Source organism: Streptomyces sp. NPDC056222 (assembly GCF_042264065.1).
Taxonomy (GTDB): domain Bacteria; phylum Actinomycetota; class Actinomycetes; order Streptomycetales; family Streptomycetaceae; genus Streptomyces.
Window position 1 is genome coordinate 1 of the sequence record NZ_JBHJTL010000017.1, and the last position, 56,669, is coordinate 56,669.

Below are 56,669 nucleotides of genomic sequence, written 5' to 3' on the forward strand. Positions count from 1 at the left end.
ATGGGGGGGCGCGTTTGCTAGCCCCGACTCTTTCGGCCTGCGCAACGGCTCCTGTGTCATGCGTTGCCGGTGGCGCCTGAATCGCCGTCCGACGGGTCAATCAGCGACGATCAACGGGCCTTGTAGTAGTAGGCCGAGGAGATCTTGTTCTTGAAGGTCACCGAGGCGTTGCCGACGTGGCCGACGGGCAGGCTGCCCTCGGCGCCACCGGCGTTGCGGTCGGTGTAGACCCACCAGACGTTCGAGTCACGGTTCCAGTAGGAGGCCGTGTTGTCGTTGGCGGACTGGCCCGCACCGGCACCCGGGCCGGGGAAGGTGTCGCCCCAGAAGTCGGTGTCCTCGACGTACAGGTCGAACACCGCGCCGGCCTGGTTGGAGTTGTAGTACAGGCCGAGCTCGCCGCTCTCCAGGTAGCCGTTCTTGCCGGTGGCCGCCGAGGCGGAACCGGCGGTGGCGAGGGCGCCCGCGCCGATGGCGGCGAGCGCGATCGCCGTGGCGGCGACGCGACGGATGGCAGTGCGCTGCATGGTGGTGCCTTTCCAATCGATGGTGCTGGTGTGGTGGTTGCGACCCGAGTGGGCCGCCTTTAAGAGCGAACAGCACCAACAGGCACCAGTCCACTGTCCGTTGAGACAGTTACCGGCGCGACTACCCGTGGCTATCCTGACGGTGCCGAGTCGCCCGCCGGGCGCCGGCCGTTCCCGCGCAGGGGCCATGACGCGACGTAGCGCAGCGCCGCGACGGCCCCTCATCGCGCGTTCCCCCATGCATGGGAAGCCCTTCCGGAAGGACCATTCTGATGACACGCCGTACGGTCGTCGTACCTCTGCTGATCGCCGCCTTCGGGCTGGCGGGATGCGCGAACTCAGGGGACGGCGCATCCCCGAACAAGGACGGCGGGAGCACGCCGCCGCCGGCCGCGTCCGCCTCGTCCTCGGAGAAGACCGCGGACTGGGCCGGGTACTACGACTGCCTGGCCGCGCAGGGCCTCACGCTCCAGGACACCGGGAGCGGTGAGAAGCGCGTCGACAAGGACGCCAACAAGCCCGACGCGATCACGAAGGCGGAGGCGGCCTGCGTGAGCAAGCTGCCGGCCCAGGGGCAGGCCGATCCGGCGGCGCTCGCCGAGGCCAGGAAGATCTCCGAGTGCATGCGCAAGGAAGGCGTCACGGACTACCCCGACCCCGACCCCAAGACCGGGGAGGTGGTGCTCGACGGCGATCTGGGCGCGAAGATCAAGGGCGACCCGAAGGTGATCGAGGCCCGGAAGGCCTGCTCCCCGGCGTCCGGCGGCAACAGTGGCGGGACGGTCGTCGGTGGCTGAGGAGACCTCGGACGGGTCCCGGTCCTCGTCCGACGACTCCCGGATCTCGCGCGGCCGCCTCTGGGTCGTCGGTCTGGTCGCCGGGGCGGTGGTCCTGACCGGGGGCGGGATCGTCGCGGGGACGTTCATCAAGTCGCCCTCCCAGGTGGCGGCGGACGCCGAACCGCCCCCTCCGGACGTGCTGATCGCCCGGGTCGAGAAGAGGGTCCTCGCCGAGACGGTCGTCCTGCGCGGCACCGTCGCGGCCGGCCAGACCGTGCAGGTCGCGCCCGTCGCCTCGGGCAGCGAGGGCAGCGGTGCCCCGGTCGTCACCAAGGTCCCGGTCAAGAGCGGCGACGCCCTCCGGCAGGGCCAGGTCCTCCTGGAGATATCCGGGCGGCCCGTCGTCGTGCTGAAGGGCGGGCTGCCGGTCTACCGGGACCTCAAGCCCGGTGCCACCGGCGACGACGTGAAGCAGCTCCAGGAGGGTCTCGCCGCGCTCGGTCACGGGCGCGGCGGCGACGCCAAGGGCACCTTCGGAGAGGGGACGAAGGGCGCGGTCGAGGCCTTCTACGCCTCCATCGGTTACGACCCCAAGCCGGCCGTGGACGACGACGGTGCGGCCGTCGACGGCGCCAAGTCCGCGGTCACCGGGGCCGAACGGGCCGCCGAGGACGCCCGCGACGCCCTGAAGGACAACACGGACCAGGCCCAGGACAAGACCCTGCGCAAGGCGCGCGACCGGGCCGAGGCGGATCTGCGGACCGCCCGGACCGCCCTTGCCAAGGCACGGGCCGTGGCCGGTCCGATGCTTCCGGCCGGGGAGGTCGTCTTCGTCCAGGGCTTCCCGGCGCGGGTCGCGTCCGTCCCGGCACGGTCCGGGGCACAGGTCGACGGGGCGGTGATGACCCTGTCCTCCGGGAAGCTGGTGGCGCAGGGCCACCTCCAGGACCACCAGAAGGGCATGGTCAGGGCCGGCCAGAAGGTGAAGATCCTGGAGGAGAACTCGGGCAGGGAGATCGACGCGAAGGTCGTCTCGGTCGCCGACTCGCCCTCCCGGCAGCAGGATCCGCAGGACGGTGCCCAGCAGAACGGTGGCGGTGGCGGCGGCGACGCGAACGCGGGCGGTGGCGGCGCTTCCGGCGCGGTCGGCTATCTCTTCACCGCCCAGCCGACCGAGGCACTGCCCTCCGAACTCGCCGGCCAGGAGGTGCGGCTGACCATCGAGGCCGCGTCCACCGACGGCAAGGCGCTGGTCGTCCCGATCACCGCGGTCTCGGCGGGATCCGACGGCAAGACCGTCGTCACCACCGTCGACGGGACGGGCAGGCAGGAGCGGATCGAGGTACGGACCGGCACGACCGGCGACGGCTTCGTGGAGGTCACCCCACTCGCGGCCGGTGCGATCGAGGAGGGCGACAAGGTCGTCACCGGGATCAACCCCGGTGGAGCCGCGGGCGCATCCAAGGGCACCTCGTGAGCAGCCCGGGCCACGACCCCGATCCGCGGATCGAGCCCGCCCCCGTCACCCCCGTCATGGAGTTCCGCCAGGTCAGTCTCACGTACCCGGGGCCGCCGCCGGTCACCGCGCTCCGCCCGTGTGAACTCGTCGTGGAGAAAGGCGAGTTCATCACGATCGTCGGCCCTTCGGGCTCCGGCAAGTCCACCTTCCTGAACGTCGCCGGTCTGCTCGACGCGCCCACCGGCGGCACCTATCTGCTGGACGGCATCGACACCGCCGCCCTGCGCGACGGCGACCGCACGGCGCTCCGCGGCCGCCGTATCGGCTTCGTCTTCCAGTCCTTCCATCTGCTGCCCCATCGCAGCGCGACGGAGAACGTGATGCTCTCGATGGTGTACTCGGCCGTGCCACGCGCCGAGCGCCGGGCGCGGGCCCGAGCCTCCCTGGAACGGGTCGGCCTCGGCCACCGCGTCGACGCGCTGCCCGGCCGGCTCTCGGGAGGCGAGCGCCAGCGCGTCGCCATCGCCCGCGCGCTCGCCGGGCGGCCCTCGCTGCTGCTGTGCGACGAGCCGACCGGGAACCTCGACTCGGACAACGCCGAATCCGTCCTCGGACTCCTCGGCGAGCTGCACACCTCCGGCATGACGATCGTGGTCATCACCCATGACGCGGAGGTGGCGGCGCGCGGCGAGCGGACCGTGACCATCCGCGACGGTGTCCTGAGCGAGTCGGCGAGGGTGGGGTGAGCGGGATGGGCCTGCGCAGATCCACACCGTGCGTCGTCGAGCCGTCCCGGCTCACCACCCGGGACGTGCTCTCCGAGGCCGTCGCCGGGATGCTCCAGCGTCCGGGCCGTTCGGCGCTCACGGCGCTCGGGACCGTCCTGGGCGTGGGTACCTTCGTGGCCATCCTCGGGCTGACCGCGACGACCTCCTCGCAGATCGACTCCCGGTTCAATCTGCTGACCGCCACCGAGGTCACCGTCGAGGACATCGCCCAGGAACAGAACGAGTTCGCCGACCCCGCCTTCCCCGCCGACGCGGACGCCCGGATCGAGAGGCTCGGCGGTGTCGAGCACGCCGGGGTGTACTGGACGGTCCGGCTGGAGCCGGGTACGACCGTCCGGTCCGCGCCGGTCGGTGACGGAGCGGACGGCGAGCAGATCGACGTGGTGGCCGCCTCCCCGGGCGCGCTGCGCGCGGCGGTGCCGAAGCTGGCCCAGGGACGGCTGTACGACGACTTCGCCTCGAAGAGCGGCCAGCCGGTGGTGGTGCTCGGGGCGTCCGTGGCCGCCCGGCTCGGCATCACCACCCTGGAGACGAGTCCCGCGGTCTTCATCGGCGACGAGCCGTTCACCGTCGCCGGGATCATCGACGACGTGAAGCGCCGGGCCGATGTCCTGATGTCGGTGACGGTGCCGCGGACCACCGCCGAGAAGCTGTGGGGACCGCCCCAGCAGGGCGACGCGAAGATGCTGATCGCCACCCGGGCGGGGGCGGCCGAGCAGATCGCGCACGAGGCCCCGGTGGCACTGCGCCCGGACCATCCGGAGTATCTGAAGGCGGTTCCGCCGCCGGATCCGAAGACGCTCCGCGCCGGTGTGACCGACGACCTCAATCAGCTCTTCCTGCTGCTCGCCGCCATCTGCCTGGTGATCGGCGCGGTCGGCATCGCCAACACCACGCTGGTGGCGGTGCTGGAGCGGACGGGCGAGATCGGTCTGCGCCGGGCCCTGGGCGCACGAGGACGGCACATCACCGTTCAGTTCCTCACCGAATCGGGTGCTCTGGGGGCCGTCGGTGGGCTGGTCGGCACGGCGCTGGGCGTCTCGACGGTGATCGCCGTGGCGCTCGTACGGGACTGGACGCCGGTCGTGCACTCGGCGACGGTGGCCGCGGCCCCGGCGATCGGACTGGTCACCGGGGTGATCGCCGGGCTGTATCCGGCCTGGCGGGCGTCACGGATCGCACCGGCGGAGGCGCTGCGTCGCTGAACCGGAACGCGCGCCGGTAGTCGGAGGGGGAGACCCCGACCGTACGGGTGAAGTGGCGCCGCAGATTGGCCGACGTGCCCAGGCCGCTGCGTTCGCCGACCAGCTCCACGGGGAGGTCGGTGGACTCGAGCAGGGTCTGGGCGCGGGCCACCCGCTGCTGGAGCAGCCACTGCAACGGCGTGGTCCCGTACGCCTCCTGCACCCGCCGGTGGAAGGTGCGCGGGCTCAGCCGGGCCCGCCGGGCGAGGTCGTCGACGGTCAGCGGGCCGGCGAGGTTCTCGGTCGCCCACTGCAGGACGGGGCCCAGGCTGTCGCCGTCGCAAGGCGGCAGCGGCGCCTCGATGAACTGCGCCTGCCCGCCGGTGCGGTGGGCGGGCACGACCAGGCGCCGGGCGAGCTGCCCCGCGACGGTCGCGCCGAGGTCCTTGCGTACGAGATGCAGGCACAGGTCGAGCGCGGCGGTGGCTCCCGCGCTCGTCAACACGCTTCCCTCGTCCGTGTAGAGCACGGAGTCGTCCACGATCACCTCGGGGTGGCGGGCGGCCAGCTGTCCGGTGTGCTGCCAGTGGGCGGTGGCCCGGCGGCCGTCGAGGAGTCCGGCGGCGGCGAGCGCGAAGGCCCCCGTGCACAGGGACACCATCCGTGCGCCGGACGCGGCTGCCGCACGCAGTGCCTCGACCAGTTCGGCCGGCACCTCCTCGCCGTCCTCCACGACGGCGTCGGGCACGGACGGCACGATGACGGTGTCCGCGCCCACGAGCCCGTCGAGGCCGTGGTCGGTCCGCAGGGAGAAGACCCCGGCTCCGGCCTCCGCCTCGCCGCACAGCCGCAGCTCGTACCAGGGGTCGGCCAGGTCCGGCTGCGGATTGCCGAAGACGGCGCAGGCGATGGCGATTTCGTACAGCTCCCACAGCGACGTCCCGATCCGCCGGTCCGGTACGACGGCGATGGCGACCACTCCCGCACTCATGCCCGCGACCCTACGGCAGGAATTTTGCGGGCGCCGTCAGTCCTGCCACTGTCGACCGGATTCCGCCGCTGCGAGCGTGGAGTCCATGAACGCACAGAACATCTCGGTCATCGGTCTCGGACAGATGGGCTCCGCCCTCGCCGACGCCTTCCTCTCCGCAGGCCACCGCACCACCGTCTGGAACCGCACTCCGGAGAAGGCCGACTCCCTGGTCGCCCGTGGGGCCGTCCGCGCGGCCGACGTCGCCGAGGCGGTCGCGGCGAGCGAGCTGGTCGTGGTCTGCGTCCTCGACTACGCGGCCGTACGCGAACTCCTGGCCACCGTGGCCGAGTCGCTGCGGGGCCGGGTCCTGGTCAACCTCACCACCGGTTCGCCCGAGCAGGCCCGCGCGGAGGCGGAGTGGGCGGCGGAGCACGGCATCGGCTACCTGGACGGCGCCATCATGACGACACCGCCCGGGGTCGGCGACAGCGCCAACATGATCCTTTACGCGGGCGGGCCCGAGCTCCTCGCCGAGCACCGCGCGACGCTTGCCGTCCTCGGCGACCCCGTGGACCTGGGCGCGGACGCGGGCCTCGCCTCGCTCCACGACGCCGGACTGCTCGGCCTCATGTGGTCGGTCTTCGGCGGCTGGCTGCACGCCACCGCCCTCGCGGGCGCCGACGGGGTGCCGGCCCGGGACTTCACGGCGCTGGCCACCCGCTGGCTGAAGACGGTCTCCTGGTTCATGACCGGGTACGCCGAGCAGATCGACGCGGGGGAGTACCCGGGCGCGGACGCCACGATCGACGTCCAGGTGGTCGCCATCGCCCATCTCCTGCACGCGGCGGAGGCACGCGGCATCGACAACCGGCTGCCGGAGCTGCATCTGGAGCTGATGCGGGGCGCGGTCGAGGCGGGCCACGGCGGGGACAGCTACGCCCGGATCGTCGAGGCCTTCCGGAAGTAGAACAAAACGGAACGAACCTGGTCGGAACAGGGAAAAGCCGTCACTCCCCCGAGGAGTGACGGCCTTTCGCGTTCTTCGAGATGCGGGTGATCAGAGGATCCGGACCGCGCCGGAGGGCATGTCCCAGTCCAGGGAGCGCTCGACGACACCGGTCGACGGGTTCTGCGCACCGACGTACTTGCCGCCGCCCACGTAGATCGCCACGTGGTACGAGCCGCTGCGGCTGCCCCAGTAGAGGATGTCGCCCGGCTGCAGGTTGCTCAGCGAGACGGACGTGCCCATGGACGACTGGGAGCTGGAGATGCGCGGCAGGTCGACGCCGGCCTGGCGGTAGGCGGCCTGGACGAGCCCGGAGCAGTCCCAGGAGTTGGGGCCGGTGCCGCCGGAGATGTAGGCGTCGCCGATCTGGGCGCGGGCGAAGGCGACGATCGCCGCGGCGGAGCCGGTGGCCACCTGCGAGCTGCTGTCGGCGCTGGACGACGAGCCGCTGTCGGAGGACGAGGAGGACGCGGAGAGCGAGGTGCGCGCCTGGGTGCGGGAGGCGCGCTCGCGGGCCTCGGCGCGGGCCTTCTCGGCCTTCTCGGCCTCGGCCTTGCGGTCGGCCTCCGCCTTCGCCTTCTTGGCGTCCTTGGCGGCCTTCTCGATGGCGGCGTTCTCCTGGGCCTGCAGGCTCAGGTCGAGGGCTTCCTGCTGGGAAGCCTCGGCCGACGCGGAGACGGCGCTCGCCAGGTCGATGTCGAGGGAACCGAGGGTGGGCATCTCGATGGTCTCGGTCACCGGCTCGGCATTCGCCGGCCCGGCAGCACCGGCCACCGCGATGGTGCTGAGGACGCCACCGGCAACTCCTGCCCGGAGCGCGAGCTTCGAGGCGCTGCGGCGGGGCTTCCGGTGGCTGGGTATGTGAGCGGTGTGGGACATGAGTACAACCGCTATCAGGGCTTCACGGTTCCCTTCAAGAAACGTGGGTTGCGCCACAGTTACGTTCGGAACCACATAATCCGCTTACCTGGCGCCCTTATTGACGCCGTAACGGACAAAACGGGCACGGCCTATCAGGCCGTTGATCACGGGTTTTCCGCGAAACGTCCGAATTGACCGCCACTTACCACCTCTTCACACCGATGGCCAAGCCCCGCTTTCTCCGGACGGGTGAGGGTGTGGTGCAGGTCACACTCGGGCTCGTGAATGTGCGCACGCGTCCACTCCCGTCCGCGAGTGCCCCCGACCGGGCGACGGCCGGTTGCTTTATCACCCACGCGGCGTCCAGTGCCAATTTGCTTGCATGGCCCACCTCTTGATAGAGCGCCACCCCCTCCGACCAGCGGTTTCCGGTCCGGATGTCACATCTGGTGATCACCTGGGCGCTTCGAGTGCCAAGATCACCGCTCATCCGGCTTCATGATCCTTCGTCAGGTGGTGGAGATCACAAAGTCCTTGGCGTACCCCGTGTCGCAGATCACAGAGGGGCAGGCATAAGATGCGGGGCAGTCGGGCTTGTGAACTGCCTCACATGGGGGCGATCTTCCACGGCCCGACCGTGCGGTCCAACGGTCAAGGACGACTGGAAGGAGCGAGGAGCGTGAATGCGTACGCGCCCATCCTCGTGCTCGGTGCCCTGGGTGCGGGGTTTGCGATCTTCTCCGTGGTCATGGCCACGCTAATCGGCCCAAAGCGGTACAACAGGGCAAAGCTTGAGGCGTACGAGTGCGGCATCGAGCCGACACCGACGCCGGCCGGAGGTGGCCGCTTCCCCATCAAGTACTACCTGACGGCGATGCTCTTCATCGTCTTCGACATCGAGATCGTCTTCCTCTACCCCTGGGCCGTCACCTTCGACGCCCTGGGGCTTTTCGGGCTCGTGGAGATGTTGCTCTTCGTGCTCACCGTCTTCGTCGCCTACGCCTATGTGTGGCGGCGCGGCGGCCTGGAATGGGACTGAGGGGCTGAGGGGCACCTATGGGACTCGAAGAGAAGCTGCCGAGCGGCTTTCTGCTGACGACGGTCGAACAGGCCGCGGGCTGGGTGCGCAAGGCGTCCGTCTTCCCCGCGACCTTCGGCCTCGCCTGCTGCGCCATCGAGATGATGACGACCGGCGCCGGGCGTTACGACCTGGCGCGCTTCGGCATGGAGGTCTTCCGCGGCTCACCGCGCCAGGCCGACCTGATGATCGTGGCCGGCCGCGTCAGCCAGAAGATGGCGCCCGTCCTGCGGCAGGTCTATGACCAGATGCCCAACCCCAAGTGGGTCATCTCCATGGGGGTTTGCGCGTCTTCAGGCGGAATGTTCAACAATTACGCGATTGTGCAGGGCGTTGACCACATTGTTCCGGTTGACATCTATTTGCCCGGATGCCCGCCGCGCCCGGAGATGCTGATGGACGCGATTCTCAAGCTCCACCAGAAGATCCAGACCTCCAAGCTCGGCGTGAACGCGGAGGAAGCGGCCCGCGAGGCGGAGGAAGCGGCGCTCAAGGCCCTGCCGACCATTGAGATGAAGGGTCTGCTCCGGTGAGCGACGAAACTCCGAACCCCGAGAAGGAGCTCTCCGAGCAGAACCTGCCCGGGCAGCGCGGGGAGCACGGTGAGGAGGTCCGCGTCCAGCGCGGGATGTTCGGCGCCAACAACGGCGGCGACACCTCCGGCTACAGCGGCCTCGTCCGCTCCGTACGCCTCCCCGGCGCGGCCACCCGTCCCTACGGCGGCTGGTTCGACGAGGTCGCCGACGAACTCGAGGGCGCCCTCGACGAGCAGGGCCTCCTGCCGGAGAACGCGATCGAGAAGACGGTCGTCGACCGCGACGAGCTGACCTTCCACATCGCCCGCGAGCACCTCGTCCGGGTCGCCCGCACCCTGCGCGACGACCCCGCCCTGCGCTTCGAGCTCTGTACGGGCGTCTCCGGCGTCCACTACCTCGGCGACAAGGGCCGCGAGCTGCACGCCGTGTACCACCTGCGCTCGCTCACCCACGGCCGGCTGATCCGGCTGGAGGTGTCCGCCCCGGACGCCGACCCGCACATCCCGTCGCTCGTCGCGGTCTATCCGACCAACGACTGGCACGAGCGCGAGACGTACGACTTCTTCGGCATCGTCTTCGACGGCCACCCCGCCCTCACCCGGATCATGATGCCGGACGACTGGCAGGGCTTCCCGCAGCGCAAGGACTACCCCCTCGGCGGCATCGCCGTCGAATACAAGGGCGCCCAGATCCCGGCTCCTGACCAGCGGAGGTCGTACAGCTGATGAGCACCGAACACGCCTCCGCACGCGAGACCACCGAAGGCACCGTCTACACCGTCACCGGTGGCGACTGGGAAGAGGTCGTCGAGTCCGCCGCCAAGGCCGACGACGAGCGGATCATCGTCAACATGGGTCCCCAGCACCCGTCCACGCACGGCGTGCTGCGGCTGATCCTGGAGATCGACGGCGAGACCGTCACCGAGGCCCGCTGCGGCATCGGGTACCTCCACACCGGCATCGAGAAGAACCTCGAGTTCCGGACCTGGACGCAGGGCACCACCTTCGTCACGCGCATGGACTACCTCACCTCGTTCTACAACGAGACGGCGTACTGCCTGGGCGTCGAGAAGCTGCTCGGCATCACCGACCAGATCCCGGACCGGGCCAGCGTCATCCGGGTGCTCCTCATGGAGCTCAACCGGCTCTCCTCCCACCTGGTGTGCATCGCCACCGGCGGCATGGAGCTCGGCGCGACCACGATCATGATCTACGGCTTCCGGGACCGCGAGATGATCCTGGACCTGTACGAGCTGATCACCGGCCTGCGGATGAACCACGCGTTCATCCGCCCCGGCGGCCTCGCCCAGGACCTCCCGCCCGGCGCCGTCGACGCCGTGCGCGAGTTCGTGAAGACCATGAAGAAGAACCTGCCGGAGTACGACAAGCTCGCCACCGGCAACCCCATCTTCAAGGCCCGTATGCAGGACGTCGGCTACCTCGACCTCAGCGGCTGCATGGCGCTCGGCGCCACCGGACCGATCCTGCGCTCCGCGGGCCTCCCGCACGACCTGCGCAAGACGGACCCGTACTGCGGCTACGAGAACTACGAGTTCGACATCCCGACCGCCGACACCTGCGACTCCTACGGCCGCTTCCTCGTCCGCCTGGAGGAGATGCGGCAGTCGCTGCGGATCGTCGAGCAGTGCCTCGACCGGCTGGAGCCCGGCCCGGTCATGGTCGGCGACAAGAAGATCGCCTGGCCCGCGCAGCTCGCGCTCGGCCCGGACGGACTCGGCAACTCCCTCGACCACATCAAGAAGATCATGGGCACCTCCATGGAGGCCCTGATCCACCACTTCAAGCTGGTCACCGAGGGCTTCCGCGTCCCCGCCGGACAGGCGTACGCGGCCGTCGAATCGCCCAAGGGCGAGCTCGGCGTGCACGTCGTCTCCGACGGCGGCACCCGCCCCTACCGGGTCCACTTCCGCGACCCGTCCTTCACCAACCTGCAGGCCATGGCGGCGATGTGCGAGGGCGGCCAGGTCGCCGACGTCATCGTCGCCGTCGCGTCCATCGACCCCGTGATGGGAGGCGTCGACCGATGACGGACGGACAGACCAGTCTCGGGATGCCCCAGCTCCCCGCCCCCGACTACCCGGCCGAGGTACGCGCCCGGCTGGAGGCGGACGCCAAGGACATCATCGCCCGCTACCCGGGGTCCCGGTCCGCGCTCCTCCCGCTGCTGCACCTCGTGCAGTCGGAGGAGGGCCATGTGACCCGTACCGGCATGAAGTTCTGCGCCGAGATCCTCGGCCTGACCACCGCCGAGGTCACCGCGGTCGCCACCTTCTACACGATGTACCGCCGCAAGCCCTCCGGCGACTACCAGGTCGGGGTCTGCACCAACACGCTCTGCGCGGTCATGGGCGGCGACGCCATCTTCGAGGAGCTCAAGGAGCACCTCGGCGTCGGCAACAACGAGACCACCGAGGACGGCAAGGTCACGCTGGAGCACATCGAGTGCAACGCGGCCTGCGACTTCGCGCCCGTGGTGATGGTCAACTGGGAGTTCTTCGACAACCAGACGCCCGCGTCGGCCAAGAAGATCGTCGACGACCTGCGGGCCGGCCGCCCGGTCGAGCCGACGCGGGGCGCGCCGCTCTGCACGTACAAGGAGACCGCGCGCATCCTGGCCGGCTTCCCCGACGAGCGCGAGGGGGCCGTCGAGGCCACCGGAGGGGCCGGCCCGGCCTCGCTCGTCGGGCTGCGGCTGGCCAAGGGCGAGACCCCGCACCACAAGATCGTCCACCCGCGCGGCGAATCGGCCAGTGGGGAGGGGGAGTGATGACCTTGGCAGCCGAGATCAACAACAGCAGCCCCGAGAAGCTTCTGGCACCGGTCCTCTCGGCGTTCTGGGACCAGCCCGACGCCTGGACCCTGGAGACGTACAAGAGGCACGAGGGGTACGAGGGTCTGAGGAAGGCCCTCGCGATGACGCCCGACGACCTCATCGCGTACGTCAAGGACTCCGGTCTGCGCGGCCGCGGCGGCGCCGGCTTCCCCACCGGGATGAAGTGGCAGTTCATCCCGCAGGGCGACGGCAAGCCGCACTACCTCGTCGTCAACGCCGACGAGTCCGAGCCGGGCACCTGCAAGGACATCCCGCTCCTCTTCGCCAACCCGCACTCCCTCATCGAGGGAATGATCATCGCCTGCTACGCGATCCGCTCCGAGCACGCGTTCATCTACCTGCGCGGCGAGGTCGTGCCCGTCCTGCGCCGCCTGCACGAGGCGGTGCGCGAGGCCTACGACGCCGGCCTCCTCGGCCAGGACATCCTCGGCAGCGGTTTGAACCTCGACATCACCGTGCACGCGGGCGCCGGCGCGTACATCTGCGGCGAGGAGACCGCGCTGCTCGACTCGCTCGAAGGGCGACGCGGCCAGCCCCGGCTGCGTCCCCCCTTCCCCGCGGTCGCCGGTCTGTACGCCTGCCCCACCGTGGTGAACAACGTCGAGTCCATCGCCTCCGTTCCCGCGATCCTCAACCGGGGCAAGGACTGGTTCAAGTCGATGGGCAGCGAGAAGTCCCCGGGCTTCACGCTCTACTCGCTCAGCGGGCACGTCGCCTCGCCGGGCCAGTACGAGGCCCCGCTCGGGATCACCCTGCGCCAGCTCCTCGACATGAGCGGCGGGATGCGGCCGGGCCACCGGCTGAAGTTCTGGACCCCGGGCGGCTCCTCCACCCCGATGTTCACCGACGAGCACCTCGACGTCCCGCTCGACTACGAGGGCGTGGGCGCGGCCGGCTCGATGCTGGGCACCAAGGCGCTCCAGTGCTTCGACGAGACGACGTGCGTGGTCCGCGCGGTGACCCGGTGGACCGAGTTCTACGCCCACGAGTCCTGCGGCAAGTGCACGCCCTGCCGCGAAGGCACCTACTGGCTCGTGCAGTTGCTCCGTGACATCGAGGCCGGCAAGGGCGTGATGTCCGACCTCGACAAGCTCAACGACATCGCCGACAACATCAACGGCAAGTCGTTCTGCGCGCTCGGCGACGGCGCCGCCTCCCCGATCTTCTCCTCGCTGAAGTACTTCCGCGCGGAGTACGAGCAGCACATCACCGGCCGGGGCTGCCCCTTCGACCCGGCCAAGTCGACCGCCTGGGCGGACAACCACAAGGAGGTGACGGCATGACGGTCACCACGGCCGGCCCCGCGGGCGGCGGTTCCCCGGCGGTACCGCCGGAGGACATGGTCACGCTGACCATCGACGGCGCCGAGATCTCCGTCCCCAAGGGGACCCTGGTCATCCGCGCCGCTGAGCAGCTCGGCATCGAGATCCCGCGGTTCTGCGACCACCCGCTCCTCGACCCGGCCGGCGCCTGCCGGCAGTGCATCGTCGAGGTCGAGGGCCAGCGCAAGCCGATGGCGTCCTGCACCATCACCTGCACCGACGGCATGGTGGTGAAGTCCCAGCTGACCTCGCCCGTCGCCGAGAAGGCCCAGCACGGCGTGATGGAGCTGCTGCTCATCAACCACCCGCTGGACTGCCCGGTCTGCGACAAGGGCGGCGAGTGCCCGCTGCAGAACCAGGCGATGTCCCACGGGCAGGCGGAGTCCCGCTTCGAGGGCCACAAGCGGACCTACGAGAAGCCGGTGCCGATCTCGACCCAGGTGCTGCTCGACCGTGAGCGGTGCGTCCTCTGCGCGCGCTGCACCCGGTTCTCCAACCAGATCGCCGGCGACCCGATGATCGAGCTGGTCGAGCGTGGCGCGCTCCAGCAGGTCGGCACCGGCGAGGGCGACCCGTTCGAGTCGTACTTCTCCGGCAACACGATCCAGATCTGCCCGGTGGGCGCGCTGACCTCGGCGGCGTACCGGTTCCGCTCCCGCCCCTTCGACCTCGTCTCCTCCCCGAGCGTCTGCGAGCACTGCGCGGGCGGCTGCGCCACACGCACCGACCACCGGCGCGGCAAGGTCATGCGGCGGCTCGCGGCCGAGGACCCGGAGGTCAACGAGGAGTGGGTGTGCGACAAGGGGCGGTTCGCCTTCCGGTACGCCCAGCAGCGTGACCGGCTGACGACGCCGCTCGTACGGAACCCGGAGACGGGCGTCCTCGAAGCGGCCTCCTGGCCGGAGGCCCTGGAGGCCGCGGCCCGCGGACTGGTCAGGGGCCGTACCGGCGTCCTGGCCGGCGGGCGGCTGACCGTCGAGGACTCCTACGCGTACGCCAAGTTCGCCCGGGTCGCCCTCGACACCAACGACGTCGACTTCCGCGCCCGCGTCCACTCCAGCGAGGAGGCCGACTTCCTGGCCTCCACCGTGGCGGGCCGCGGCCGCGACCTGGACGGCTCGGGAGTCACGTACACCTCCCTCGAAGCCGCCCCGGCGGTGCTGCTCGTCGGCTTCGAGTCGGAGGAGGAGGCGCCCGGTGTCTTCCTGCGGCTCCGCAAGGCCTGGCTCAAGCAGGGCCAGAAGACGTACGCGCTCGCCTCGCACGCGACCCGGGGCCTGGTGAAGGCGGGCGGCACGCTGCTCTCGGCCGCGCCCGGCACCGAGACCGAGTGGCTGGACGCCCTCACCTCCCGGGTCGGCCTCGACGAGGCCGGCACCCACGCGGCCGAGGCGCTGCGCAAGGACGGCGCGGTCATCGTCGTCGGCGAGCGGCTCGCCGCGGTGCCCGGCGGACTGACCGCCGCCGTGCGGACGGCGACGGCGACGGGTGCCCAGCTGGTGTGGATTCCGCGCCGTGCCGGAGAGCGCGGCGCGCTCGAAGCCGGCGCCATCCCGACGCTGCTGCCCGGCGGCCGCCCCACGACCGACCCACGCGCGCGTGAGGAGGTCGCGGCCGCCTGGGGCGTACGCGAACTCCCGCACGGCTACGGTCGCGACACCGGCCAGATCGTCGAGGCCGCGGCCACCGGCGAACTGGGCGCGCTGCTCGTCGGCGGCGTCGAGGTCCGCGACCTGCCCGACCCGGCACGCGCGCGTGAGGCCCTCGACGCGGCGTTCGTGGTCTCCCTGGAGCTGCGGCCCAGCGAGGTCACCGAGCGGGCCGACGTGGTCCTGCCGGTCGCCGCGGTCGCCGAGAAGCCCGGCACCTTCCTCAACTGGGAAGGCAGGGCGCGGCTCTTCGAGGCCGCGCTCAAGCCCGAGCAGATGACCCGGACGCTGCCCCCGGCGGACGCGCGCGTGCTGCACATGCTCGCCGACGCCCTCGACACGCACCTGGCCCTGCCCGATCTGCGCGCGATCCGCCGCGAGCTGGACCGGCTCGGCGGCTGGGACGGCGAGCGGGCCTCCGAGCCCGTCGAGCCCGCGCAGCCCGCGCCCCGGCCGGGCGAGGGCGAGGCGGTCCTCGCCGGACACCGGCTCCTGCTCGACCTGGGCCGCCTCCAGGAGGGTGACACGGCCCTGGCCGGCACCCGCCACGCGGCGGTCGCCCGCCTCTCGGCCGCCACCGCCGCCGAGACCGGCGTCAAGGACGGCGACCTCCTCGCCGTCACCGGCCCGGCCGGTTCGGTCCGACTCCCGCTCCAGGTCACCGAGATGCCCGACCGCGTGGTCTGGCTCCCGCTGAACTCCACGGCGGGCGGCGTCCTCTCCGACACCGGCGCCCACCCGGGCGACCTGGTCCGCATCGGCGCGGCGGATTCGACGGAGGTGCAGGCATGACCACGCTGCTCGCTGCGGAAGACCTCTCCATGTTCGGGACCGACCCCTGGTGGCTCGTCGCGATCAAGGCCGTCTTCTGCTTCGCCTTCCTGATGATCACCGTGCTGTTCTCCATCGTGTGGGAGCGCAAGGTCGTCGCCTGGATGCAGCTGCGCGTCGGGCCCAACCGGCACGGACCCTGGGGTCTCCTCCAGTCCCTCGCGGACGGCATCAAGCTGATGCTCAAGGAGGACGTCGTCGTCAAGCGCGCCGACAAGGTCGTCTACATCCTCGCGCCGATCATCGCCGCCGCCCCCGCGTTCATGGCCATCGCCGTGATCCCGTTCGGTCCGGCCGGCAACGAGGTCTCGATCTTCGGCCACCGCACCTCGATGCAGCTCACCGACCTGCCGATCGCCATGCTGTACGTGCTGGCCATCGCCTCGGTCGGCATCTACGGCATCGTGCTCGCGGGCTGGTCCTCCGGCTCGACGTACCCGCTCCTCGGCGGTCTGCGCTCCTGCGCGCAGATGATCTCCTACGAGATCGCCATGGGTGCCGCGTTCGCCTCGGTCTTCCTCTACTCCGGGTCGATGTCGACCTCGGCGATCGTCGAGGCGCAGGCCGACCGCTGGTTCATCATCCTGCTGCCGGTCTCGTTCATCATCTACGTCGTCACGATGGTCGGCGAGACCAACCGCGCCCCGTTCGACATGCCCGAGTCCGAGGGCGACCTGGTCGGCGGCTTCAACACTGAGTACTCCTCCATCAAGTTCGCGATGTTCATGCTCGCCGAGTACGTGAACATGGTGACGGTCTCCGCCGTCTCCGTGACGCTCTTCCTCGGCGGCTGGCGCGCCCCGTACCCCATCTCCACCTTCTGGGAGGGCGCGAACCACGGCTGGTGGCCGATGCTCTGGTTCGTCCTCAAGGTGCAGCTGCTGCTCTTCTTCTTCATCTGGCTCCGCGGCACCCTGCCCCGCGTCCGCTACGACCAGCTGATGAAGCTCGGCTGGAAGGTCCTCATCCCGGTCTCGGTGCTCTGGCTGATGCTGGTCGCCACCGTCCGCGCCCTGCGCAACGAGAACGTCGGCTTCCAGAACATCGTGCTGTACGTCGCCGGCGCCGTCATCGCCGTCCTCCTCCTCTCCTTCATCGCGGACATGTTCCGCGACAGGAGGGCCAAGGCCGCCGAGGTCGAGGACGAGCGCCCCTTCGATCCGATGGCCGGCGGCTTCCCCGTACCGCCCAAGCCCGGACAGTCCCTGCCGCCCGTACCCCGGCGCAGGCCCCGGCACGACCGGGACCTCGTTGTCAGTGGTGGCCCCGATACTGCTACTGCGAGTGAGGGAAAGGAGACGGACGGTGTCTGATTTCCAGAATCCGGTGGCCGGCTTCGGCGTGACCTTCAAGGCCATGTTCAAGAAGCGGCTGACCGAGCAGTACCCGGAGCAGCAGAAGACGACCGCTCCGCGCTTCCACGGCCGGCACCAGCTCAACCGTCACCCCGACGGCCTCGAGAAGTGCGTCGGCTGCGAGCTCTGCGCCTGGGCCTGCCCCGCGGACGCCATCTATGTGGAGGGCGCGGACAACACCGACGAGGAGCGCTACTCCCCGGGTGAGCGGTACGGCGTCGTCTACCAGATCAACTACGCCCGCTGCATCCTGTGCGGGCTGTGCATCGAGGCCTGCCCCACGCGGGCGCTGACGATGACGAACGAGTTCGAACTGGCCGACTCCTCCCGCGAGAACCTGATCTACACCAAGGAGCAGCTCCTCGCGGGCCTGGAGGAGGGCATGGTCGACTCGCCGCACGCCATCTTCCCGGGGATGGACGAGCAGGACTACTACCGGGGTCTGGTCACGGAGGCCGCGCCGGGCACGGTCCGTCAGGTCGCCACCTCCAAGGGGGAGAAGGGCGAATCGGAAGAGGTGGACGCATGAGCACCACCCTTGCCGCCTACGCGACCTCGAGCGGCGAAGCCTTCCAGTTCTGGGTCCTCGGCACCGTCGCCGTCATCGGCGCCCTGTGCACGGTCCTGATGAAGAAGGCCATGCACAGCGCCCTCTGTCTGGCCGGCACGATGATCGTCCTTGCGGTCTTCTACCTCGCCAACGGCGCGTACTTCCTCGGCATCGTCCAGATCGTCGTCTACACCGGCGCGATCATGATGCTGTTTCTCTTCATCGTCATGCTGGTCGGTGTCACGGCGGCGGACTCGCTGAAGGAGACCATCAAGGGGCAGCGCTGGTGGGCCGCGGCCTGCGGGCTCGGCTTCGGCATCCTGCTGATCGCCGGCATCGGCCAGGCCGCCCTGACGGAGTTCAACGGACTCGGCGCGGCCAACAGCGCGTACGGCGGAAACGTCGAGGGCCTCGCCGCCCTCATCTTCACCAAGTACGTCTTCGCCTTCGAGATCACCGGCGCCCTGCTCATCACCGCGGCCGTCGGCGCGATGGTGCTCACCCACCGCGAGCGCACCGAACGGGCCCGCACCCAGCGGGAGCTGTCGGAGCAGCGCGTGCGCGAGGGCACGCACGTGCCGCCGCTGCCCGCTCCGGGTGTCTACGCCCGGCACAACGCGGTGGACATCGCCGGTCTGCTGCCCGACGGCACGCCCGCCGAGCTGACCGTGATGCAGACGCTGCGCAAGCGCGGCCAGATCCGCGATGTGTCCACCGAGGCGCTGGCCGACCTCAAGGCGCTGGAGCAGCGCTCCGAGGAGCGGCTCGGCCGGGACCGGGACGAAGAGGAGGCCTCGCGGTGAACCCCGTCAACTATCTGTATCTCGCCGCCCTGTTGTTCACCATCGGTGCGGTCGGCGTGCTGATCCGGCGCAACGCGATCGTCGTCTTCATGTGCGTGGAGCTGATGCTCAACGCCTGCAACCTCGCGTTCGTCGCCTTCTCCCGGATGCACGGCAACCTCGACGGCCAGATCATCGCCTTCTTCACGATGGTCGTCGCCGCCGCGGAGGTCGTGGTCGGGCTCGCGATCATCGTGTCGCTGTTCCGTTCCCGCCACTCGGCCTCGGTCGACGACGCCAGCCTGATGAAGCTGTGAGGGGCTGAATCGTGGAGAACCTGATTGCGCTGCTCGTCGCGGCGCCCCTGCTGGGAGCGGCCGTCCTGCTGTGCGGCGGGCGGCGCCTGGACAAGGCCGGGCCCCTGCTCGGCACGCTGCTCGCGGCCGTCTCCTTCGTCATCGGTGCCGTGCTCTTCGCCGACATGCTCGGCAAGAGCGCGGACGACCGGGCCCTGTACCAGCACCTGTACACCTGGATCCCCGTCGAGGGCTTCCAGGCGGAGATGGCCTTCCAGCTCGACCAGCTGTCGATGACGTTCGTGCTGCTGATCACCGGCGTGGGCTCGCTGATCCATGTGTACTCGATCGGGTACATGGAGCACGACGAGCGCAAGCGCCGCTTCTTCGGCTATCTGAACCTGTTCCTCGCGGCGATGCTGCTCCTCGTCCTCGCCGACAACTACCTGCTGCTGTACTTCGGCTGGGAGGGCGTCGGCCTCGCCTCGTACCTCCTGATCGGCTTCTGGCAGCACAAGCCCAGCGCGGCCACCGCCGCGAAGAAGGCCTTCCTGGTCAACCGGGTCGGCGACATGGGCCTGTCGATCGCCATCATGATCATGTTCACCACCTTCGGGACCTTCGCCTTCGGGCCGGTCCTGGAGGCGACCGGTGAGACGAGCGAGGGCACGCTGACCGCGATCGCCCTGATGCTGCTCCTCGCGGCCTGCGGCAAGTCGGCCCAGGTGCCGCTGCAGTCCTGGCTCGGGGACGCGATGGAGGGCCCGACCCCGGTCTCGGCCCTCATCCACGCGGCCACGATGGTCACCGCCGGCGTGTACCTCATCGTCCGCTCCGCCGACATCTTCAACGCCGCCCCGGACGCCCAGCTCGTCGTCGTCGTGGTCGGCGCGGTCACGCTCCTCTTCGGTGCGATCGTCGGTTGCGCGAAGGACGACATCAAGAAGGCCCTGGCCGGTTCGACGATGTCGCAGATCGGCTACATGATCCTGGCGGCGGGCCTCGGCCCCATCGGTTACGTCTTCGCGATCATGCACCTGGTCACGCACGGCTTCTTCAAGGCCGGGCTCTTCCTCGGCGCCGGTTCGGTCATGCACGGCATGAACGACGAGGTCGACATGCGCCGTTACGGCGGCCTGCGGAAGTACATGCCGATCACCTTCGTCACCTTCGGCCTCGGCTATCTCGCGATCATCGGCTTCCCGGGCCTGTCCGGCTTCTTCTCCAAGGACAAGATCATCGAGGCGGCCTTCGCCAAGGGCGGCACCGAGGGCTGGATCCTCGGCGCGGTCACGCTGCTCGGTGCGGCCATCACGGCGTACTACATGACCCGCGTGATGCTGATGACCTTCTTCGGCGAGAAGCGCTGGCAGCCCGACGAGAAGGGCGAGCTGCCGCACCCGCACGAGTCCCCGAAGTCGATGACGATGCCGATGATCCTGCTGGCCTTCGGGTCCGTTCTCGCGGGTGGCTTCTTCAGCATCGGCGACCGGTTCATCACCTGGCTGGAGCCGGTGACCTCGTTCGAGCACGGGCACCCGCCGATCAGCGCCGGAGCCATCACGTCCGCCACGGTCGCCGTCATGGTGATCGGCGTCGGACTCGCGTACGTCCAGTACGGGCGCAGGCCCGTCCCGGTCACCGCACCGCGCGGCTCCCTGCTCACCCGGGCCGCCCGCCGCGACCTGCTCCAGGACGACTTCAACCACGCCGTCTTCGTGACGGGCGGCACGCATCTCACCCGCTCGCTCGTCTATGTCGACCACACCCTGGTCGATGGAGTGGTCAACGGCACCGCGGCCTCGGTCGGGGGCCTGTCCGGCCGGCTGCGCAAGCTGCAGAACGGCTACGCCCGCACGTATGCGGTCTCCATGTTCGGAGGTACGGCGGTGCTGATCGCCGCGACCCTGCTGATGAGGGCGGTGTAACTGCCATGTCGCAAGTAGTGAACGCAGGGTTCCCGATCCTGACGGCGACGGCAGCGGTGCCGGCGGTCGGTGCGATCCTCACCGCCGCCGTCCCCGCCGCCCGTCGCACCGCCGCCAAGTGGCTGGCGCTGACCGTCTCGCTCGTCACGCTCGTCCTCGCCGTCGTCGTCCTCGTGGACTTCGAACCCGGCGGCGACCGCTACCAGTTCGTCGAGTCCTACTCCTGGATCAAGGACTTCGGGGTCCGCTACGAACTGGGCGTGGACGGCATCGGGGTGGCGCTGATCGCGCTGACCGCGCTGCTGATCCCCTTCATCATCCTGGCCGGCTGGCACGACGCCGACCCTCTGGAGACGAAGAGCAGCCGCTGGCGGCCGACCCAGGGCTTCTTCGCCCTGATCCTGATGGTCGAGGCGATGGTGATCCTCTCCTTCGAGGCCACCGACGTCTTCCTCTTCTACATCCTGTTCGAAGCCATGCTCATCCCGATGTACTTCCTCATCGGCGGCTTCGGCGACCGGGCGCACGCCGGCTCGGACGAGAACGCGGCGGCCCAGCGCTCCTACGCGGCCGTCAAGTTCCTGCTCTACAACCTGGTCGGCGGCCTCATCATGCTGGCCGCCGTCATCGGGCTCTACGTGGTCGCGGGGAACTTCTCCCTCACCGAGATCGCCGCCGCCCGTGCCGACGGCTCGCTGGAGATGGCGACCAACACCGAACGGCTGCTGTTCCTCGGCTTCTTCTTCGCCTTCGCGGTGAAGGCGCCGCTGTGGCCGCTGCACACCTGGCTGCCGAACGCGATGGGGGAGGCGACCGCGCCGGTCGCCGTGCTCATCACCGCGGTGGTCGACAAGGTCGGCACGTTCGCGATGCTCCGCTTCTGCCTCCAGCTCTTCCCGGAGGCCTCGAAGTGGGCGACCCCGGTGATCATCGCGCTCGCGCTGGTCAGCATCGTCTACGGGGCGCTGCTGGCGGTCGGCCAGCGGGACATCAAGCGCCTGGTCGCCTACGCCTCGATCTCGCACTTCGGCTTCATCATCATGGGCATCTTCGCGATGACCAGCCAGGGCCAGAGCGGCGCGACGCTCTACATGGTCAACCACGGCATCTCGACGGCCGCGCTGATGCTGGTCGCCGGCTTCCTGATCTCCCGGCGCGGCTCGCGGCTCATCGCCGACTACGGCGGTGTGCAGAAGGTCGCCCCGGTGCTCGCCGGCACCTTCCTGATCGGCGGCCTGGCCACCCTCTCGCTGCCGGGCCTCGCGCCCTTCGTGAGTGAATTCCTAGTCCTGGTCGGCACGTTCGCCCGGTACCCGGTGGCGGGCATCATCGCCACCACCGGCATCGTCCTCGCCGCGCTCTACACCCTCGTCCTGTACCAGCGGACGATGACGGGCCCGGTGGCGACGGAGGAGATCCGGACGATGCCGGACCTGCGGGTGCGGGAACTGGTCGTGGTCGCCCCGCTGATCGCCCTGCTGATCTTCCTCGGGGTGTTCCCGAAGCCGCTGACGGACATCGTCAACCCGGCCGTCATGCACACCATGTCCGACGTCCAGCAGAGTGACCCCCAGCCCACCGTTCCTCTCCAAACCGTGGAGGCCAAGTGAGTGCGACGGCTGTCCACAGCCTGTGGACGACGGCCGCCGAGCCGTTGACCAAGATCCCGGCACCCCACATCGAGTACGTCCAGCTCTCGCCCGTACTCATCGTGGTCGGCGCCGCGGTCCTCAGCGTCCTGGTCGAGGCCTTCGTGCCCCGCAAGGGCCGCTACCAGAGCCAGGTGTTCCTCACCGTCCTGGCGCTCGTGGCCGCGTTCGCCGCCATCGTCGGCCTCGCCGCCGGGGGCTACGGCTCCACCAAGGCCCACATCGCGGCCATGGGCGCCATCGCCGTCGACGGCCCGGCGCTCTTCCTGCAGGGCACCATTCTGCTGGCCTCGATCGTCGCGGTCTTCACCTTCGCCGAGCGCCGGCTCGACCCGGCCGACCACGGCCACAAGGTCGACTCCTTCGCCGCCGAGGCCGCAGCCGTCCCCGGCGGCGAGCAGGAGAAGGCCGCGACCAAGGCCGGATTCACCACCACCGAGGTGTTCCCGCTCGCGCTGTTCGCCATCGCCGGCATGTTGGTCTTCCCCGCCGCCAACGACCTCCTGACGCTCTTCATCGCCCTGGAGGTCTTCTCCCTCCCGCTCTACCTGCTCTGCGCCGTAGCCCGCCGCAAGCGGCTGATGTCGCAGGAGGCGGCGGTCAAGTACTTCCTGCTCGGCGCCTTCTCCTCGGCGTTCCTGCTCTTCGGGATCGCCCTGCTCTACGGCTACGCGGGCTCCGTCTCGTACGCCACCATCGCCGACGTCGTCGACGGTTCGGTCGCCGCGGTGAACCCGGCCCTCGCCCAGACCATGGGCAACGACGTCCTGCTGCTCATCGGCTTCGCCCTGGTCCTGATGGGGCTGCTCTTCAAGGTCGGCGCCGTGCCGTTCCACATGTGGACCCCGGACGTCTACCAGGGCGCGCCGACCCCGGTCACCGGCTTCATGGCGGCCGCGACGAAGGTGGCCGCGTTCGGCGCGCTGCTGCGTCTGCTGTACGTGGTGCTGCCGGGTCTCACCTGGGACTGGCGGCCGGTCATGTGGGGCGTCGCCATCGTCACCATGCTGGGCGGCGCGATCGTCGCGATCACCCAGACCGACATCAAGCGGCTCCTCGCGTACTCCTCCATCGCACACGCGGGCTTCCTGCTGGCCGGTGTCATCGCCGCCACGCCCACCGGCATCTCCTCGGTGCTCTTCTACCTGGGCGCGTACTCCTTCGTGACGATCGGCGCGTTCGCGGTCGTCACGCTGGTCCGGGACGCGGGCGGCGAGGCGACGCACCTGTCCAAGTGGGCTGGTCTGGGCCGCCGTTCACCGCTCGTGGCCGCGGTCTTCGCGGTCTTCCTGCTCGCCTTCGCCGGCATCCCGCTGACCTCCGGATTCTCCGGCAAGTTCGCGGTCTTCAAGGCGGCGGCGGAGGGTGGCGCGGGCGCCCTGGTCGTCGTCGGCGTCCTCTCGTCGGCGATCGCCGCGTTCTTCTACATCCGGGTGATCGTGCTGATGTTCTTCAGCGAGCCGAAGGCGGACGGCCCCACGGTCGCCGTGCCCTCGGGCTTCACGACCGCCACGATCACGGTCGGCGTCGTCGTGACGCTGGTGCTCGGTCTCGCGCCGCAGTACTTCCTCGATCTGGCGGGCCAGGCGAGTGTCTTCGTGAGGTAGGCCGACGTCGTCAGGGCCCGGTCTCCGCTCGCGCGGGGGCCGGGCCCTGACGTATGTCTGCGGCTACGGAGCCGGAACGATCCGGCCGGTCACCTCGCCGAGCGCGACCTGCGTACCGTCCGGGCCCGGCGCCCACGCGGTGAGCGTGACCACGTCGCCGTCCTCCAGGAACGTCCGCTTCCCGGTGGGGAGTTCGAGCGCGTCGCGGCCGTTCCACGTCAGTTCGAGCAGCGAGCCGCGCTGGTGCACCTCGGGGCCCGAGACCGTGCCGGAGCCGTACAGGTCACCGGTCCGCAGCGAAGCGCCGTTGACCGTCATGTGGGCGAGCTGCTGGGCGGCCGTCCAGTACATCGTGGCGAACGGCGGCTCCGAGACCACCTCGCCGTTGATCTCGACCGTGATCCGCAGGTCGAAACCGCCGGGCTCCTCGTCGGCGGAGTCGTCCAGGTACGGCAGCAGATCGAAGTCCCGGGCCGGCGGCGCGGTGCGGGCCGCGTCCAGGGCCTCCAGGGGGGTCACCCAGGCCGACACGGACGTCGCGAACGACTTGCCGAGGAACGGGCCGAGCGGCACGTACTCCCAGGCCTGGATGTCCCGCGCCGACCAGTCGTTGAGGAGCGTGAGCCCGAAGACGTGCTCACGGAAGTCCCCGAGCGCGACCGGCGTGCCGTGCGCGGACGGGGTGCCGACGACGAAGCCGACCTCCGCCTCGATGTCCAGCTTCACCGAAGGGCCGAAGACGGGCGCCGCGTCCGTGGGCGCCTTGCGCTGCCCGGAGGGGCGTACGACATCGGTGCCGGAGACCACGACCGTGCCCGCGCGACCGTGGTAGCCGATCGGCAGATGCTTCCAGTTCGGCGTGAGCGCGTCGCCGTCCGGGCGGAAGATGTGGCCGACGTTGGTGGCGTGGTGCTCGCTCGCGTAGAAGTCCACGTAGTCCGCGACCTCGAACGGCAGGTGCATCGTGACCGCGTCCAGCGGGTGCAGCAGGGGCTCTATGTCCGGCCGGTGGGCAGGCACGGTCACCCAGGCGGTCAGGGCGCGGCGCACATCGCGCCAGGCGGTCCGTCCGGCGGCCAGCAGCGGGTTGAGGCTGGGCTGCGCGAGCAGAGCGGCATAGGGGGACCCGAGGGCGTGCGCCGCCGCTCCCGCGTCGAGGACATGACCGCCGATGCGGACGCCGACCCTCCGCCGATCGGGCTCGTCGGCGGTGGAGAAGACGCCGTACGGAAGGTTGTGCGGGCCGAAGGGATCGCCTTCGGCGAGGTCGAGCGGGGACTGCTCGGGCATCGGTGCTTGCCTCGCTTTCCACAGGTGTGGGGGACACGTTACGGGGCGGGCCGCTCGGCGTGGATGACATGGGTCACACAGAAAGTGAGGCCTCCGTGCACAACTGTCCATGTTCGCGCGCTTTATGCATGCTGTGCGGCGGCTGTGCGACTGAGCGCGTTCAATTACCGCTTTTCCCGACCCTTATTCGGGTCATACGATCTCGGCAACGTCGCACCGCGTGAAGTCCCCGCAGGCGCGACCCCCCATTTCTTTCATCTTCGTTCGACCAGAAAAGGTCCGCCTTGAAGATTCGCCGCATTCTCGCGACGGCCGTGGCCGCCGCCGTGACGACGCCCGTCGTCTTCCTCTCGGCCGCTCCGGCGTTCGCCGACACCAAGCCGGCCGCGCCGGCGCAGACGCAGGACGAGCAGCCCTCGCTCGAGCAGCTGAAGAAGGCGGTGTCGGACGCGCAGAAGGCGTACGACATCGCCGTCATCGCCCACAACGACGCCGTGAAGGCTCTCGAGGCCACGACCAAGGACGACCACCCGCTGGTGGTCGCCAAGGCCGCTGCCAAGACGGCCGCCGAGGCCGCCGCCACGGCCAAGACCGAGGCCGACGCCAAGCTGGTCAAGGCCGAGGCCGACCTGGCCGCGCTGCCCGCCGATGCCACGCCCGAGGCCAAGACCGCCGCGGAGCAGGCCGTCGCCGAGGCCAAGACGGCCGCCGAGGCCGCCGCCACGACCAAGACCGAGGCCGACGCCAAGCTGGTCGCGGCCGGCACGGCTGTCGACGACGAGCGCGTCGCCAAGGCGCGTGCTACCGAGGTCGCCAAGCAGGCCAAGGAGACCGCCCTCAAGACCCTCGACGCCGCCAAGAAGGCGCTCGCCGACGCCGAGGCCGAGGAGGGTGAGGAGCCGGTCGAGGAGTGCGTGCCGGAGTCCAAGTTCACCACCGTCGTCCACGGCCTGCCCGAGAAGGTCGTCGCCGGCACCACCGTGAACTTCACGCTGCGCGTCACCAACGGCACCGACAAGAAGATGGACGAGGTGTACCCGTACGCCGCCGTCCACGCCTTCGACGAGAAGGGCATCAAGGAGCTCGACAAGTACCTCGACCTCGAGTGGTCCACCGCGGCCGACCCGCAGTGGGAGGACGTCAACCCCGGTGAGAGCCTCTTCGTCGGCGCGCTGAACGCCAAGTCCTCCACCGACGTCAAGCTGCGGCTGAAGCTCGACGCGAAGACCCCGGCCGGCCAGGGTGCCGCCTTCGTCGCCGGTGACTACTGGAACGAGGACGAGTCCTGCGGTGGTACTCCGGACCTGGAGTACTACGAGTTCGCCATCCTGGCCAAGGGCAGCAACCCGGGCAAGGTGGACGACGCCAAGGGCAAGCCCGGCAACACCAACACCACCCCGCAGGGCGGCACCTCCACCACTCCGGTGAACGGTGGGACCACGGGCTCCACCGACGGCTCGCTCGCCAAGACCGGCTCGAACGACGTCGTCCCGCAGATCGCCCTCGCGGGCGCCGCGGCCGTCGCGCTCGGCGCCGGTGCGATGTTCGTCGTCCGTCGCCGTAAGGCCGGCTCGAACGCCTGATCCGAGCAGTGACTGAGGGGCCCGCATTCCACCTGGAATGCGGGCCTCCTTTCTTTCCCGTTCACCCCGCCGTCCGTGGAATCCGTTTCTCCCACGTCCGGTGGAAAAGAACCTCCCCGCCCTCTTTGCACACCACCTCGTTCGACGTGACGAATGCGTTCGCGTCGCAGGAGATCTCCGAACGCGACTCGACCGTGACGTTCCACGCCAACTCCGGGCGGTGCAGCCGGATCGACCAGTCCGAGCGGGTGCGGGCGGAGAGGGGATCGTCCTCGACGATGGTGTACGTCTCCAGTGCGTCCTCCGTGTATTCCAGGCCGTCCGGATGGACCCGAGTGCCGCCGTAACGGGGGTCGACCTCCAGCTTCCATTCGCCCTTGGCCACATCCCGCACCACCAGCCGTTCCGGGCGGGGTTCCTCCAGCGTCGCCGGAACGACCACGCCCAGCGGTTCGGACTGCTCCGGCTCCTCCCACTCCACGGCGTCGTCCGTGTGCCGACGGACCGGCAGCGTCAGGTTCGAGGAGGCCGGGTCGAGCGTGAAGCCCGCCGCGTCGGGCTGCGGCCAGATCCACGGCCAGTACGCGGAGGAGACCGCGAGGCGGACCCGGTGGCCGGGCGGGAAGGTGTGGCCGATGCCGTTCAGCTCGAAGACATGGTCCTCGTCCTCGCCGAGCTGCGCCTCCACCGCGCGGTCGCGGCCGTAGCGGGCGGACAGGTTCAGCACGCCCCGCGTGACGAGCGTCGAGGAGCCGTCCGGCGCGATGTCGCAGAGGCGGGCGATCACCTGTCCCGTCGGCGCACCGGCGCGCAGCGACAGGCTCACCCGCGGCCGGCCCAGGATCTCGATCGGCGCGCCGTCCTCCGGGACCGCGAAGTCGAAGCAGGCCGAGTGGGCGTCCTCGTCGCGCTGGTCGGGCGGCAGATCGGCGTCGTTGCCGAAGGGGAAGAAGCGGCCCGCGTCCAGGCCGGTCTGCTGCGGGGAGTCGACGAGCACCGGCTCGCCCTGGAAGGCGTACGTCACGGGGGTGACGTTCGGGGACGGCCAGGCGGGGTCGGCGACCCAGCGGCCCGGCAGCTCCTCGTAGACGGTGGCCGGCGGGTGCGACTCGCTGATCCAGGAACGCAGCAGCGGCTCCGCCATCACGTCGTTGTCCGTGCCCTTGAGGTGGTGGTCCCACCAGCGCAGGGTCTCCTGGAGGAAGCCGATCGCCGGGCCCGGCGGCAGACCCCGGTCCGGGTACTGGTGCGACCAGGGGCCGATGATCCCGCGCACCCGGTCCTGGGGGAGGTGCTCCACCAGTCGCAGCACGGTGTCCCGGTACGGGTCGTGCCAGCCGCCCACCGCGAGGACGGCCGCCCGGATCGCGCCGTAGTCCTCGCAGACGCTGCCGTGCTTCCAGTATTCGTCGCGGGTCTGGTGGGCGAGCCAGGTGTGGATGAACGGGTCCACCGCCTCCAGGCGCGTCAGCCACATCTCCCGCCACTCCTCGCCCACGTACCGCGGGTCCGGCGGCCGGGAGACGAAGGCGAGCATGGTGGCCGCCCAGGCGTGCATGTCCACGGCGAGCACGGAGCCGCCCATGTAGTGGACGTCGTTGTCGTAGCGGTCGTCGGTCGAGCAGACGGTGACGACCGCCTTCAGCGGCTCGGGGGCCAGCGCGGCGATCTGGAGCGCGTTGAAGCCGCCCCAGGAGATGCCGAACATGCCGACCTTCCCCGAGCACCACGGCTGCTCGGCCAGCCAGTTCACCACCGCGACGCCGTCGGCCAGCTCGACGGCGTCGTACTCGTCGCCCGGCAGGCCCTCACTGTTGCCGTGGCCGCGCACGTCGACGCGTACGGAGGCGTAGCCGTGTCCGGCGTACCAGGGGTGGCGCTGCCGGTCGCGGGGCGCCGTCCAGTCCGTGAGGCGGTACGGCAGGTACTCCAGGAGGGCGGGGACGGGCTCGTCGGTGACCGGCCGCCAGATCCGGGCGTAGAGCCTCGTGCCTCCCCCGGAGCCTTCGGCCTGGGAGGTGCCCTCGGGGATCGGGATCCGGACATCTTCGTGGGTCGTCTCGTACGGGAACTCGGTACGGATGCGCATGGCGGACCAACCTCAGAGGACGGGGTGCATGGTGCGGCGCGGCAGGGGCGCGAGGGCGATCACGACGAGGCCCACGGTGCAACGGCCATGGCGCCGCGGAGCGGCGAGGGTCGGGCCCTGGCGCGCAGGGTCGGCGCGAACTCGGCCGAGTGCTTGCGCCCGGCCAGGTGACGGCGGCCGAGGACGCACGGGAGCAGGCCCGCGCCCGCGCTGATCGGGCCGAGCCCGACGCAGGTCGGGCCGGCGGCCGATACCCCCATGGAGCAGTGGCCGAAGGCGATCGGGGCGCGGCCGCACAGCACGGCCCGGTAGGAGCCGAGGACGCGGTCGGCGAACCGGCCGGCCGCGGCGGTGTCGGCGAAGCGGAGGACGAGGACCGTCTGCGTCCCGAGGAAGGAGGAAGGAGAATCGCTCCCGGACCTTCGGGCCCGAGAGGGGGAGGAGCCCCCTCGGCCGACGGAAGAAGGCATGATCGTCTTCGGGCGGCGGCTGCTCGCCGTTCGGGCCGGAATCGATCACTGTTCGGGACAAAGCGCCTACTCCTGGTCGTATGAGCTGATCACGAACATACCGGGGGTGGCGGGAAGGCGCCCATGTTGATCGAAAGGCGACCGGATACGCTGACTTGAGTGAATCGAGCGACACATCGACAATCCGTGTGATCGTCAGCAGGCGTCAGCAGACAGGAGACCCCCTCGTGACCGTCGTCGGGCCGTTCGGTCTTAGCGTGCGGGACCAGGCTCTTGAGGCCGATGTCCAGACCGGATTGGCGGCCGTGGAGGCAGGGCTCCTCGACGCCACCAAGAGCGAGATCCCCTTCATCACGGAGGCCGCGCAGCATCTCGTCCTGGCGGGCGGCAAGCGCTTCAGGCCGCTGCTCGTGATGCTCGCCGCCCAGTTCGGCGACCCGTACGCGCCGGGTGTCGTGCCCTCGGCCGTCGTCGTCGAGCTCACCCACCTCGCCACGCTCTACCACGACGACGTCATGGACGAGGCGGACGTGCGGCGCGGCGTCGACTCCGCGAACACCCGATGGGGCAACTCGATCGCCGTCCTGACGGGTGACTTCCTCTTCGCCCGCGCCTCGCACACGCTGGCGGACCTCGGACCCGAGGCCGTACGCATCCAGTCGGAGGCGTTCGAACGTCTGGTCACCGGCCAGATCCTGGAGACCGCGGGCCCGCAGGGCGACCGCGACCCCGTCGACCACTACCTCGACGTCCTCGGCGGCAAGACCGGCTCGCTCGTCGCCGTCTCCTGCCGCTTCGGCGCGATGATGTCCGGCGCGGACGAGGGCGTCGTCGACATCCTCACCCAGTACGGCGAGCGCCTCGGCGTCGCCTTCCAGCTCGCCGACGACGTCCTCGACATCGCCTCCGACTCCCACGAGTCCGGCAAGACCCCCGGCACGGACCTGCGCGAGGGCATCCCGACCCTGCCGGTGCTCCACCTGCGCGCGGCCGCGGCGGCCCACGGGCGCCCGGAGGACGTGGAGCTGGTCGAGCTCGTCGACAGCGACCTGAGCGACGACGCACGCCACGCGGAGGCCCTGCGACGGCTCCGCGTCCACCCCGCCCTGGAGCAGGCCCGCCGGGACACCGTGCGCTACGCGGAGGAGGCGCGGGCGATGCTGGCGCCGCTGCCCGAGGGGTACGCCAAGTCGGCTCTGCAGGAGCTCTGCGACGCGGTGGTCCACCGCGCGGGCTAGGCCCTGCCTTTCGGATCAGGCCGGATCAGCGAGCGGCGTCTGGTGCGTGCAGCTGCAAGGCGGAGGATGGAGTCCACGCGGTGGGGGCACCTCCCGTGCCCGAAGGGCTACGGGGGACGTCGACGACTGACGACAACGCGGCAGATGCGCGTGCCAGGCGTCGCGAGCCCGGCGGGATCCGGAAGGCAGGGCCTAGGGGCTCTCAGGGTCGGGTCATCCCGTAGCAGTACGCCAGGTTGAGCCCGGGGGCTGACGTTTCCGCCTCCCGTCTTTGGTCAGATGGAGTCATCGACCACGGAGGTAGGGACAGACCATGGCAGACAACCGTAAGGCGAGCCGCTACATCGTCCCGGTCGCGGTGGCCGGAGTGGCCGCTGCGACCATCGGGCTCGTACCGGCTCTCGCGGCGTCCGGTGACCCGGACCTGCCGGAGATCACGGCGCAGCAGCTGATCGAGAAGATCGCGGCGTCGGAGACGCAGACGCTGTCCGGCACGTTCAAGGTGAGCACCGACCTGGGCCTGCCGTCGGTGGCGGGCCTGGCCGGCTCCCTCGGCGGCGGCTCGGGCCCGGCTTCCGCGGACCCGCAGGAGAAGCTGACGCAGCTCGTCTCGGGCACGCACACGCTGCGCGTGGCCGCCGACGGTCCGGACCGGCAGAAGCTGACGATCCTGGACGGCTCGGACGAGTACAGCCTGATCCACAACGGCTCCGACGTGTGGGGCTACGACAGCAAGTCGAACGAGGTCTTCCACGAGAAGGCGGACGGGGCCGGGAAGGCCCCGGAGAAGGAGCTTCCGGCCACGCCGAAGGAGCTCGCCGACGAGATCCTGAAGGCCGCGGACGGCACCACGTCGATCACGGTGGGCGGCACGGCGAAGGTGGCCGGCCGGGACGCGTACCAGCTGGTCATCAAGCCGAAGCAGAGCGGCTCGATGGTCGAGTCGGTGAAGGTCGCGGTGGACGCGCAGAACGGCACCCCGCTGAAGTTCACCCTCGCCTCGGTCGACGGCGGCAAGCCGGTCGTCGACGCGGGCTTCACGAAGGTCGACTTCGGCAGGCCGGCGGCGTCCACGTTCGACTTCAAGGTGCCGAAGGGCGCCAAGGTGACGGAGGGCGGTGCGGAGCACGAGAAGGCCCCGGAGGACTTCGGCAAGGAGTTCGGGAAGCAGTTCGGCGGCCTCGGGGACCTCGGCGGCGGAGAGGGCCCGAACGTCATCGGCGAGGGCTGGACGTCGATCGCGACGTTCGACACCGGTGCCGCGGCCCCGAAGACGGACGAGGCCCCGAAGGAGGTCCAGGGCTTCCTGGACGCGCTCGGGGACAAGGTCACCGGGAAGTTCGGCTCGGGCACGGTCTTCAAGACGAAGCTCGTCAACGCCCTGATGACGGACGACGGCAAGGTGTACGTCGGCGCGGTCACCAAGGACGCGCTGGTGGAGGCGGCGAACGCCGCCAAGTGACGCGGAGTGGGACCCCGGGCGGGTCGGGGGCTGTGGTCACCGACCCACCCGGGAGTTCTGCTGCTCCGCGCTTACGGGAACGTGAGCTTGACGCTGTTGATGTAGCCGGTGTCCTGCGCGGCCCGGTCCTGTACGCGGAGCTTCCAGGCGCCGTTGGCGACCTCCGAGGAGGCGTTCACGGTGTAGGCCTGGACGAGGTTGTCGGCGCTGCCGCCGGACCGGTTGTGCAGGTTGTAGACCGAGCCGTCGGGGGCGACGAGGTCGACGACGAGGTCACCGCGGTAGGTGTGGACGATGTTCACGTCCACCTTGAGGGCGGAGGGCGCGTTGCCGGTGACGCCGGTGACGTTGACCGTGGAGGTCACCGCGGCGCCGTTGTCCGGGATCGACACGTCCGCCGCGTTCTCGAAGACCTTGCCGGGCGGCGGCGTGGTGGTACCGGCCGACAGCGTCCAGATCGCGTGGGCGACGGCGTCGCTGTTGCGGTCGAGGGCGGTGTCGTTGATGTTCGAGGTCGAGTCGCAGGAGGAGTGGTAGCAGCGGTCGAAGGCCGTGGCCGTACCGCCCCACTTCTGCACCTGGGCACTGGACTTCACCCGGCTGGCACCGGTGAACAGACCGCCGACGGGGATGCCGACGTTCTTGAACGAGGCGTGGTCGGAGCGGCCGTCGCCCTCGGTCTCGATCTCGGTGGGCACGCCGATGCCGGCGAAGTAGTCCTTGAAGGTCTGCTCGATCGCCGGGTCGTCGTCGTAGACGAAGTAGCCCGGGTTCGGTGAACCGATCATGTCGAAGTTCAGGTAGCCGGAGACCTTGGAGCGTTCGGCCGACGGCAGGTTGTTCACGTAGTACTTCGAGCCGACGAGACCGAGTTCCTCGGCGCCCCACCAGCCGAAACGCAGATGCTTCGTGGGCTGGAGGCCCGCCCGGGAGACGGCGAGAGCGGTCTCGAGGACGGCGGCGGAACCGGAGCCGTTGTCGTTGATGCCGGCGCCGGAGGTGACGGAGTCGAGGTGCGCTCCGGCCATGAGGACCTGGTTCGGGTCACCGCCCGGCCAGTCGGCTATCAGGTTGTAGCCGGTGGCGCCGCTGGAGGTGAACTGCTGGACGGTGGTGGTGTATCCGGCCGCGTCCAGCTTGGCCTTCACGAAGTCGATGGACGCCTTGTAGCCGGTACGGCCGTGGGCGCGGTTGCCACCGTTGGCGGAGGCGATCGACTGCAGGTCGGTGAGGTGCTGCTTGACGTTGGCGAGCGGGATGTCGGGTGCGGCGACCGCGGCGGGCGCGGCGTTCGCGGAGGCGCCGGTGAACCCGGCGAGGGCGAGCGCGGCGACGGCGGAGAGTGCGGCGGCGCGTCTGGGCACGGAGAACTTCATGTGGGGGCTCCGGATTCCGAACGGGGATGGGACGGAAACGTGCGAGACGCCCCGGGGCGTGGGTGCCACGAGGCGCTGGAGCTGTGCATGGTGCGATTGTGCGACGTACGTCTGTGCGTGCTGAATGTTCAGTGCGAAGGTGACTTGTCGTCAAGAGCGGAAACCGGTCAGGGGTGTTCGCTCATCGGACGGCCCGCCGGCCGGGCGTTCTCGACGGTGAGTCCGACCGGCCGGAGGCGCCGGAAGCGGTCCGGATCGCCGCACAGGGGCGCCCTCACCCGGAACGCGGCGTCCGAATCCCGCCAGCGCGTCCCGCGCGGGCGCGTGAGGCTTGGCCCATGACCACCTACACCGCACGCCCCATCGAGCCCGCCGCCCTCGCCGAACTCCGGGTCGTGGACGACGCCGGGCAGCCCTGTGTCCCGTACACCGCAACCGAGGGCGGGAGCCCGCTGCGCTGCTGTCTGCGGCCCTTCTCGGCCGGGGAGCGGATCGCGCTCGTCTCGTACGCGCCGCTGCGGCGCTGGGCCGCCGAGACCGGGGCCGCACCCGGGGCGTACGACGAGCAGGGGCCGGTCTTCATCCACGCGGAGGAGTGCGCCGGGCCGGCCGTCGACGCGGCGGCGTACCCCTTCGACCGGCCCGGCGCCCTGCGTACTCTGCGCCGTTACGACTCCGAGGGACGGATCGTCGGCGGACGGCTCCTGGAGATCCCGGCCGAGGCGACCGAGGGCTTCGACAAGGCCTTCGCGGAGGCGTTCGCCGAACCCCAGGTGGCGCTCGTGCACGTCAGGGCCGTCGAGTACGGCTGCTTCCAGTTCGAGGTGCGGCGCCCCTGAACGTCACTGCACGCAGAACTCGTTGCCCTCCGGGTCCGTCATGACCACCCACGCGCCGCCCGGCTCCTCCACCCGGCGCAGGACCGAGGCGCCGAGCTTCTCCATGCGCTCGACCTCCGCGTCCCGGGTGCCGGGGGCGACGTGGAGGTCCGGATGGAGACGGTTCTTGACGGTCTTCTCCTCCGGGACGCGCTGGAAGAGGATCCGGCGGCCCTGGCCGATGCCGGTCGCCTCCTCGTAGGGGTCGTCGGGATGGCGGACGGCGATCAGATCGCGGAACGCGAGGCGGTCGGAGACCGTGACGGTCAGCTCGGCCGGGAGTACGCCGAGGCCGAGAAGGCGCTTGATGTGGGCGCTGTTGTCCTCTTCCAGATAGCCGAGGGCGGCGGCCCAGAACGCGGCCTGGGCGTGCGGGTCGGCGGCGTCGATCACGAGCTTCCAATGCAGTGCGGTCATGTAACCAGTTATAGTGGTTTCGTGATCCCAGCCACAACAGGCATGACCCTGATTCACCCCGATGGGCAGGTGTTCCGCTTCGATGCGGGCGCGCTCTGTCTGGAGCTGCTGCTCACGGGCGGCCCGGGGCCCGTGGCCGCGCGGTTCGAGGTCCTCGACTCGGCGGAGGGGCTGCTGGATTGGGTACGACGGTGCCGGCTCGGGCCCGAGCTCGACGTGACGGTCACGGCGTGCGAGCTGGAGCGGGTACGGGAGGTGCGGAACGTCCTGTGGGGGCTCGCCCGCGCCCGTACGGAAGGCCGCGCGTACGCGCCGGAGGGCCTCGCCCTCGTCAACGAGGCCGCCGCCCCGCCCCCGCTCGTCCCGCGCATGACCGCCGACGGGGTGCACGCCTGGGGTCCGGGGGCCACCGCGACCGCGCTGCTCTCGACCGTCGCCCGCGACGCGATCGACCTGTTCACCGGCCCCCACGCCGACCGGATCCGCGAATGCGGCGCCGACAACTGCGCTCTGCTGTTCGTGGACACCTCCCGCCCCGGGCGCCGCCGCTGGTGCGCCATGGAGCGTTGCGGCAACCGCCACAAGGTCCGTGCGCACCGGGCGCGTGCGCACGGCGCGGGAGAGGCCACGGAGCCGCTGCCGTAGGGGCCTTGAGGCGGGGCGCCGGGGCCCGTCCAGGCGCCGCACCCCGCCCCGTGTCAGACCGCGGCCGCTGCCGCCTCCGCCGCCTCCTTCGCGTCGTACGCCTCTCGCGCCGCCGCGATCTCGTTCTGGTGGTGCTCCGTCCACGTCACCAGCGAGCGGATCGTCGTGTGCAACGTGCCGCCCAGCGGGGTGAGTTCGTAGTCCACGCGCGGCGGGACCACCGGGTGCACCGTCCGCTTCACCAGGCCGTCCCGCTCCAGCTGGCGCAGCGTGACCGTGAGCATCCGCTGGCTGATCCCGTCGATCTCCCGCCGCAGCTCCGTGAAGCGCAGCTTGCGGCGGTCGAGCAGGGCGATGACCAGCAGGGACCACTTGTCGGCGACCCGGTCGAGGATCTGGCGTACCTCGCAGTCCTCCCGCGTGTCCCACTGGAAGGGGTCCGTGTCGCCCTCGTGGCCCTCGGCGTAGGTGACTTCGCAGTGACTCGGTGACTTCAAAGTGCCTTCTTCCATGGCATCGCATGCTGCCGCAGGATGCAGGTGGTTACAAGAGAGAACCGACCCTCTGGCCGGTAACCGCCCCTCCCCCTTCCTGCCTGGAGGCAGCCATGTCCGCATCCATGCCCGCACGCGCCTGGGCCCTCCTCCTCGTCCTCTGCGGCACGATCTTCCTCGAGGGCATCGACGTCGCCATGCTCGCCGTGGCGGTGCCGAGCATCAGATCCGATCTGGACCTGTCCACCGGTACCGCGGCCTGGGTGATGTCGGCGTACGTCCTCGGCTACGCCGGCTTCACCCTCCTCGGCGGCCGCGCCGCCGACCTCCTCGGCCGCCGCCGGATGTTCCTCGGCTGGCTCACCGTCTTCCTGCTCTTCTCCGGTCTCGGCGGCTTCGCGACCGAGGGCTGGATGCTGATCACGGCGCGCTTCGTGACCGGCGTCGCCGCCGCGTTCATGACCCCCGCCGCGATGTCGATCATCACCACCTCCTACGAGGAGGGCCCGCAGCGCAACCAGGCGCTGCTGGTCTTCGCGGGCACGGCCGCCGGTGGCTTCACCCTCGGGCTCGTCATCGGCGGGCTGCTCACCCAGCTCGGCTGGCGCTGGGTCTTCTTCGCGCCGGTCCTGCTCGCCGCCGCCGTCCTGCTCGCCGCGGCGCGGCTGGTCCCCAGGGAGGCGCGGCCCGAGAAGGCGGCCGGCGGCTTCGACCTGGCAGGCGCGCTGACGGCCGCCGGGGCCATGCTGCTCCTCGCCTTCGGGATCGTCCGGCTGGAGCACGGCCTCGACGGCTGGCCGCTGACCGCGCTGGTCGCCGCCGCCGGCCTCGTCCTCGCCGGGGTCTTCGTCGCCGTCGAACGCCGGGCCACCGCCCCGCTCGTGCGCCTCGGGCTGCTCCGCAAGGCGTCCACCGTCCGGGCCGACCTCGGGGCGCTGCTGTTCGTCGGCTCGTTCTTCGGCTTCCAGTTCGTCGCGACGCTCTACCTCCAGGAGCTGCGCGGCTGGTCCTCCCTGGAGACCGCGTTCGCCCTGCTCGTCATGGGCGTCGACGCGATCCTCGCCCCCACGCTGACCCCGCGGCTCGTGGCGCGGTTCGGCAACGCCCGGGTGATCCTCGGCGGGTTCGTGCTCGCGATCGGTTCGTACGCGCTGTTCCTGCCGGTCGGTCCGGACTGGTCGTACGCGGCGATGTTCCCGACCCTGCTGCTGACCGGGCTCGCCTTCGCCCTCGCCTATGGACCGCTGACGATCGCCGCCACCGACGGCATCGCGGAGGAGGAGCAGGGGCTCGCGAGCGGGCTGCTGACGACCGCGGTGCAGTTCGGCTCGGCGGTCGGCATCTCGGCGGTGACGGCGGTGTACGGGATCGCGGGCGGCGGGCTCGACGGGTTCCGGGCGGCGCTGGTGGTGCCGCTGGCCATGGTGGCGATCGGTGCGCTGGTCGCGGCGACCGGGGTGCGGGCGCCCAGGGCGGACCGCGTTCGGGAGGTTCCGGAGGTTCCGGAGGCCGCGCCCAAGGTCACCGTCTCCTGACCGGGTGACGCAGACATGCCCCGGCCCTCGGAGTTCTTCTCCGAGGGCCGGGGCATGCGGCGGTCGTCAGCGTCCGGTCTTGGCCGACGTCGGGGAAACGGCGGTGACCTCGGGCTCGACGGGTCCGGTCGCGGATCCGGTCGTGGTTTCGGCCAGGGCGCGGTCCACGACGGTCCTGGCCAGCGCCTCCGCCTCCGCCCGGTTGCGCCGCGCCGTCCGCAGCGCGTCCCAGGTCAGGATCGTCAGCGCGAGCCACACGAGCGAGAAGCCCGCCCAGCGCTCCGGCGGCATCGCCTCGTGGAAGTACAGGACACCCAGGCCGAACTGGAAGAGCGGTGCCAGGTACTGGAGCAGCCCCAGCGTCGACAGCGGTACGCGGATCGCCGCCGCGCCGAAGCAGACCAGGGGCACGGCCGTGACGATTCCGGTCGCCGCGAGGAGCGCCGCGTGCCCCGCGCCCTCGGTGCCGAAGGTCGTCGTGCCCTGCGTGCCGAGCCACAGCAGGTAGGCGAGGGCCGGCAGGAACTGGACGGCGGTCTCGGCGGCCAGCGACTCCAGGCCGCCGATGTTGACCTTCTTCTTCACCAGGCCGTAGACGCCGAACGAGAAGGCCAGGATCAGGGAGATCCACGGCGGGCGCCCGTAGCCGATCGAGAGGACGAGGACGGCCGTGGCGGCGACGCCGACCGCCACCCACTGCGCGGGCCGCAGCCGCTCCTTCAGGAGCAGGACGCCCAGGGCGATGGTGACGAGCGGGTTGATGAAGTAGCCGAGGGAGGCCTCGACGACCTGGCCGGCGTTGACGGCCCAGATGTAGACGCCCCAGTTGATCGTGATGACCGTCGCGGCGAACGTGATGAGGCCCAGCTTGCGCGGGCTGCGCACCAGCTCGCGTATCCAGCCCCAGCGTCGCAGCGCGAGGAGCGCGATGCCGACGACGGCCAGCGACCACACCATCCGGTGGGCGAGGATCTCGACCGCCCCGGCCGGCTTGAGGAGTGGCCAGAAGAGCGGGACGAGCCCCCACATGCCGTAGGCGCCGATCCCGTACAGAAGCCCTGCTCGTCCCTCGTTGTCTTCCTTCACCGAATCTCCTGCCCTGCGCCGCGCTGTTCCGTCGAAGGTAGCGCCGCGCAGGGCCCGCTGTCATGTCCGTACCGCAATACGGTCATGACCTCTGGCTGAGAGCCTCGGCGATCGTCTCGGCGAGCGGCGTGGTCGGGCGGCCGATCAGGCGGGACAGGTCGCCGGTCCGCCCCGCGAGCGCCCCGCGCTCGATGGCCTTGTCGACGTCCACGAGGATCGCGGCGAAGAACGGCGGGACGCCCGCGCCGGTCAGGATCTCCTCGTGCGTCTCGGCCGGGACGTTGCTGTACGCGATCTCCCGGCCGGTCTGGCGGGCGACCTCGGCCGCGTACTCGGCCAGCGACCAGGCGGCGTCGCCGCTCAGCTCGTACGCGGTGTTCAGGTGCGTCTCGGTCGGGCCGGTCAGGACCGCGGCGGCCGCGGCGGCGTAGTCGGCGCGGGTGGCGGAGGCGACCCGGCCCTCGCCGGCGTTGGCGACGACGGCGCCGTGCGCGAGGACGGGGGCGAGGTTGGCGGTGTAGTTCTCGGTGTACCAGCCGTTGCGCAGGAAGGTGTACGGCAGGCCGGAGTCCAGGATCCGCCGCTCGGTCTCCGTGTGCTCGGCTGCCAGGTCGAAGTCGGCCTCCGGCCCGCCGAGGACGCCGGTGTAGGCGAGCTGGGCGACGCCGGCGGCCTTGGCCGCGTCGATCACGGCGGCGTGCTGTGCGACGCGCTGCCCGACCTCGCTGCCGGAGATCAGCAGCACCCGGTCGCCGGCTTCGAAGGCGCCGGCCAGGGTCTCCGGCTTGCCGTAGTCGGCGATGCGCAGCTCGACGCCGCGCTCGGCCAGGTCGGCGGCCTTGGCCTTGTCGCGGACGACGGCGGCCACGGACGCGGCGGGAACCCGGGTCAGCAGCTCGTCGACGACGAGACGGCCGAGCTGTCCGGTGGCTCCGGTGACGACGATGCTCATGGTGATCTCCTTGGCTCGCGGGGTGATGTACTCACCGTACGGAGGGCGCCAACTATTCGAAAGTACCCACTTTGAAGTAAGGTACTGGTATGGGAGTAAGTGAACCGAGGAGCCTGCTGGCGGACGTCGACGGCGCCATGTGCCCGGCGCGGCTCGTCCTGGAGCACGTCACCAGCCGATGGGGGGTCCTGATCCTGATCGCGCTGCGGGAGCGTTCGTACCGCTTCAGCGAGCTGCGCCGACGCGTCGGCGGCGTCAGCGAGAAGATGCTCACCCAGACCCTCCAGACCCTGGAGCGCGACGGCTTCGTCCACCGCGACGCCAAGCCGGTCATCCCGCCCCGCGTCGACTACAGCCTCACCGAACTGGGCGAGGAGGCCGCCCGCCAGATCTGGGAGCTGGCCCGCTGGACCGACGCGACGGTCCCGGCGGTCCAGGAGGCCCGGGAGCGGTACGACGAGGCGCGTCGCGAGGCTGCTGCGGAATCGTCCCAATGATGTTGTAACCAGGGCACGTTGGGCCCGTGCGTCGTACGATCTGCTCACCACTAGGGGAAAGTGTGAGCATTCCGTGGGGGACATGTGGCGTACGGATACGGAAGAGTGCTGCGCGCTTGCGGGGGCTTACTCGCCTGCGGCGTGATCCTGACCGGATGTTCGGGCTCCGGTGACGACGGCAAAAAGCCTCAGGCGAAGTCGAGTCCGACCTCGACGGCCCCATCCACCGGGAGCCCGAGGGCGACACCCGCCGTGCCCGCGAAGCTCCCCTTCAGCGCGGACCCGAAGCGCGCCCCGAAGAACCCGGCCGACGCCAAGCGGCTCGCCCTCGCGATCGTCGCCGGACCCGACTCCTGGGGCTCGGACTACGTCAAGCGCACCCCGCACCTCAGCGCCGACGACTACTGGCCCGTGCTCGGCGCGCAGTGCACCTGGGAGACCGGCACCCGCCCGGGGAGCGTGCTCTACAGCGTCACGGCCTACAGCGAGATCCCCGCCTCGGCCGACAGAGGGCTGCTCCGGGTCTCCGCCACCGTCGTCGTCCACCGCACCGAGTCGGACGCCGACTGGGAGATGGCCGAGACCCTGGAGGAGGCGCTCCGCTGCCCCGACCAGCGACTGCGCGACGGGGAGCGGATCACCGGTCTGATGTCTCTCGGCAGCCCCTTCGGCGTCGGCGGCAACTACACGGCCGTGGACTCGCTCAGAGAGGCGGGGGCGTATGTCAACGACGCCGTCAAGGGCGAGCAGACGTACTCCTGGTACCAGTCCCGCGTCGGACAGGTCACCGTCGCCGCCGTCGTGAAGGGCGCGCCCGGCCACATCGCCAAGGACGTCGACAGCGCTCAGGTCCAGGCCCTGGTCGCCATGGTCGGGCGCGCCGAGGACCAGCTGGAGGTCCAGTCGTGAACCCCGCAGCCGATCCCCGGCCCGAGCCTTCGACTCCCCGCCCCGCGGCACTTCAGCCTCTACTGCCCTCCGACCCGTCGTCGATCGCCGGCTACCGCCTTCTCGGCCGGCTCGGTGCCGGCGGCATGGGCGTGGTCTACCTCGGCCGTACGAACAACGGCGAACTCGCCGCCGTGAAGGTCACCCACGCCGACCAGGCCGACCAGGCCGACTTCCGCGCCCGCTTCCGCCGCGAGGTCGAGGCCGCCCGGCGGGTCGCCAGCCCCTGGGCCGTCCCCGTCACGGGCGCCGACCCGGACGCCCCCGAGCCGTGGATGGCGACCGCCTTCGTCCCAGGCCCCTCCCTCGGCGAGGCGGTTGCCGCGCACGGTCCGCTGCCGGAGCGGAGCCTGCGGATCCTCGGCGGCGCGCTCGCCCGTGCGCTCGCCGCCGTGCACGAGGCCGGGCTCGTCCACCGCGACGTCAAGCCCGGCAACGTGCTGCTCGCCGTCGACGGCCCGCGCCTCATCGACTTCGGCATCGCGCGTACGACGGGGGAGTCCGCACTCACCTCCACCGACATGGTCGTCGGCACGCCCGGCTTCCTTGCCCCCGAACAGGCCGAGGCCCGTGGCGCCGAGATCGGCCCGCCCAGCGACGTCTTCGCCCTCGGCTGCCTCCTCGCCCACGCGGCCACCGGCAACCCACCCTTCGGTACGGGGGCGGTCGACGCCCTGCTGTACCGCACCGTCCACGACGAGCCCGACCTCGACGGCGTACCGGAGGGGCTCCTGGACCTGGTACGCGCCTGCCTCGTCAAGGACCCGGCCCGGCGGCCCACCGCGGAGGAGGTCACCGTCCGCCTCACGGAGGACACCCCGGGCGCGGCCGCGGACTGGCTGCCCGCCCCCGTCGTCCGGACCATCGCCGAGCGCTCCGCGGCGATGCTCGCTCTGCCCGAGATCGACGCCACCGAGCTCGGGTCGGCGCGGGACACTGCCGGCCAACCCGCTTCCAGCAGACGGAAGTTCCTGCTCCTGGCCTCGGGCACGGCTGTCCTCGCGACAGGAGGCGGCATCGGTGCCTGGGCCGCGCTGCGGGACGACGACAAGGGCAAGAAGGCCGCTCCCGCGCCGAAGAAGCGGCGCTGGGTCGTCGGCGTGCACGCCGACCTGACCGGCCCCGCCAAGGACATCGGCCGCGCGCAGGAACGAGGCGCCCGGCTCGCCGTCGAGCAGTTCAACGCCCGTGCGGACAAGCCGTTCACGCTTGAGCTCAAGGTCTCCGACGACGGCGGCGACAGCAACAGGGCCCTGGCCGCGGCCCGCGCCCTCACCGGCGACCCCGACGTCCTCGGGGTCATCGGGCCCACCTCCGACTACACGGGCCTGGCCGCCCTTCCCGCGTACGACGAGGCACTCCTGCCCGTGATCACGGTCTCGGCCGGGCTGAACCTGCTGACCAATCCGGCGGGCGGCCAGGGGCTCTCGATGGTGCAGGCATGCCCGCAGCACATCCTCGCGGGCAGTGGCCTCGCCTACTACGTCCTGACGAAGACCCGGAGCATCCGGCCGGGCATCCTCCAGGAGCGGACCGACGACACCTACGCCTGGCAGTACATCGGCGGCGCGAACTTCGCCTTCCGACAGGGAAAGGTCGTCCCCGTTCCCCGTGTCGTCCCCGGGCCCACCACCGACTACAAGCGGGTGCTCGGCGGCATGATGGCGGAGGGCATGGACGCCTACGTCCACTGCGGCCTCACCCCGAGCGCCGTCCTCGCCGCCCGCGCGCTCGACGAACTCGGCTTCACCGGCATGAGGGCCGCCGGGCAGCACGTCTTCGGATCCCGGTTCCTGGCGGAGGCGGGGGACGCGGCAGAGGACTGGATCCTCGGCGCACCCGTCGTCGACCCCACGACCCGCAAGGAGGCGTCCGCACTCGTCGGCGCGCACCGGAAGAGGTACGGCACGGCCCCCGACTTCTACACGGGCGAGAACTTCGACATGACCAACCTCCTGCTCCAGGAGGTCGAGAAGGCGGCCAAGGGCGGGAAGCGCCCCAGCGGCAGCACGCTTGTCTCCCTGCTGCGCAAGGCCAAGTACACGGGCGTCATGGGCGGCTACGTCTTCGAGCCCGAGAGCGGGCAGTTGGCGGCGTCCGGCACCTTCATGTACACGGTGGAGAACGGCCGCTACAAACCCCTGGAGTTCGCCCCCGCCGGGCCGCCGAAGAACAGACGGGTCTGACGCGTGCGGCCCCTCCGCCCTGCCGATCCGTCGTCGATCGCCGGATACCGCCTGCTCGGCCGGCTCGGCGCCGGCGGCATGGGCGTGGTCTACCTCGCCCGGACCGCCGGCGGCGGGCTCGTCGCGCTCAAGCTGATCCAGGCCGAGCACGCCGCCGACCCCGGCTTCCGGGAGCGGTTCCGGCGGGAGGCCCGGGTCGCCGAGCGGATCACCGGCCGTTGGGTGGTCCGCGTCCTCGGCTCCGACCCGGAGGCCCGGGAGCCGTGGCTGGCCACCGAGTTCGTCCCCGGCCCCTCTCTCGCCGAGGCGGTCGGCCTCCATGGCGCCCTGCCCGAACCGACCGTACGGGCCCTGGGCGCCCGGCTGGCCGACGCGCTCACCGACATGCACGAGGCCGGACTCGTCCACCGCGACGTCAAGCCCGGCAACGTCCTGCTCGCCCTCGACGGACCCCGCCTCATCGACTTCGGCATCGCCCGCTCGGCCGGGGCCACCGCCCTCACCGCCACCGACGCGATGATCGGTACACCCGGCTTCCTCGCCCCCGAGCAGGCCCGCGTCACCGGCGCGGACGAGGTCGGCCCGCCGAGCGACGTCTTCTCGCTGGGGTGCGTGCTCGCGTACGCGACGACCGGCCGACGCCCGTTCGGTACGGGCGGGGTGGCCGCGGTCGTGTACCGCACCGTCCACGAGGAGCCTGATTTCGACGGCGTACCGGAGACGCTGCTGCCGCTGGTGACCGCCTGCCTGGCCAAGGACCCCGGTGACCGGCCCACGACGGCTGAGGTAAGGGCCTCTCTCGGCCCTGCGGACGGCCCCGCCGGTGACTGGCTGCCGCCAGGGCTGCCCGCGCTGATTGCCGAGCGCTCAGCCCGGGTCCTGGACCTGCCCGTGGCGGAGCCGACCGTCCTGGTGCCCTCCACCGAAGCGACCCGCACCTCGCCGTCACGGCGCCGCTTCCTGGCGCTCGGCTCCGCGGCCGCCGTCGCCGGGGCCGGCGGACTGACGGCCTGGCTCGCGAACCGCGACTCAGGCGGCACCGGAACCGGGGGCCCACCCGTGGCGCGGCCCACGTACACGATCGGCGTCCAGACCGATCTGAGCGGGCCGCGCAAGGCGGACGGACACGGCCAGGAGCGCGGGGCGAGACTGGCCGTCGAGACCTTCAACGCCCGTTCCGACCGGCCCTTCGACCTGGTGCTGAAGGTACGGGATGACGAGGGCGACCCGCGCCGGGCCGGCGCCGTGGCACGGGAGTTCGTGAACGACGCGGCGGTCATGGCCGTGATCGGCCCCACCACCCGTGACACCGTGATCGCCGCTGCCGACGCCTACTTCGCGAGCAAGCTGGTCTTGGCGGCCGTCGCCGTCGGCATCGACCAGGGCGACCTGGCCCTTCCGAGCGTCAGCCCCGTCTATCGCGAGCTGCGCGTCCAGCACGACATACTGCAACTGCCCGTCACGAGCATCGCCCTGGTGCGTGGCGCCAAGCGGACGGCTGTGGTCCTGGACCGCGCGGCGGGGGACTACGGCTGGCGTACGGCCAACTCCGTGAAGAACACGATGAGCACTTTGGGTGAAGTCGTGACTATCCATCAGATAGCTGCAGGGGAAGAGGACTTCCGGCCAGTGGTGGGCGAGGCCCTCGCCACCCGTCCCGACATCGTGCTCTTCGGGGGTGTCTCCCCGCGCCGTGCCGGACTGTGCGCCAAAGAGCTGAAGCGGCAGGGCTACGGAGGCCTGCGCGGCGGCGTCGAGTATGCGCTGGCACCGGAGTTCTTCTCCGTCGCCGGCTCGGCGGCCGAGGGCTGGTACTTCGGCACCACCTACGTCGACCCGGCGCTCGTTCCAGCGGCCAAGAAGTTCACCGCCGCCTATCGCAAGCGCTGGGGCCTGCCGGGCTCGGCGCCGGTCGAGCGGTTCGCGGTGGAGGCGTACGACGCCGTGATGTGCCTGGCCGAGCGCATGACGGGACTGGTGTCGAACCAGCAGCTGGAGATCACGCGGGTCGCCGTGCGGGGGGCGATGCGGGCGTTCATGTTCCAGGGCGTCGCGAAGAAGTACGGCTTCGACTCGCAGAACGTGATGATGTTCAAGTACCACAACGAACTGTTCCTGTACCGGATCGAGCGGGGCGCCCCGCGCTACATCGGCCCGTACGACAAGGCGGCGGAGGACGAGAGGAAGCGCCGGAAGAAGGCGTGAGGGGCGCGGCCCGCTTTTTGCGGTCCGCGCCCCTCACCTCCGTATCTCGCCCGGCTAACCCACCACGGTCCAGGTGTCGCTACCCGCGAGCAGCTGCCCCAGGTCCCCCTTGCCGTGCTGCTCGATCGCCGTGTCCAGCTGGTCGGCCATCAGCGTGTCGTACACCGGCCGCCGCACCGAGCGGAACACCCCGATCGGTGTCTGGTGCAGGGTGTCCGGGTCGGCGAGCCGCGACAGGGCGAACGCGGTCGTCGGGGAGGTCGCGTGCGCGTCGTGGACCAGGATCCGGGAGGCGTTCTCGTCGGTCACCGTGACGACCTTCAGATCGCCCGTGGCCGGGTCCCGTACGACTCCCTTGTCCAGGCCCGTTCCGAAGCGGATCGGCTGTCCGTGTTCCAGCCGGATCACGGCCTCCTGGGCCTGGTCCTTGTCCTTGAGGACCTCGAAGGCGCCGTCGTTGAAGATGTTGCAGTTCTGGTAGATCTCCACCAGCGCCGTGCCGGGGTGGTCGGCGGCCTGCCGCAGGACCTCGGTGAGGTGCTTGCGGTCGGAGTCGACCGTGCGGGCCACGAAGGACGCCTCCGCGCCGATCGCCAGCGACACCGGGTTGAACGGCGCGTCCAGGGACCCCATCGGGGTCGACTTGGTGATCTTGCCGAGCTCGCTGGTGGGGCTGTACTGCCCCTTCGTCAGACCGTAGATCCGGTTGTTGAAGAGCAGGATCTTGAGGTTGACGTTCCGTCGCAGCGCGTGGATGAGGTGGTTGCCGCCGATGGAGAGCGCGTCGCCGTCACCCGTGACCACCCAGACCGACAGGTCGCGGCGCGAGGTGGCCAGACCCGTGGCGATGGCCGGGGCGCGGCCGTGGATGGAGTGCATCCCGTACGTGTTCATGTAGTACGGGAAGCGGGAGGAGCACCCGATGCCGGAGACGAAGACGATGTTCTCCTTCGCCAGGCCGAGTTCGGGCATGAAGCCCTGCACGGCGGCGAGGACGGCGTAGTCGCCGCACCCGGGGCACCAGCGCACCTCTTGGTCGGACTTGAAGTCCTTCATCGACTGGGTGGCTTCGGCCTTCGGCACGAGGTTCAGGAGCGACTCACTCATCGATGGCCTCCTTGAGGGCCGAAGCGAGCTGCTCGGCCTTGAACGGCATCCCGTTGACCTGCGTGTACGACCGGGCGTCGACGAGGTATCTCGCCCGGACGAGGGTGGCGAGCTGGCCCAGGTTCATCTCCGGGACGACCACCTTCTCGTACCGCTTCAGCACCTCCCCGAGGTTCTTCGGGAAGGGGTTCAGATGGCGCAGATGGGCCTGGGCGATCGGCCGGCCCGCGGCCCGCAGCCGGCGGACGGCCGCCGTGATCGGCCCGTAGGTGGAGCCCCAGCCGAGGACGAGGGTCTTCGCGCCGTCCGGGTCGTCGACCTCGATGTCCGGGACCTCGATGCCGTCGATCTTGGCCTGCCGGGTGCGGACCATGAACTCGTGGTTGGCGGGGTCGTAGCTGATGTTGCCGGTGCCGTCCTGCTTCTCGATGCCGCCGATCCGGTGCTCGAGGCCCGGGGTGCCGGGCACGGCCCAGGGCCGCGCGAGGGTCTGCGGGTCGCGCTTGTACGGCCAGAAGACCTCGGTGCCGTCCGCCAGCTCGTGGTTCGGGCCGCTGGCGAACTGGACGCGCAGGTCGGGCAGTTCGTCGACGTCGGGGATGCGCCAGGGTTCGGAGCCGTTGGCGAGGTAGCCGTCGGAGAGCAGGAAGACCGGGGTGCGGTAGGTGAGCGCGATCCGGGCCGCCTCGACGGCCGCGTCGAAGCAGTCCGCGGGGGTCTTCGGGGCCACGACCGGGACCGGGGCCTCGCCGTTGCGGCCGTACATGGCCTGGAGGAGGTCGGCCTGCTCGGTCTTGGTCGGCAGACCGGTCGACGGGCCGCCGCGCTGGATGTCCACGACGAGCAGCGGCAGTTCCAGGGAGACCGCGAGGCCGATCGTCTCCGACTTGAGCGCCACGCCCGGCCCGGAGGTGGTGGTGACGGCCAGCGAGCCGCCGAACGCGGCGCCGAGCGCGGCGCCGATCCCGGCGATCTCGTCCTCGGCCTGGAAGGTGCGGACACCGAAGTTCTTGTGCTTGCTGAGCTCGTGCAGGATGTCCGAGGCCGGCGTGATCGGGTAGGAGCCCAGGTAGAGCGGCAGATCGGCCTGGCGGGAGGCGGCGATCAGGCCGTACGAGAGGGCCAGGTTCCCGGAGATGTTCCGGTAGGTGCCGGTGGGGAACGCCCGGGTCGCCGGGGCGACCTCGTAGGAGACGGCGAAGTCCTCGGTCGTCTCGCCGAAGTTCCAGCCGGCCCGGAACGCGGTCACGTTCGCCTCGGCGATCTGCGGCTTCTTCGCGAACTTCTGGCGCAGGAAGGTCTCGGTGCCCTCGGTCGGCCGGTGGTACATCCAGGACAGCAGCCCGAGCGCGAACATGTTCTTGGAGCGCTCGGCCTCCTTCCGGGACAGGCCGAACTCCTTCAGGGCCTCGATCGTCAGCGTCGTCAGCGGGACCGGGTGGACCCGGTAGGCCGCCAGCGAGCCGTCCTCCAGCGGGGAGGAGTCGTAGCCGACCTTCGCCATGGCCCGCTTGGCGAACTCGTCCGTGTTGACGATGATCTCGCCGCCACGGGGCACGTCGCCGATGTTGGCCTTGAGGGCGGCCGGGTTCATCGCGACCAGCACGTTCGGGGCGTCGCCCGGGGTCAGGATGTCGTGGTCCGCGAAGTGCAGCTGGAAGGAGGAGACACCCGGCAGCGTGCCGGCGGGGGCCCGGATCTCGGCGGGGAAGTTCGGCAGCGTCGAGAGGTCGTTCCCGAAGGACGCCGTCTCGGAGGTGAACCTGTCACCCGTCAGCTGCATACCGTCACCGGAGTCGCCGGCGAATCGGATGATCACCCGATCGAGTCGCCGGACTTCCTTCTCTTCGCCGTGGCGGGGCGCTGCCGGGACGCTGCGCTGCTCCCCGACCAGGGCCCCACCGGCCTCGCTACTGACCTGGCTGGTCACTGAACTGGACCTCCCTCGCGGCAAGGGTCTCTCCGCCGGAGGCGGGAGAAGGCTCGGAGGACGGTCGGCCGACCGGCCGTCCCGTGGCCCACCCTACGACGGTGAGGGGGGCCTTCCCGGGACTTCTCGCATCGTGGACCTCGTTTTGAGATGCCCCTTTGTCATGGATTGTCACGTTCTGTCGCCCCCCAGTGTCTTCGGGAAAGTCGCGTTCCGCTCGTTCTTCTGTCCTAGGCCCCGCTTGTCGGTATCGGTCCGTGTTGGCCGGATCTCGGCTCGACTATCTGACAGAGTGTCAGGTAATCAGGAGTTCAGGTAGGTCAGCACCGCGAGTACCCGGCGGTGATCCCCGTCACTCGGAGACAGGCCCAGCTTCAGGAAGATGTTGCTGACGTGCTTCTCCACCGCACCGTCGCTCACCACCAGCTGTTTCGCCACCGCCGAGTTCGTCCGGCCCTCGGCCATCAGCCCCAGGACCTCCCGCTCGCGCGGGGTCAGGTTCGCGAGCACGTCCTGCTTACGGCTCCGGCCGAGCAGCTGCTGCACGACCTCCGGGTCCAGCGCGGTACCGCCCCGGGCCACCCGGACCACGGCGTCCACGAACTCGCGTACCTCGGCGACCCGGTCCTTCAGCAGATAGCCCACACCCCGGCTGGAACCGGCGAGCAGCTCGGTGGCGTACTGCTCCTCGACGTACTGCGAAAGGACCAGGACCCCGAGCCCCGGGTACTCCTTGCGCAGCCGCACCGCGGCCCGTACGCCCTCGTCGGTGTGCGTGGGAGGCATCCGTACGTCCGCCACCACCACGTCGGGCAGCGCGTCCTCACCGGCGAGACCGGCCACGGTCTTCACCAGGGCCTCGCCGTCGCCCACACCGGCGACGACCTCGTGCCCCCGGTCGGTCAGCAGCCGGGTGAGGCCCTCACGGAGCAGCACTGAATCCTCGGCGATGACCACACGCACCCTGTCCGCGACGTCTTCCACGACCCTGAAGCCCCCATGTTCCGATGTTCTTCCGCGATCCCTCCCAGCATCGCAGCAAGAGGGACGCGCCGGGGTGGCCTTGGGTTCAGGGGTGTGTCAGGTGGGGCGGTTGTTACGTCGGAGCGTGTCAGGCGGGGCGCCCGTCGCACGGCCGGCTCAGGTGGGCGGACGACGTACCGGAACGGCTCAGGCCCGCCACGGGAGCTCGGCGGTGATCGTCGTCGGGCCGCCGGCGGGGGAGTCCACCGCCAGGATCCCGTCGACCGCGCCGAGCCGCTCCGTCAGACCGGCGAGACCACTGCCCGCCGTCGCGTCCGCCCCGCCCCGGCCGTCGTCCCTGACCTGCAGCATCATCCGGTTGCCGACCCGCCACACGTCCACCCAGGCGCGCCGGGCGCCGGAGTGCTTGGACACGTTCTGGAGCAGCTCGGACACGGTGAAGTAGGCGATGCCCTCGATCGCGGGCACCGGCCGGGCCGGGAGATCGACCTCCACGGACACCGGGACCGTGCAGCGGGACGCGACCGCCGACAGCGCGGCGTCCAGGCCCCGGTCGGTCAGTACAGCCGGGTGGATGCCCCGCGCCAGGTCCCGCAGCTCCTGCAGCGCGGTCTTCACCTCGCCGTGCGCCTCGTCGACCATCCGCGCCGCGGCCTTCGGGTCCTCGGCCAGCTTCTCCTTCGCCAGACCCAGATCCATGGCGAGCGCGACGAGCCGGGCCTGGGCGCCGTCGTGCAGATCGCGCTCGATGCGGCGCAGATCGGCGGCGGCGTGGTCCACGACCACGCCCCGGTCCGTCTCCAGCTCCGTGACCCTGGTCGCGAGCCGCGACGGGCCGAGCAGCCCGGAGACCATCAGCCGGTCGACGGCAGCCAGCGAACGGATGAGCCACGGCCCGGCGAGCACGAAGAGAAGACCGATCGCACTGGTGACGGCGATCTCGAAGGGCGAGTCCAGGTAGAACGCGTGCGTCCGGTCGCCGTACAGCTGGATGCCGTCCTGGCCGGCGTACACCGGGAAGACCCACTGCCACAGCGGGTAGGTGAAGAGGGCCCAGCCGTACATCCAGAAGGCCACCGAGACCGTGAAGGCGAAGATCGCCCACGGCATGTGGAGGATCGCGTACAGCAGGTGCCGCCAGGACGCGCCGCTCTTCAGCGTCGCCCCCATCCACGACATCGCCCCGCCCGTCCGGCCCCGCGCCGGCTCGGGCGCCGCCACGTCCAGGCCGAGCAGACCGCGCGCCCTGGCCCGCTCCACCGCGCCGAAGCCACGGCACATCGCGAGCGCACCGGCCAGGACGGGGATCCCGAGGAAGGTGATCAGGAGGCCCGCACCGGCTGAGACCAGGGCGATGGAGAGGGAGAAGTAGACGACGCTCAGCGGCAGCCCGAGCACCAGGTAGCCGAACTCGCGCCAGGTGCGGCCCTCGAACGGGGCGCGGATCGCGGCGGGGAGGCGGTGGGAGGCCATCGCTGGTGTCCGTTTCTGCTGGAGGAGGTCGATGTCTTCAAGAGTTCCGGCTCGGCGCGCCCCGGACCATGAGGGAGGTGGGCCTCTGCGGCCGGGGGTTTTCCCTACCTGAAGGCCCGGGGGTGACCGGTGTCCGGCCGAGGCTTTCCCATCCGAGGACGCCCGGGGGCGACACCTGGAAACGCCCGGGGGCGGCGGTGTCCGGCTAGCCGGCCGGGCGGGCGCGCCAGGGGAGCTCGGCCGTGACCGTCGTCGGACCGCCCTCCGGGGAGTCGAGGACGAAGAGCCCGTCGACCGCACCCAGGCGCTCCGCGAGCCCCGCCATCCCCGTACCGCCGTCCAGCCGCGCCCCGCCGCGTCCGTCGTCCCGTACCTGGAGCAGCAGCCGGTCATCCCGGCGCCACACCTCCACGGAGGCGGAACGTGCCTGCGCGTGCTTGGACACGTTCTGGAGCAGCTCGGACACCGTGAAGTAGGCGATGCCCTCGATGGCCTCGGCCGGCCGCTCGGTCAGATCGACGTTCACCTTCACCGGGACGGTGCACCGGGCGGCGATCGAGGAGAGGGCGGCGTTCAGGCCGCGGTCGGTGAGGACCGCCGGGTGGATGCCCCGGGCCAGGTCGCGCAACTCCTGGAGCGCCAGCTTCACCTCGCCGTGCGCCTCGTCGACCATGGAGGCGGCCGCCTCCGGGTCCTCCAGGAGCTTCTCCTTCGCCAGGCCGAGACCCATGGCGAGCGCGACGAGCCGGGCCTGGGCGCCGTCGTGCAGATCGCGCTCGATGCGGCGCAGATCGGCGGCGGCGGTGTCCACGACCACGCCCCGGTCGCTCTCCAGCTCGGCGATCCGCCGCTCCAGCTCGTCGGAGGGCGAGAGCAGACCGCGGACCATGGCCCGGTCCGCGTTGGCGAGCCCCCGGGCGAGGAACGGCAGCACGGGCCAGAGCACGATCAGCGAGACGAGAGTGACGGTGAAGGTCACGATGCCCCAGGGCAGCCGGATGAAGCCGTACAGCAGCGTCCGCCAGGCCACCGGGTCCTTCAGCGCCGTCCACAGCCAGGGGAAGAAGCCGTGCCGGCGGGGGAGCGGGCTGGGCTCCTCCACCCGTACCCCGAGCAGCGCCCGGGCCCTCGCCCGCTCCGCCCTGCCCAGGCCGCGCGCACCGGCGAGACCGAGGGCCAGCAGAGGCAGGCCGATCACCGTGACGGAAAGACCGACACCGATCGCGACCGACGCCACCGTGTACACGAAGCCGACCAGCGCGATCGGCAGATTGGCCAGCAGGAAGGAGACCTCCTTCCAGGTGTGCCGGCCGTAGCCGATGCGGGCGGGCGGCAGCCGGTCGCTGTCAGGGGTATCGGTGTCGACGCTCATGGGCCCAAGCCTGCCGGTCCGGATACCGCGCACGCCATGGGGTACGTGGGTGAAGGGAAGTAGGGATATCCCCACCTGCTCACTCCGTGACACGACCGCTTACGGCCTCTTTAACAGGGCCTAGACTCGCGTGCGTACAGATCGTCGAAACGGTCAGGAAGCGAGGGGTGGACGTGCCGGATCCGACCGTACGGGCGGGACTCGGACTCGCGGCGGACTACTTCCAGTCGTACTCCGTCGTGGGGCTGCTCGCCGTCGTCGGCGTGCTCTTCGTCGCCGTCGCGTTCGGCGCGGGCCGTCTGCTGCGGCCCGTCGTGCCGACGCCGGAGAAGCTGCTGACGTACGAGTGCGGTGTCGACCCGGTGGGGGAGGGCTGGGCGCACACCCAGGTCCGCTACTACGTGTACGCCTTCCTCTACGTGATCTTCGCCGTCGACTCGATCTTCCTCTTCCCGTGGGCGACCGTGTTCGCCGCGCCGGGATACGGCGCGACGACGCTGGTCGAGATGTTCATCTTCCTCGGCTTCCTGGCCGTGGGACTGCTCTACGCGTACAAGAAGGGCGTCCTGACATGGACGTGACCCCGCTCCCCACCCCGAAGCTGGGCCCTCTGGCCCGGCTGGCCCCCGAGCCCATGAAGGTGGTCCTGAACTGGGGCCGCCGCTACAGCCTCTGGGTCTTCAACTTCGGCCTCGCCTGCTGCGCGATCGAGTTCATCGCCGCGTCGATGGCCCGCCACGACTTCATCCGGCTCGGCGTGATCCCCTTCGCGCCCGGCCCGCGCCAGGCCGACCTGATGATCGTCTCCGGCACGGTGACGGACAAGATGGCGCCGGCGGTGAAGCGGCTGTACGAGCAGATGCCCGAGCCCAAGTACGTCATCTCGTTCGGCGCCTGCTCGAACTGCGGCGGGCCCTACTGGGACTCGTACTCGGTGACGAAGGGCGTCGACCAGATCATCCCCGTCGACGTGTACGTCCCGGGCTGCCCGCCGCGTCCGGAGGCGCTGCTCCAGGGGATCCTGAAGCTCCAGGAGAAGATCGCGCGGGAGTCCCTGGCGGCGCGGTACTCGGGTCCGTCGGTGGGCCAGCTGACCAGCGGACTCGTCACCCCGCCGAAGCCGGGCGGTGATGACGAGTGAACGCGAACGCTTACGACTCCCTCCCGGAGGCCGTGACCGAGGTCTTCGGCGAGGAGGCGACGGCTGAGCGGGCGTACGAGCTGCTGACGGTGGACGTTCCCGTCGGCTCGTGGATCGCCGCGCTCGAGATCGCGCGGGACAAGCTGGGCTGCACGTACTTCGACTGGCTGAGCGCGGTCGACGAGCCGGGTGTGGGCTTCCGGGTCTGCGCGCACGTGGTGGCGCTGGAGGGCGGTGCGGTTCGCCGCCTGCTGGTCCGTACGACGGTCCCGCACGCGGCCGCGAGCCTGCCGACGGCCGTCGACATCTACGCGGGTGCGGCGTGGCACGAGCGCGAGACGCACGAGATGTTCGGCGTCGACTTCACGGGCCACCCGCACCTCGTCCCGCTGCTCCTCCCCGAGAACTTCGAGGGCCACCCGCTGCGGAAGGACTTCGTGCTGGCGGCGCGGGTCGCGAAGGCGTGGCCGGGCGCGAAGGAACCGGGCGAGTCCGAACACGGCGGCCCGAAGCGCCGCCAGATGCTTCCCCCGGGTGTTCCGGACCCCAACGACTGGGGCCCCATGAAGGGCCAGCTCCCCCCTGCCCCGGCCCGCCCCGCCCGCGCGGCAGCCGGCGACCGCCCACCCCGCCGCGCCCGTACGGCAGCGGACGGCTCGGCGACCCAGCCGCCGGAGGCCGCCACCCCGCCGGCCGGCCCCGGCACGACCGAAGCTCCCGCCCGTCCCCCGCGCCGCAGCCGCACGGCGGCGGACGGCTCGGCGAGCCAGGCGGCCGAACCGGCGGAGCCGAGCACAGAGCCGGGTCGCCCTCCGCGCCGCAGCCGCACGACGGCGGACGGCTCGGCGAGCCAGGCGGCCGAACCGGTCACGCCGAGCGAGGCGCCCGACAGCCCGGCAAGCCAGGCGCCGGAGGCCGAGCCCGGCACGGCCGCGCCCGCCGCAGGCCCGCGCAGGAGTCGCTCCGCGAGCGAGGGCTCGGCGAGCCGACGCACGGAGGGCGCGCCCTCCGAGGCCGAGACCCCGGCCCAGAAGCCGCCCCGCACCCGGAGCTCGGACGCCCCGTGGCACCACGCCCGCCCGGCGTTCGACGACGAGTCCGGGAAGCCGGCACCGACCCCCGAGGCCGAGCCCACGTCCGAGGCGGTCCCCACCCCCGACCGGGCACAGACGTCCGAGGCGACACCCGCCTCCGAGCCTGCCGAGGGCCCGGCGCCGACCCCTGAGGCGGCACCGGCCCCGGAGGCCGAGCCCACGTCCGAGGCGGTTCCTGCCCCGGACCGGGCACCCGCCCCCGAGGCGACCCCCGGCCCGGAGGCCGAGCCGGCGTCCGAAGCTGCACCCGCCTCCGAGTCTGCCCCGGAGCCGGCGCCGACCCCTGAGGCGGCACCGGCCCCGGAGGCCGAGCCCGCGTCGGAGGCGGTTCCTGCCCCGGACCGGGCACAGGCGCCTGAGGCGACCCGCGGCCCCGAGGCCGAGTCCGCCCCGGAGCCGGCATCGGCCCCCGAGCCGGCACCGGCCCCGGAGGCCGAGCCCACGTCCGAGGCGGTTCCTGCCCCGGACCGGGCACCCGCCCCCGAGGCGGAGCCGCGCCGAGCCGGTGGTGACACCGGGCCGTCCGGTGCGACGGGGGCGACCGGTCCGACCGGTCCGACCGGCCCCACCGGAGCATCCGGCGCCACCGGTGCCACAGACGCATCCGGTGCCACAGACGAAACCGATCCCACCGACCCCACCACCCCCGCCGGAGGCGAACCCGCGTGAACGACGCACTCGACGTCGCCCTCCGGCTGCTCGTCGTCTTCGCCGTGTTCCTCGTGCTGCCCCTCGTCATCGGGCAGACCGAGCACAAAGTCATGGCCCACATGCAGGGCCGCCTCGGGCCCATGTACGCCGGTGGATTCCACGGGTGGGCACAGCTCGTCGCCGACGGGGTCAAGTTCGCGCAGAAGGAGGACGTCGTCCCGGCCAACGCCGACCGGCGGATCTTCCAGCTCGCACCCGCCGTCGCCCTCCTCCCGTACCTCCTCGTCCTCGTAGCCATCCCCATCGGCCCCAGCGAAGGAGCCGTCGGTCAGGTCGTCGACGCCGGCATCTTCTTCGTGCTCGCCGTCATGGGCGTCGGCGTCCTCGGCAGCCTCATGGCCGGCTGGGCGTCGGCCAACAAGTTCTCCCTGCTCGGCGGCCTCCGCACCGCCGCCCAGCTGCTCGCCTACGAGCTCCCGATGCTGCTCACCGCCGCCTCCGTGGCGATGGCCGCCGGCACCGTCTCCCTCCCCGGCATCCTCAACGCCTTCGAGTGGTGGTGGCTGCCCTGGCAGATCGTCGGCGCGATCGTCTTCTTCGTCGCCGGCCTCGCCGAGCTCCAGCGCCCGCCGTTCGACATGCCCATCGCCGACTCCGAGATCATCTTCGGCGCGTACACCGAGTACACCGGCCTCCGCTTCGCGCTCTTCCTGCTCGCCGAGTACGCCGGCATCGTCGTCCTCTGCGGGCTCACCACCGTCCTCTTCCTCGGCGGCTGGCACGGCCCCTTCGGCGCCGACGGCCTCGGCTGGGTCTGGACCCTGCTCAAGACCGCGATCCTCGCGTTCGTCGTCATCTGGCTCCGCGTCAGCTACCCCCGCCTCCGCGAGGACCAGCTCCAGAAGCTCGCCTGGACGACCCTCGTCCCGCTCGCCCTCGCGCAGATCGCGCTCACCGGCATCGTGAAGGTGGCGATCAACTGATGTCCCCGATCCCCGGTTCCGGCCTGGCCAAGGGCCTCGCCGTCACGCTCCGCACGATGACGAAGAAGACCGTCACCGCGCAGTACCCCGACAAGCAGCCCGAACTCCCGCCCCGTACCCGCGGTGTCATCGGGCTCTTCGAGGAGAACTGCACCGTCTGCATGCTCTGCGCCCGCGAGTGCCCCGACTGGTGCATCTACATCGACTCCCACAAGGAGACGGTGCCCGCCGCCACCCCCGGCGGCCGCGAGCGCAGCCGCAACGTGCTCGACCGCTTCGCCATCGACTTCGCCCTCTGCATGTACTGCGGTATCTGCATCGAGGTCTGCCCCTTCGACGCGCTGTTCTGGTCGCCCGAGTTCGAGTACGCGGAGACGGACATCCACGAACTCACCCATGAGCGCGACAAGCTCCGCGAGTGGATGTGGACGGTCCCGGAACCGCCCGCGCTCGACCCGCGCGCCGAGGAGCCCAAGGAGATCGCCGCGGCCCGCAAGGCCGTGGAGAAGGCCGCCGCGGCAGCGGCCGCCCAGGCCGCCCAGGCCGAGGAGGAGCAGCAGTGACCCTCGC

At 70.9% G+C, this 56,669-nt stretch carries 49 protein-coding genes and 2 pseudogenes (1 of these 51 running past the window's edge); 35 read left to right on the forward strand and 16 right to left on the reverse strand.

Annotated elements, in window-relative coordinates; genetic code table 11:
* Positions 1-110: 110 nt before the first annotated feature.
* On the reverse strand, positions 111-527 hold the full coding sequence (locus ACFC0D_RS11130) for a peptidase inhibitor family I36 protein (RefSeq protein ID WP_376433501.1): 417 nt from the start codon (positions 525-527) through the stop codon (positions 111-113).
* A 272-nt stretch (positions 528-799) separates the two neighbouring features.
* Between ACFC0D_RS11130 and ACFC0D_RS11135 the strand changes: the two genes are divergently transcribed.
* From ACFC0D_RS11135 to ACFC0D_RS11150, 4 genes are read left to right on the forward strand one after another with little or no spacing between them, the layout of a single operon-like run.
* Positions 800-1,324, forward strand: a complete 525-nt coding sequence (locus ACFC0D_RS11135) for a hypothetical protein (protein WP_376433503.1) — start codon at positions 800-802, stop codon at positions 1,322-1,324.
* Complete coding sequence (locus ACFC0D_RS11140; protein ID WP_376433505.1) at positions 1,317-2,783, forward strand: peptidoglycan-binding protein; 1,467 nt, start codon at positions 1,317-1,319, stop codon at positions 2,781-2,783. Before ACFC0D_RS11135 ends, ACFC0D_RS11140 begins: the two co-directional genes overlap by 8 nt.
* A 56-nt stretch (positions 2,784-2,839) precedes the next feature.
* A complete protein-coding gene (locus ACFC0D_RS11145; protein WP_376433634.1) occupies positions 2,840-3,511 on the forward strand; it encodes an ABC transporter ATP-binding protein in 672 nt (223 codons plus the stop codon).
* Between the two features lie 5 nt (positions 3,512-3,516).
* A complete protein-coding gene (locus ACFC0D_RS11150) occupies positions 3,517-4,758 on the forward strand; it encodes an ABC transporter permease (protein WP_376433507.1) in 1,242 nt (413 codons plus the stop codon).
* Here ACFC0D_RS11150 and ACFC0D_RS11155 read toward each other — a convergent pair.
* Positions 4,682-5,728: a helix-turn-helix domain-containing protein gene (locus ACFC0D_RS11155; RefSeq protein WP_376433508.1), complete on the reverse strand. Its 1,047-nt coding sequence runs from the start codon at positions 5,726-5,728 to the stop codon at positions 4,682-4,684. The two genes, ACFC0D_RS11150 and ACFC0D_RS11155, sit on opposite strands and share 77 nt — an antisense overlap.
* Here ACFC0D_RS11155 and ACFC0D_RS11160 point away from each other — a divergent pair.
* On the forward strand, positions 5,727-6,677 hold the full coding sequence (locus ACFC0D_RS11160; protein ID WP_376433509.1) for an NAD(P)-dependent oxidoreductase: 951 nt from the start codon (positions 5,727-5,729) through the stop codon (positions 6,675-6,677). The genes ACFC0D_RS11155 and ACFC0D_RS11160 overlap by 2 nt on opposite strands.
* A gap of 90 nt (positions 6,678-6,767) precedes the next feature.
* Here the strand turns inward: ACFC0D_RS11160 and ACFC0D_RS11165 are convergent, their stop codons facing one another.
* Positions 6,768-7,595 carry a C40 family peptidase gene (locus ACFC0D_RS11165; RefSeq protein ID WP_376433510.1) on the reverse strand — a complete coding sequence of 276 codons (828 nt, stop codon included), beginning with the start codon at positions 7,593-7,595 and terminating at the stop codon, positions 6,768-6,770.
* 661 nt (positions 7,596-8,256) lie between these two features.
* Between ACFC0D_RS11165 and ACFC0D_RS11170 the strand changes: the two genes are divergently transcribed.
* From ACFC0D_RS11170 to nuoN, 14 genes are read left to right on the forward strand one after another with little or no spacing between them, the layout of a single operon-like run.
* Complete coding sequence (locus tag ACFC0D_RS11170; protein ID WP_030494815.1) at positions 8,257-8,616, forward strand: NADH-quinone oxidoreductase subunit A; 360 nt, start codon at positions 8,257-8,259, stop codon at positions 8,614-8,616.
* Positions 8,617-8,633: 17 nt separating this feature from the next.
* Entirely contained in the window at positions 8,634-9,188 is a 555-nt protein-coding gene (locus ACFC0D_RS11175) for an NADH-quinone oxidoreductase subunit B family protein (protein ID WP_003998928.1), read from the forward strand.
* The gene (locus ACFC0D_RS11180) at positions 9,185-9,916 is read left to right on the forward strand and encodes an NADH-quinone oxidoreductase subunit C (RefSeq protein WP_329117346.1); all 732 of its coding nucleotides are present in this window, start codon (positions 9,185-9,187) and stop codon (positions 9,914-9,916) included. Before ACFC0D_RS11175 ends, ACFC0D_RS11180 begins: the two co-directional genes overlap by 4 nt.
* On the forward strand, positions 9,916-11,238 hold the full coding sequence (locus ACFC0D_RS11185) for an NADH-quinone oxidoreductase subunit D (RefSeq protein ID WP_376433511.1): 1,323 nt from the start codon (positions 9,916-9,918) through the stop codon (positions 11,236-11,238). Before ACFC0D_RS11180 ends, ACFC0D_RS11185 begins: the two co-directional genes overlap by 1 nt.
* Positions 11,235-11,978 carry an NADH-quinone oxidoreductase subunit NuoE gene (nuoE, locus tag ACFC0D_RS11190; protein ID WP_376433512.1) on the forward strand — a complete coding sequence of 248 codons (744 nt, stop codon included), beginning with the start codon at positions 11,235-11,237 and terminating at the stop codon, positions 11,976-11,978. The genes ACFC0D_RS11185 and nuoE overlap by 4 nt, the downstream gene beginning before the upstream one ends.
* The gene (nuoF, locus tag ACFC0D_RS11195) at positions 11,978-13,327 is read left to right on the forward strand and encodes an NADH-quinone oxidoreductase subunit NuoF (RefSeq protein WP_376433513.1); all 1,350 of its coding nucleotides are present in this window, start codon (positions 11,978-11,980) and stop codon (positions 13,325-13,327) included. Before nuoE ends, nuoF begins: the two co-directional genes overlap by 1 nt.
* Positions 13,324-15,807, forward strand: a complete 2,484-nt coding sequence (locus tag ACFC0D_RS11200) for an NADH-quinone oxidoreductase subunit G (protein ID WP_376433514.1) — start codon at positions 13,324-13,326, stop codon at positions 15,805-15,807. The genes nuoF and ACFC0D_RS11200 overlap by 4 nt, the downstream gene beginning before the upstream one ends.
* On the forward strand, positions 15,804-17,159 hold the full coding sequence (nuoH, locus tag ACFC0D_RS11205; RefSeq protein ID WP_376433515.1) for an NADH-quinone oxidoreductase subunit NuoH: 1,356 nt from the start codon (positions 15,804-15,806) through the stop codon (positions 17,157-17,159). Before ACFC0D_RS11200 ends, nuoH begins: the two co-directional genes overlap by 4 nt.
* Positions 17,152-17,730, forward strand: a complete 579-nt coding sequence (gene nuoI, locus ACFC0D_RS11210; RefSeq protein WP_376433516.1) for an NADH-quinone oxidoreductase subunit NuoI — start codon at positions 17,152-17,154, stop codon at positions 17,728-17,730. The genes nuoH and nuoI overlap by 8 nt, the downstream gene beginning before the upstream one ends.
* On the forward strand, positions 17,727-18,554 hold the full coding sequence (locus ACFC0D_RS11215) for an NADH-quinone oxidoreductase subunit J (RefSeq protein ID WP_376433517.1): 828 nt from the start codon (positions 17,727-17,729) through the stop codon (positions 18,552-18,554). The genes nuoI and ACFC0D_RS11215 overlap by 4 nt, the downstream gene beginning before the upstream one ends.
* Complete coding sequence (gene nuoK, locus ACFC0D_RS11220) at positions 18,551-18,850, forward strand: NADH-quinone oxidoreductase subunit NuoK (RefSeq protein WP_376433518.1); 300 nt, start codon at positions 18,551-18,553, stop codon at positions 18,848-18,850. The genes ACFC0D_RS11215 and nuoK overlap by 4 nt, the downstream gene beginning before the upstream one ends.
* Positions 18,851-18,861: 11 nt before the next feature.
* Positions 18,862-20,757, forward strand: coding sequence for an NADH-quinone oxidoreductase subunit L (gene nuoL, locus ACFC0D_RS11225; RefSeq protein ID WP_376433520.1), 1,896 nt, complete (start codon positions 18,862-18,864; stop codon positions 20,755-20,757).
* A 5-nt stretch (positions 20,758-20,762) separates the two neighbouring features.
* The gene (locus ACFC0D_RS11230) at positions 20,763-22,367 is read left to right on the forward strand and encodes an NADH-quinone oxidoreductase subunit M (protein ID WP_376433523.1); all 1,605 of its coding nucleotides are present in this window, start codon (positions 20,763-20,765) and stop codon (positions 22,365-22,367) included.
* Positions 22,364-24,013, forward strand: a complete 1,650-nt coding sequence (gene nuoN, locus ACFC0D_RS11235; protein ID WP_376433525.1) for an NADH-quinone oxidoreductase subunit NuoN — start codon at positions 22,364-22,366, stop codon at positions 24,011-24,013. Before ACFC0D_RS11230 ends, nuoN begins: the two co-directional genes overlap by 4 nt.
* Before the next feature lie 63 nt (positions 24,014-24,076).
* On the opposite strand, the gene fahA is transcribed toward nuoN, so the two are convergent.
* Positions 24,077-25,303 carry a fumarylacetoacetase gene (fahA, locus tag ACFC0D_RS11240; RefSeq protein WP_376433527.1) on the reverse strand — a complete coding sequence of 409 codons (1,227 nt, stop codon included), beginning with the start codon at positions 25,301-25,303 and terminating at the stop codon, positions 24,077-24,079.
* 284 nt (positions 25,304-25,587) lie between these two features.
* Here fahA and ACFC0D_RS11245 point away from each other — a divergent pair, with 284 nt between their 5' ends.
* A complete protein-coding gene (locus ACFC0D_RS11245; RefSeq protein ID WP_376433529.1) occupies positions 25,588-26,886 on the forward strand; it encodes an LPXTG cell wall anchor domain-containing protein in 1,299 nt (432 codons plus the stop codon).
* A 61-nt stretch (positions 26,887-26,947) separates the two neighbouring features.
* Here ACFC0D_RS11245 and ACFC0D_RS11250 read toward each other — a convergent pair whose 3' ends face one another.
* Both ACFC0D_RS11250 and ACFC0D_RS11255 read right to left on the reverse strand, forming a co-directional pair.
* Positions 26,948-28,975 (reverse strand): CocE/NonD family hydrolase, encoded by a 2,028-nt coding sequence (locus ACFC0D_RS11250; protein ID WP_376433531.1) that lies wholly within the window; start codon positions 28,973-28,975, stop codon positions 26,948-26,950.
* Between the two features lie 62 nt (positions 28,976-29,037).
* Positions 29,038-29,506: pseudogene (locus ACFC0D_RS11255) on the reverse strand (hypothetical protein); the annotation flags it as partial.
* Positions 29,507-29,672: 166 nt separating this feature from the next.
* Between ACFC0D_RS11255 and ACFC0D_RS11260 the strand changes: the two are divergent.
* Both ACFC0D_RS11260 and ACFC0D_RS11265 read left to right on the forward strand, forming a co-directional pair.
* Complete coding sequence (locus ACFC0D_RS11260; RefSeq protein WP_376433533.1) at positions 29,673-30,683, forward strand: polyprenyl synthetase family protein; 1,011 nt, start codon at positions 29,673-29,675, stop codon at positions 30,681-30,683.
* 313 nt (positions 30,684-30,996) lie between these two features.
* A complete protein-coding gene (locus tag ACFC0D_RS11265; RefSeq protein ID WP_376433535.1) occupies positions 30,997-32,145 on the forward strand; it encodes an outer membrane lipoprotein carrier protein LolA in 1,149 nt (382 codons plus the stop codon).
* 71 nt (positions 32,146-32,216) lie between these two features.
* On the opposite strand, the gene ACFC0D_RS11270 is transcribed toward ACFC0D_RS11265, so the two are convergent.
* Positions 32,217-33,521, reverse strand: a complete 1,305-nt coding sequence (locus tag ACFC0D_RS11270; RefSeq protein ID WP_376433537.1) for a M28 family metallopeptidase — start codon at positions 33,519-33,521, stop codon at positions 32,217-32,219.
* A gap of 338 nt (positions 33,522-33,859) precedes the next feature.
* Between ACFC0D_RS11270 and ACFC0D_RS11275 the strand changes: the two genes are divergently transcribed.
* Entirely contained in the window at positions 33,860-34,360 is a 501-nt protein-coding gene (locus tag ACFC0D_RS11275; RefSeq protein WP_376433539.1) for a DUF1203 domain-containing protein, read from the forward strand.
* A gap of 3 nt (positions 34,361-34,363) precedes the next feature.
* On the opposite strand, the gene ACFC0D_RS11280 is transcribed toward ACFC0D_RS11275, so the two are convergent.
* Positions 34,364-34,816 (reverse strand): VOC family protein, encoded by a 453-nt coding sequence (locus ACFC0D_RS11280; protein ID WP_376433541.1) that lies wholly within the window; start codon positions 34,814-34,816, stop codon positions 34,364-34,366.
* 42 nt (positions 34,817-34,858) lie between these two features.
* On the opposite strand from ACFC0D_RS11280, the gene ACFC0D_RS11285 reads away from it, so the two are divergent.
* Positions 34,859-35,461 carry a CGNR zinc finger domain-containing protein gene (locus ACFC0D_RS11285; RefSeq protein WP_376433543.1) on the forward strand — a complete coding sequence of 201 codons (603 nt, stop codon included), beginning with the start codon at positions 34,859-34,861 and terminating at the stop codon, positions 35,459-35,461.
* A 53-nt stretch (positions 35,462-35,514) separates the two neighbouring features.
* Here the strand turns inward: ACFC0D_RS11285 and ACFC0D_RS11290 are convergent, their stop codons facing one another.
* Positions 35,515-35,973 carry a winged helix-turn-helix transcriptional regulator gene (locus ACFC0D_RS11290; protein WP_376433545.1) on the reverse strand — a complete coding sequence of 153 codons (459 nt, stop codon included), beginning with the start codon at positions 35,971-35,973 and terminating at the stop codon, positions 35,515-35,517.
* Positions 35,974-36,080: 107 nt separating this feature from the next.
* Here ACFC0D_RS11290 and ACFC0D_RS11295 point away from each other — a divergent pair, with 107 nt between their 5' ends.
* Positions 36,081-37,490: an MFS transporter gene (locus ACFC0D_RS11295; protein WP_376433636.1), complete on the forward strand. Its 1,410-nt coding sequence runs from the start codon at positions 36,081-36,083 to the stop codon at positions 37,488-37,490.
* 66 nt (positions 37,491-37,556) lie between these two features.
* Here the strand turns inward: ACFC0D_RS11295 and rarD are convergent, their stop codons facing one another.
* Positions 37,557-38,576 (reverse strand): EamA family transporter RarD, encoded by a 1,020-nt coding sequence (gene rarD, locus ACFC0D_RS11300; RefSeq protein ID WP_376433547.1) that lies wholly within the window; start codon positions 38,574-38,576, stop codon positions 37,557-37,559.
* 82 nt (positions 38,577-38,658) lie between these two features.
* Positions 38,659-39,528 carry an NmrA family NAD(P)-binding protein gene (locus ACFC0D_RS11305; RefSeq protein ID WP_376433549.1) on the reverse strand — a complete coding sequence of 290 codons (870 nt, stop codon included), beginning with the start codon at positions 39,526-39,528 and terminating at the stop codon, positions 38,659-38,661.
* Positions 39,529-39,617: 89 nt separating this feature from the next.
* Between ACFC0D_RS11305 and ACFC0D_RS11310 the strand changes: the two genes are divergently transcribed.
* The 4 genes from ACFC0D_RS11310 to ACFC0D_RS11325 all read left to right on the forward strand — a co-directional run bounded on the left by ACFC0D_RS11310 (position 39,618) and on the right by ACFC0D_RS11325 (position 45,364).
* Positions 39,618-40,025, forward strand: a complete 408-nt coding sequence (locus ACFC0D_RS11310) for a winged helix-turn-helix transcriptional regulator (protein WP_376433551.1) — start codon at positions 39,618-39,620, stop codon at positions 40,023-40,025.
* A gap of 252 nt (positions 40,026-40,277) precedes the next feature.
* Positions 40,278-40,934 carry a hypothetical protein gene (locus tag ACFC0D_RS11315; protein ID WP_376433553.1) on the forward strand — a complete coding sequence of 219 codons (657 nt, stop codon included), beginning with the start codon at positions 40,278-40,280 and terminating at the stop codon, positions 40,932-40,934.
* A complete protein-coding gene (locus ACFC0D_RS11320; RefSeq protein WP_376433555.1) occupies positions 40,931-43,159 on the forward strand; it encodes an ABC transporter substrate-binding protein in 2,229 nt (742 codons plus the stop codon). The genes ACFC0D_RS11315 and ACFC0D_RS11320 overlap by 4 nt, the downstream gene beginning before the upstream one ends.
* A gap of 3 nt (positions 43,160-43,162) precedes the next feature.
* A complete protein-coding gene (locus ACFC0D_RS11325) occupies positions 43,163-45,364 on the forward strand; it encodes a bifunctional serine/threonine-protein kinase/ABC transporter substrate-binding protein (RefSeq protein WP_376433557.1) in 2,202 nt (733 codons plus the stop codon).
* A gap of 54 nt (positions 45,365-45,418) precedes the next feature.
* Here ACFC0D_RS11325 and ACFC0D_RS11330 read toward each other — a convergent pair whose 3' ends face one another.
* The 5 genes from ACFC0D_RS11330 to ACFC0D_RS11350 form a co-directional block, all read right to left on the reverse strand.
* Positions 45,419-46,471: a 2-oxoacid:ferredoxin oxidoreductase subunit beta gene (locus ACFC0D_RS11330; RefSeq protein ID WP_376433559.1), complete on the reverse strand. Its 1,053-nt coding sequence runs from the start codon at positions 46,469-46,471 to the stop codon at positions 45,419-45,421.
* A complete protein-coding gene (locus tag ACFC0D_RS11335; RefSeq protein WP_376433561.1) occupies positions 46,464-48,401 on the reverse strand; it encodes a 2-oxoacid:acceptor oxidoreductase subunit alpha in 1,938 nt (645 codons plus the stop codon). Before ACFC0D_RS11335 ends, ACFC0D_RS11330 begins: the two co-directional genes overlap by 8 nt.
* Positions 48,402-48,704: 303 nt before the next feature.
* Complete coding sequence (locus tag ACFC0D_RS11340; RefSeq protein ID WP_329125454.1) at positions 48,705-49,364, reverse strand: response regulator transcription factor; 660 nt, start codon at positions 49,362-49,364, stop codon at positions 48,705-48,707.
* A gap of 207 nt (positions 49,365-49,571) precedes the next feature.
* Positions 49,572-50,858 (reverse strand): sensor histidine kinase, encoded by a 1,287-nt coding sequence (locus ACFC0D_RS11345; RefSeq protein ID WP_376433563.1) that lies wholly within the window; start codon positions 50,856-50,858, stop codon positions 49,572-49,574.
* 205 nt (positions 50,859-51,063) lie between these two features.
* Positions 51,064-52,230 (reverse strand): sensor histidine kinase, encoded by a 1,167-nt coding sequence (locus ACFC0D_RS11350; RefSeq protein ID WP_376433565.1) that lies wholly within the window; start codon positions 52,228-52,230, stop codon positions 51,064-51,066.
* Positions 52,231-52,403: 173 nt separating this feature from the next.
* Between ACFC0D_RS11350 and ACFC0D_RS11355 the strand changes: the two genes are divergently transcribed.
* The 6 genes and pseudogenes from ACFC0D_RS11355 to ACFC0D_RS11380 form a co-directional block, all read left to right on the forward strand.
* Positions 52,404-52,811: an NADH-quinone oxidoreductase subunit A gene (locus tag ACFC0D_RS11355; protein WP_329125452.1), complete on the forward strand. Its 408-nt coding sequence runs from the start codon at positions 52,404-52,406 to the stop codon at positions 52,809-52,811.
* Positions 52,802-53,371: an NADH-quinone oxidoreductase subunit B gene (locus ACFC0D_RS11360; protein ID WP_376433567.1), complete on the forward strand. Its 570-nt coding sequence runs from the start codon at positions 52,802-52,804 to the stop codon at positions 53,369-53,371. Before ACFC0D_RS11355 ends, ACFC0D_RS11360 begins: the two co-directional genes overlap by 10 nt.
* Positions 53,368-54,294 (forward strand): annotated as a pseudogene (locus tag ACFC0D_RS11365) (NADH-quinone oxidoreductase subunit C); the annotation flags it as partial. The gene ACFC0D_RS11360 and the pseudogene ACFC0D_RS11365, both read left to right, overlap by 4 nt.
* A gap of 836 nt (positions 54,295-55,130) precedes the next feature.
* Entirely contained in the window at positions 55,131-56,099 is a 969-nt protein-coding gene (locus ACFC0D_RS11370) for an NADH-quinone oxidoreductase subunit H (RefSeq protein WP_376433569.1), read from the forward strand.
* Entirely contained in the window at positions 56,099-56,662 is a 564-nt protein-coding gene (locus ACFC0D_RS11375; RefSeq protein ID WP_376433571.1) for a NuoI/complex I 23 kDa subunit family protein, read from the forward strand. The genes ACFC0D_RS11370 and ACFC0D_RS11375 overlap by 1 nt, the downstream gene beginning before the upstream one ends.
* Positions 56,659-56,669 carry the 5' end (the start) of an NADH-quinone oxidoreductase subunit J gene (locus ACFC0D_RS11380; RefSeq protein ID WP_376433573.1) on the forward strand. Its footprint extends 556 nt past the window's final position, so only the first 11 of its 567 coding nucleotides appear in the window; its start codon is at positions 56,659-56,661; its stop codon lies beyond the right edge, outside the window. Before ACFC0D_RS11375 ends, ACFC0D_RS11380 begins: the two co-directional genes overlap by 4 nt.

Excerpts from the sequence above, each read along its gene's own strand:
- ACFC0D_RS11165 (WP_376433510.1), bottom strand. The coding sequence starts at position 7,595 with ATGTCCCACACCGCTCACATACCCAGCCACCGGAAGCCCCGCCGCAGC.
- ACFC0D_RS11310 (WP_376433551.1), top strand. The coding sequence starts at position 39,618 with ATGGGAGTAAGTGAACCGAGGAGCCTGCTGGCGGACGTCGACGGCGCC.
- ACFC0D_RS11135 (WP_376433503.1), top strand. The coding sequence starts at position 800 with ATGACACGCCGTACGGTCGTCGTACCTCTGCTGATCGCCGCCTTCGGG.
- ACFC0D_RS11200 (WP_376433514.1), top strand. The coding sequence starts at position 13,324 with ATGACGGTCACCACGGCCGGCCCCGCGGGCGGCGGTTCCCCGGCGGTA.
- ACFC0D_RS11360 (WP_376433567.1), top strand. The coding sequence starts at position 52,802 with ATGGACGTGACCCCGCTCCCCACCCCGAAGCTGGGCCCTCTGGCCCGG.
- ACFC0D_RS11150 (WP_376433507.1), top strand. The coding sequence starts at position 3,517 with ATGGGCCTGCGCAGATCCACACCGTGCGTCGTCGAGCCGTCCCGGCTC.
- ACFC0D_RS11155 (WP_376433508.1), bottom strand. The coding sequence starts at position 5,728 with ATGAGTGCGGGAGTGGTCGCCATCGCCGTCGTACCGGACCGGCGGATC.
- ACFC0D_RS11130 (WP_376433501.1), bottom strand. The coding sequence starts at position 527 with ATGCAGCGCACTGCCATCCGTCGCGTCGCCGCCACGGCGATCGCGCTC.
- ACFC0D_RS11160 (WP_376433509.1), top strand. The coding sequence starts at position 5,727 with ATGCCCGCGACCCTACGGCAGGAATTTTGCGGGCGCCGTCAGTCCTGC.
- ACFC0D_RS11250 (WP_376433531.1), bottom strand. The coding sequence starts at position 28,975 with ATGCGCATCCGTACCGAGTTCCCGTACGAGACGACCCACGAAGATGTC.
- ACFC0D_RS11175 (WP_003998928.1), top strand. The coding sequence starts at position 8,634 with ATGGGACTCGAAGAGAAGCTGCCGAGCGGCTTTCTGCTGACGACGGTC.
- nuoF (WP_376433513.1), top strand. The coding sequence starts at position 11,978 with ATGACCTTGGCAGCCGAGATCAACAACAGCAGCCCCGAGAAGCTTCTG.
- nuoE (WP_376433512.1), top strand. The coding sequence starts at position 11,235 with ATGACGGACGGACAGACCAGTCTCGGGATGCCCCAGCTCCCCGCCCCC.
- ACFC0D_RS11330 (WP_376433559.1), bottom strand. The coding sequence starts at position 46,471 with ATGAGTGAGTCGCTCCTGAACCTCGTGCCGAAGGCCGAAGCCACCCAG.
- ACFC0D_RS11185 (WP_376433511.1), top strand. The coding sequence starts at position 9,916 with ATGAGCACCGAACACGCCTCCGCACGCGAGACCACCGAAGGCACCGTC.
- ACFC0D_RS11295 (WP_376433636.1), top strand. The coding sequence starts at position 36,081 with ATGCCCGCACGCGCCTGGGCCCTCCTCCTCGTCCTCTGCGGCACGATC.
- ACFC0D_RS11270 (WP_376433537.1), bottom strand. The coding sequence starts at position 33,521 with ATGAAGTTCTCCGTGCCCAGACGCGCCGCCGCACTCTCCGCCGTCGCC.
- ACFC0D_RS11375 (WP_376433571.1), top strand. The coding sequence starts at position 56,099 with ATGTCCCCGATCCCCGGTTCCGGCCTGGCCAAGGGCCTCGCCGTCACG.
- ACFC0D_RS11265 (WP_376433535.1), top strand. The coding sequence starts at position 30,997 with ATGGCAGACAACCGTAAGGCGAGCCGCTACATCGTCCCGGTCGCGGTG.
- ACFC0D_RS11290 (WP_376433545.1), bottom strand. The coding sequence starts at position 35,973 with ATGGAAGAAGGCACTTTGAAGTCACCGAGTCACTGCGAAGTCACCTAC.
- ACFC0D_RS11145 (WP_376433634.1), top strand. The coding sequence starts at position 2,840 with ATGGAGTTCCGCCAGGTCAGTCTCACGTACCCGGGGCCGCCGCCGGTC.
- ACFC0D_RS11345 (WP_376433563.1), bottom strand. The coding sequence starts at position 50,858 with ATGGCCTCCCACCGCCTCCCCGCCGCGATCCGCGCCCCGTTCGAGGGC.
- ACFC0D_RS11275 (WP_376433539.1), top strand. The coding sequence starts at position 33,860 with ATGACCACCTACACCGCACGCCCCATCGAGCCCGCCGCCCTCGCCGAA.
- ACFC0D_RS11215 (WP_376433517.1), top strand. The coding sequence starts at position 17,727 with ATGAGCACCACCCTTGCCGCCTACGCGACCTCGAGCGGCGAAGCCTTC.
- ACFC0D_RS11280 (WP_376433541.1), bottom strand. The coding sequence starts at position 34,816 with ATGACCGCACTGCATTGGAAGCTCGTGATCGACGCCGCCGACCCGCAC.
- ACFC0D_RS11285 (WP_376433543.1), top strand. The coding sequence starts at position 34,859 with ATGACCCTGATTCACCCCGATGGGCAGGTGTTCCGCTTCGATGCGGGC.
- ACFC0D_RS11350 (WP_376433565.1), bottom strand. The coding sequence starts at position 52,230 with ATGAGCGTCGACACCGATACCCCTGACAGCGACCGGCTGCCGCCCGCC.
- fahA (WP_376433527.1), bottom strand. The coding sequence starts at position 25,303 with ATGCCCGAGCAGTCCCCGCTCGACCTCGCCGAAGGCGATCCCTTCGGC.
- ACFC0D_RS11230 (WP_376433523.1), top strand. The coding sequence starts at position 20,763 with ATGTCGCAAGTAGTGAACGCAGGGTTCCCGATCCTGACGGCGACGGCA.
- nuoH (WP_376433515.1), top strand. The coding sequence starts at position 15,804 with ATGACCACGCTGCTCGCTGCGGAAGACCTCTCCATGTTCGGGACCGAC.
- ACFC0D_RS11305 (WP_376433549.1), bottom strand. The coding sequence starts at position 39,528 with ATGAGCATCGTCGTCACCGGAGCCACCGGACAGCTCGGCCGTCTCGTC.